General features: G+C 59.2%; 49 protein-coding genes, 1 tRNA gene, 2 rRNA genes and 1 pseudogene (1 of these 53 cut by a window edge). 15 read left to right on the plus strand and 38 right to left on the minus strand.

From position 1 onward, the window contains the following. The 4 genes from Q8S60_RS07990 to Q8S60_RS08005 all read right to left on the minus strand — a co-directional run. A protein-coding gene (locus Q8S60_RS07990; RefSeq protein ID WP_012110716.1) for an acyl-CoA dehydrogenase family protein crosses the window boundary here: on the minus strand, positions 1-521 show its 5' end (the start). The gene continues 673 nt to the left of window position 1, outside the view; 521 of the gene's 1,194 nt are visible here — the first part of the coding sequence; the start codon lies at positions 519-521; its stop codon lies off the left edge, out of view. A gap of 39 nt (positions 522-560) precedes the next feature. After that, positions 561-983, minus strand: coding sequence for a Zn-ribbon domain-containing OB-fold protein (locus tag Q8S60_RS07995; RefSeq protein WP_012110715.1), 423 nt, complete (start codon positions 981-983; stop codon positions 561-563). 2 nt (positions 984-985) lie between these two features. Beyond that, positions 986-2,155, minus strand: coding sequence for a transporter (locus Q8S60_RS08000; protein WP_012110714.1), 1,170 nt, complete (start codon positions 2,153-2,155; stop codon positions 986-988). A gap of 87 nt (positions 2,156-2,242) precedes the next feature. Continuing rightward, positions 2,243-3,337, minus strand: a complete 1,095-nt coding sequence (locus Q8S60_RS08005) for a zinc-binding dehydrogenase (protein WP_012110713.1) — start codon at positions 3,335-3,337, stop codon at positions 2,243-2,245. Between the two features lie 149 nt (positions 3,338-3,486). Here Q8S60_RS08005 and Q8S60_RS08010 point away from each other — a divergent pair, with 149 nt between their 5' ends. Genes Q8S60_RS08010 through Q8S60_RS08025 form a run of 4 tightly spaced genes read left to right on the plus strand, consistent with a single transcriptional unit; the run spans position 3,487 to position 7,918 of the window. Then, positions 3,487-4,056 (plus strand): carboxymuconolactone decarboxylase family protein, encoded by a 570-nt coding sequence (locus Q8S60_RS08010; protein WP_012110712.1) that lies wholly within the window; start codon positions 3,487-3,489, stop codon positions 4,054-4,056. Between the two features lie 54 nt (positions 4,057-4,110). Further along, positions 4,111-4,959: a MaoC/PaaZ C-terminal domain-containing protein gene (locus tag Q8S60_RS08015; protein WP_012110711.1), complete on the plus strand. Its 849-nt coding sequence runs from the start codon at positions 4,111-4,113 to the stop codon at positions 4,957-4,959. 19 nt (positions 4,960-4,978) lie between these two features. Further along, entirely contained in the window at positions 4,979-7,024 is a 2,046-nt protein-coding gene (locus tag Q8S60_RS08020; RefSeq protein ID WP_012110710.1) for an NADPH-dependent 2,4-dienoyl-CoA reductase, read from the plus strand. A gap of 54 nt (positions 7,025-7,078) precedes the next feature. After that, positions 7,079-7,918, plus strand: coding sequence for an IclR family transcriptional regulator (locus Q8S60_RS08025; protein WP_012110709.1), 840 nt, complete (start codon positions 7,079-7,081; stop codon positions 7,916-7,918). On the opposite strand, the gene Q8S60_RS08030 is transcribed toward Q8S60_RS08025, so the two are convergent. Genes Q8S60_RS08030 through Q8S60_RS08040 form a run of 3 tightly spaced genes read right to left on the minus strand, consistent with a single transcriptional unit; the run spans position 7,919 to position 11,671 of the window. Beyond that, positions 7,919-8,812, minus strand: coding sequence for an alpha/beta hydrolase (locus tag Q8S60_RS08030; protein ID WP_012110708.1), 894 nt, complete (start codon positions 8,810-8,812; stop codon positions 7,919-7,921). 14 nt (positions 8,813-8,826) lie between these two features. Beyond that, positions 8,827-10,509 (minus strand): amidohydrolase family protein, encoded by a 1,683-nt coding sequence (locus tag Q8S60_RS08035; RefSeq protein ID WP_012110707.1) that lies wholly within the window; start codon positions 10,507-10,509, stop codon positions 8,827-8,829. Between the two features lie 58 nt (positions 10,510-10,567). Next, positions 10,568-11,671, minus strand: coding sequence for an amidohydrolase family protein (locus tag Q8S60_RS08040; RefSeq protein ID WP_012110706.1), 1,104 nt, complete (start codon positions 11,669-11,671; stop codon positions 10,568-10,570). Between the two features lie 156 nt (positions 11,672-11,827). Here Q8S60_RS08040 and Q8S60_RS08045 point away from each other — a divergent pair, with 156 nt between their 5' ends. Both Q8S60_RS08045 and Q8S60_RS08050 read left to right on the plus strand, forming a co-directional pair. After that, a complete protein-coding gene (locus Q8S60_RS08045) occupies positions 11,828-12,640 on the plus strand; it encodes an enoyl-CoA hydratase-related protein (RefSeq protein WP_012110705.1) in 813 nt (270 codons plus the stop codon). A 39-nt stretch (positions 12,641-12,679) separates the two neighbouring features. Beyond that, positions 12,680-13,768 (plus strand): LLM class flavin-dependent oxidoreductase, encoded by a 1,089-nt coding sequence (locus tag Q8S60_RS08050; protein ID WP_012110704.1) that lies wholly within the window; start codon positions 12,680-12,682, stop codon positions 13,766-13,768. Positions 13,769-14,157: 389 nt separating this feature from the next. Here the strand turns inward: Q8S60_RS08050 and Q8S60_RS08060 are convergent, their stop codons facing one another. The 8 genes from Q8S60_RS08060 to Q8S60_RS08095 all read right to left on the minus strand — a co-directional run bounded on the left by Q8S60_RS08060 (position 14,158) and on the right by Q8S60_RS08095 (position 22,826). Further along, positions 14,158-15,849 carry an FAD-dependent oxidoreductase gene (locus Q8S60_RS08060; RefSeq protein WP_012110703.1) on the minus strand — a complete coding sequence of 564 codons (1,692 nt, stop codon included), beginning with the start codon at positions 15,847-15,849 and terminating at the stop codon, positions 14,158-14,160. A gap of 113 nt (positions 15,850-15,962) precedes the next feature. After that, on the minus strand, positions 15,963-16,418 hold the full coding sequence (locus tag Q8S60_RS08065; protein WP_012110702.1) for a DUF3237 domain-containing protein: 456 nt from the start codon (positions 16,416-16,418) through the stop codon (positions 15,963-15,965). A gap of 95 nt (positions 16,419-16,513) precedes the next feature. Further along, a complete protein-coding gene (locus Q8S60_RS08070; protein ID WP_012110701.1) occupies positions 16,514-17,305 on the minus strand; it encodes a 2-keto-4-pentenoate hydratase in 792 nt (263 codons plus the stop codon). Further along, on the minus strand, positions 17,295-18,077 hold the full coding sequence (locus Q8S60_RS08075) for an HpcH/HpaI aldolase/citrate lyase family protein (RefSeq protein WP_012110700.1): 783 nt from the start codon (positions 18,075-18,077) through the stop codon (positions 17,295-17,297). The genes Q8S60_RS08070 and Q8S60_RS08075 overlap by 11 nt, the downstream gene beginning before the upstream one ends. Positions 18,078-18,088: 11 nt before the next feature. Continuing rightward, entirely contained in the window at positions 18,089-18,922 is an 834-nt protein-coding gene (locus Q8S60_RS08080; RefSeq protein WP_012110699.1) for a fumarylacetoacetate hydrolase family protein, read from the minus strand. Positions 18,923-18,969: 47 nt separating this feature from the next. Beyond that, positions 18,970-19,872, minus strand: a complete 903-nt coding sequence (locus Q8S60_RS08085; RefSeq protein ID WP_012110698.1) for a VOC family protein — start codon at positions 19,870-19,872, stop codon at positions 18,970-18,972. A gap of 12 nt (positions 19,873-19,884) precedes the next feature. Next, complete coding sequence (locus Q8S60_RS08090; RefSeq protein ID WP_012110697.1) at positions 19,885-21,345, minus strand: aldehyde dehydrogenase; 1,461 nt, start codon at positions 21,343-21,345, stop codon at positions 19,885-19,887. Next, positions 21,345-22,826 (minus strand): 4-hydroxyphenylacetate 3-hydroxylase family protein, encoded by a 1,482-nt coding sequence (locus Q8S60_RS08095; protein WP_012110696.1) that lies wholly within the window; start codon positions 22,824-22,826, stop codon positions 21,345-21,347. The genes Q8S60_RS08090 and Q8S60_RS08095 overlap by 1 nt, the downstream gene beginning before the upstream one ends. A gap of 270 nt (positions 22,827-23,096) precedes the next feature. Here Q8S60_RS08095 and Q8S60_RS08100 point away from each other — a divergent pair, with 270 nt between their 5' ends. Continuing rightward, on the plus strand, positions 23,097-23,825 hold the full coding sequence (locus Q8S60_RS08100) for a TetR/AcrR family transcriptional regulator (protein ID WP_012110695.1): 729 nt from the start codon (positions 23,097-23,099) through the stop codon (positions 23,823-23,825). A 229-nt stretch (positions 23,826-24,054) separates the two neighbouring features. On the opposite strand, the gene Q8S60_RS08105 is transcribed toward Q8S60_RS08100, so the two are convergent. The 6 genes from Q8S60_RS08105 to Q8S60_RS08130 form a co-directional block, all read right to left on the minus strand. Beyond that, on the minus strand, positions 24,055-24,381 hold the full coding sequence (locus Q8S60_RS08105) for a 2Fe-2S iron-sulfur cluster-binding protein (protein ID WP_012110694.1): 327 nt from the start codon (positions 24,379-24,381) through the stop codon (positions 24,055-24,057). A gap of 106 nt (positions 24,382-24,487) precedes the next feature. Beyond that, positions 24,488-25,741, minus strand: coding sequence for a cytochrome P450 (locus tag Q8S60_RS08110; RefSeq protein ID WP_012110693.1), 1,254 nt, complete (start codon positions 25,739-25,741; stop codon positions 24,488-24,490). 156 nt (positions 25,742-25,897) lie between these two features. Beyond that, a complete protein-coding gene (locus tag Q8S60_RS08115) occupies positions 25,898-27,532 on the minus strand; it encodes an NAD(P)/FAD-dependent oxidoreductase (protein ID WP_012110692.1) in 1,635 nt (544 codons plus the stop codon). 125 nt (positions 27,533-27,657) lie between these two features. Beyond that, entirely contained in the window at positions 27,658-28,104 is a 447-nt protein-coding gene (locus Q8S60_RS08120; RefSeq protein WP_012110691.1) for a PaaI family thioesterase, read from the minus strand. Positions 28,105-28,152: 48 nt separating this feature from the next. Beyond that, the gene (locus tag Q8S60_RS08125) at positions 28,153-29,286 is read right to left on the minus strand and encodes a nitronate monooxygenase family protein (protein WP_012110690.1); all 1,134 of its coding nucleotides are present in this window, start codon (positions 29,284-29,286) and stop codon (positions 28,153-28,155) included. A 115-nt stretch (positions 29,287-29,401) separates the two neighbouring features. Further along, positions 29,402-30,205, minus strand: coding sequence for a FadR/GntR family transcriptional regulator (locus tag Q8S60_RS08130; RefSeq protein ID WP_012110689.1), 804 nt, complete (start codon positions 30,203-30,205; stop codon positions 29,402-29,404). Between the two features lie 257 nt (positions 30,206-30,462). Here Q8S60_RS08130 and Q8S60_RS08135 point away from each other — a divergent pair, with 257 nt between their 5' ends. Further along, a complete protein-coding gene (locus tag Q8S60_RS08135) occupies positions 30,463-31,251 on the plus strand; it encodes an alpha/beta fold hydrolase (protein ID WP_297773434.1) in 789 nt (262 codons plus the stop codon). A 92-nt stretch (positions 31,252-31,343) separates the two neighbouring features. Further along, entirely contained in the window at positions 31,344-32,084 is a 741-nt protein-coding gene (locus Q8S60_RS08140; RefSeq protein ID WP_012110687.1) for an enoyl-CoA hydratase/isomerase family protein, read from the plus strand. A gap of 72 nt (positions 32,085-32,156) precedes the next feature. On the opposite strand, the pseudogene Q8S60_RS08145 reads toward Q8S60_RS08140, so the two are convergent. The 7 genes and pseudogenes from Q8S60_RS08145 to Q8S60_RS08175 all read right to left on the minus strand — a co-directional run bounded on the left by Q8S60_RS08145 (position 32,157) and on the right by Q8S60_RS08175 (position 39,330). Further along, positions 32,157-33,421: pseudogene (locus Q8S60_RS08145) on the minus strand (cytochrome P450). Positions 33,422-33,467: 46 nt separating this feature from the next. After that, positions 33,468-34,583 (minus strand): LLM class flavin-dependent oxidoreductase, encoded by a 1,116-nt coding sequence (locus Q8S60_RS08150; protein ID WP_012110686.1) that lies wholly within the window; start codon positions 34,581-34,583, stop codon positions 33,468-33,470. Positions 34,584-34,611: 28 nt separating this feature from the next. Next, positions 34,612-35,763 carry an SRPBCC family protein gene (locus Q8S60_RS08155; RefSeq protein ID WP_012110685.1) on the minus strand — a complete coding sequence of 384 codons (1,152 nt, stop codon included), beginning with the start codon at positions 35,761-35,763 and terminating at the stop codon, positions 34,612-34,614. A 37-nt stretch (positions 35,764-35,800) separates the two neighbouring features. Next, positions 35,801-36,589: an enoyl-CoA hydratase/isomerase family protein gene (locus Q8S60_RS08160; protein WP_041536539.1), complete on the minus strand. Its 789-nt coding sequence runs from the start codon at positions 36,587-36,589 to the stop codon at positions 35,801-35,803. 10 nt (positions 36,590-36,599) lie between these two features. After that, positions 36,600-37,757 (minus strand): acyl-CoA dehydrogenase family protein, encoded by a 1,158-nt coding sequence (locus Q8S60_RS08165; protein WP_012110683.1) that lies wholly within the window; start codon positions 37,755-37,757, stop codon positions 36,600-36,602. Between the two features lie 8 nt (positions 37,758-37,765). Beyond that, on the minus strand, positions 37,766-38,557 hold the full coding sequence (locus tag Q8S60_RS08170) for an enoyl-CoA hydratase-related protein (protein ID WP_012110682.1): 792 nt from the start codon (positions 38,555-38,557) through the stop codon (positions 37,766-37,768). An 11-nt stretch (positions 38,558-38,568) separates the two neighbouring features. Further along, positions 38,569-39,330 carry an SDR family NAD(P)-dependent oxidoreductase gene (locus tag Q8S60_RS08175; RefSeq protein WP_012110681.1) on the minus strand — a complete coding sequence of 254 codons (762 nt, stop codon included), beginning with the start codon at positions 39,328-39,330 and terminating at the stop codon, positions 38,569-38,571. A 169-nt stretch (positions 39,331-39,499) separates the two neighbouring features. On the opposite strand from Q8S60_RS08175, the gene Q8S60_RS08180 reads away from it, so the two are divergent. The 5 genes from Q8S60_RS08180 (at position 39,500) to Q8S60_RS08200 (ending at position 44,733) form a co-directional block, all read left to right on the plus strand. Then, complete coding sequence (locus tag Q8S60_RS08180; protein WP_012110680.1) at positions 39,500-40,135, plus strand: TetR/AcrR family transcriptional regulator; 636 nt, start codon at positions 39,500-39,502, stop codon at positions 40,133-40,135. Positions 40,136-40,160: 25 nt separating this feature from the next. Then, positions 40,161-41,021, plus strand: a complete 861-nt coding sequence (locus Q8S60_RS08185; protein WP_012110679.1) for an SDR family oxidoreductase — start codon at positions 40,161-40,163, stop codon at positions 41,019-41,021. 40 nt (positions 41,022-41,061) lie between these two features. Beyond that, on the plus strand, positions 41,062-42,702 hold the full coding sequence (gene aliA, locus Q8S60_RS08190; protein ID WP_012110678.1) for a cyclohexanecarboxylate-CoA ligase: 1,641 nt from the start codon (positions 41,062-41,064) through the stop codon (positions 42,700-42,702). 209 nt (positions 42,703-42,911) lie between these two features. Further along, on the plus strand, positions 42,912-44,177 hold the full coding sequence (locus tag Q8S60_RS08195; protein ID WP_012110677.1) for a cytochrome P450: 1,266 nt from the start codon (positions 42,912-42,914) through the stop codon (positions 44,175-44,177). A gap of 88 nt (positions 44,178-44,265) precedes the next feature. After that, entirely contained in the window at positions 44,266-44,733 is a 468-nt protein-coding gene (locus Q8S60_RS08200; protein WP_012110676.1) for a MaoC family dehydratase N-terminal domain-containing protein, read from the plus strand. Positions 44,734-44,750: 17 nt separating this feature from the next. Here Q8S60_RS08200 and Q8S60_RS08205 read toward each other — a convergent pair whose 3' ends face one another. The 7 genes from Q8S60_RS08205 to Q8S60_RS08235 form a co-directional block, all read right to left on the minus strand. After that, positions 44,751-45,740, minus strand: a complete 990-nt coding sequence (locus tag Q8S60_RS08205; protein ID WP_012110675.1) for a PdxA family protein — start codon at positions 45,738-45,740, stop codon at positions 44,751-44,753. A gap of 12 nt (positions 45,741-45,752) precedes the next feature. Further along, the gene (locus tag Q8S60_RS08210; protein WP_012110674.1) at positions 45,753-46,247 is read right to left on the minus strand and encodes an aromatic-ring-hydroxylating dioxygenase subunit beta; all 495 of its coding nucleotides are present in this window, start codon (positions 46,245-46,247) and stop codon (positions 45,753-45,755) included. Then, positions 46,244-47,656, minus strand: coding sequence for a Rieske 2Fe-2S domain-containing protein (locus Q8S60_RS08215; protein WP_012110673.1), 1,413 nt, complete (start codon positions 47,654-47,656; stop codon positions 46,244-46,246). The genes Q8S60_RS08210 and Q8S60_RS08215 overlap by 4 nt, the downstream gene beginning before the upstream one ends. 117 nt (positions 47,657-47,773) lie before the next feature. Then, positions 47,774-48,526 carry a glucose 1-dehydrogenase gene (locus Q8S60_RS08220; protein ID WP_012110672.1) on the minus strand — a complete coding sequence of 251 codons (753 nt, stop codon included), beginning with the start codon at positions 48,524-48,526 and terminating at the stop codon, positions 47,774-47,776. Positions 48,527-48,582: 56 nt separating this feature from the next. Next, positions 48,583-50,193, minus strand: coding sequence for an acyl-CoA synthetase (locus Q8S60_RS08225; protein WP_012110671.1), 1,611 nt, complete (start codon positions 50,191-50,193; stop codon positions 48,583-48,585). 152 nt (positions 50,194-50,345) lie between these two features. Further along, positions 50,346-50,738, minus strand: a complete 393-nt coding sequence (locus tag Q8S60_RS08230) for a Zn-ribbon domain-containing OB-fold protein (RefSeq protein ID WP_012110670.1) — start codon at positions 50,736-50,738, stop codon at positions 50,346-50,348. Next, a complete protein-coding gene (locus Q8S60_RS08235; RefSeq protein ID WP_012110669.1) occupies positions 50,735-51,910 on the minus strand; it encodes a thiolase domain-containing protein in 1,176 nt (391 codons plus the stop codon). Before Q8S60_RS08235 ends, Q8S60_RS08230 begins: the two co-directional genes overlap by 4 nt. Before the next feature lie 1,029 nt (positions 51,911-52,939). Here Q8S60_RS08235 and Q8S60_RS08240 point away from each other — a divergent pair. After that, on the plus strand, positions 52,940-54,589 hold the full coding sequence (locus Q8S60_RS08240) for a recombinase family protein (protein WP_012110667.1): 1,650 nt from the start codon (positions 52,940-52,942) through the stop codon (positions 54,587-54,589). On the opposite strand, the gene Q8S60_RS08245 is transcribed toward Q8S60_RS08240, so the two are convergent. The 3 genes from Q8S60_RS08245 to Q8S60_RS08255 all read right to left on the minus strand — a co-directional run. Continuing rightward, positions 54,546-54,622: transfer RNA gene (locus tag Q8S60_RS08245), tRNA-Met, on the minus strand. The two genes, Q8S60_RS08240 and Q8S60_RS08245, sit on opposite strands and share 44 nt — an antisense overlap. Before the next feature lie 132 nt (positions 54,623-54,754). Beyond that, positions 54,755-54,869 (minus strand): 5S ribosomal RNA (gene rrf, locus Q8S60_RS08250). Positions 54,870-54,967: 98 nt separating this feature from the next. Continuing rightward, positions 54,968-55,411: ribosomal RNA gene (locus Q8S60_RS08255) — 23S ribosomal RNA — on the minus strand; the annotation flags it as partial.

The following is a 55,411-nucleotide window of genomic DNA, read 5'->3' on the forward strand; positions in this document are numbered from 1 at the left end:
ACCAGGCAGAAGATCATGTCCGCCTCATGCGCGGTACTGGTCCAGATTTTCTGACCGTTGATGACGAAATCGTCGCCATCGACAGTCGCCCTTGTCTGAAGGCTGGCGAGGTCCGAACCCGAACCCGGCTCGGAATATCCCTGGCACCAGACCACCTCGCCGCGAAGCGTCGGCTTCACCCATTTTTTCTTTTGCTCCTCGGTGCCAAGTTCCAGAAGCGTCGGCACCAGCATGGAGATACCCTGGTTCTGCAACGCCGAAGGCACACGAGCAGCGGAAAATTCCTCCGCGATGATGCGCGATTCGAGAATATCCGGCTTGGCACCATAACCGCCGTAGTCTTTCGGAATCGTCCGCGCGGCATAGCCGTACTGGATCAGCAGTTGCTGCCAGGAACAGGCTTCGGGAGACGGGCGCCCGGCAGCACCGAGCCCCTTAGGCGCCTGACTCTTGTATTTCGTCAGGAACGCCCTGACTTCTTCCCGGAAGGCCTCGTATTTGGGGCCGTATGCCAGATCCATTTTCGATCTCCGATGCGTAGATGGCGATTGGCTTTGCTTTTATTTCGGGGCAGGTTTGAAACACGGAAGCATGAATCCGTCGCCGATATCCTTGAAGACAAGGACCACAGGCATGTCCAGTTCAACTGCCTCCGGGTCGCAGTCGAGCAAGCGCGTCGCCATGCGAACGCCTTCCTCCAATTCCACGACCGCAGCTATGTAGGGCACGTCGCGTGCAAAAGCCGGATGAAAGGGCTGGTAGGTCACCGTCCAGGAAAAAATGCGGCCGCGCCCGCCGCTCGGCTTCCACTCGTAATCCGGCGAGCTACATTTCGCGCACATGTAACGCGGCAGGAACCGCCAGGTGTCACAATGGCTGCACTGCTGAAAACGCAGGACGCTGTCTTGGCAAAGCTTCCAGAACTCCGCATCGACCGGATCGACGGTCGCGGGCTGAGGATATTTGGGTTGCTCAATTTCCATTTTTACCTCCTCAAAATCGCGAGGCTACCATCGCCGAGATCGCCCCATCCGGTCACGAGTCCGATTTCGGCATCCGGAATTTGCCGCTTGCCCGCATCGCCGCGCAATTGGCGGGTCGCCTCAAGCACATGATTGAGGCCCCACACATGTGCCTCGCTCAAAAGTCCGCCATGCGTGTTAAGCGGGAGCTTACCGCCGAGCTCGATCTGTCCATCCTTGACGAAATCGAGCGCGCCACCCGGCTCGAAATAACCCAGGGCTTCGAGCTGGAGCAGCACAACATAGGTGAAACAGTCGTAGACCTGCAGAAAGTCCATGTCCTTCGGTGTCACGCCAGCCATGGCGAACGCGCGCGGCGCGGCGTAGCTCAAACCGATCTTGAAAGGATCCGGCCGTGACGGAATATCGTCGGCAGGATAAGGATGGCCCTCGGCCGCACCGGAGATATAGACCGGCCTGTGAGGCAAGTCCCTCGCCCGCTCAGCGCTCGTCACCACGACGGCGCAAGCCCCATCCGTTTCGAGACAGCAATCGTATAAACGGAACGGCGAGGACACCATGCGCGACCGCATGTAATCGTCCATCGTCATCGGTTGACCGCAGGTCAGGGCGCGGTCGTTGAGTTGGGCATGCTTGCGGCACGCCATCGCAATCCAACCCGTCGCCTCGGGGCCAACATTGTAAAGTTTCGAGTGCCGCGTCGCGAGCCAAGCATACATCTGCACCGGCAACAGAACGCCATAGGGGAGATAGTAACCCCGGATGGTCGAGGTCAGCGTGTTCATATTCATCGGCCGGCTTGGCGGCACCCCCGCTTTTGGACGCAGCGCCGAGTAGCCGTTCCAGCCGAGCGTGACCAGCACGTTGTCGCAGATACCGGAGGCCACGGCCATGGCGGCATTCTGCAACGCCGTGGTCGGGCTCGCGCCTCCCATGTTGACCGTCGAGGCATATCGCAGCACATCAACGCCAAGGTTGGCGGCCAATTCCTCCGAGGTTGTATAGACGGGCGGCGGCACCATGCCGTCAATGTCCCCGGGCTTCAGCCCCGCATCCGCGATGGCCCGCCTGGCGGCGTCGAGCATCATGGCCACGGCCGTCTGGTCCGACCCTTTTACATAGCCGGTCTCGCCGATCCCGACGATCGCAGCCTTGTCGCTGAAATTCTTCACGAAACTGCCCTCATCATCATTGCCCCGGCACGCAGCCTTGTCGTTGATCCGCCGCACACCTTCCGTAGAAAATATTCTGTAGACAGATCAAGTCGCCGGAATGAGACAGGAATGGACGGATTCCTGCCCCTCGATCTGGCGCGCCAGCGTCTTGATCGCCAGTTCAGCTTCCTCAAGCTCGAAATTATGAGTGTGCATGAGCTCAAGAGGATATTTGCGGCGCTCGATCATCTCGATCGCCTTCTTGTATCCCGACGACGTAACGCCGATCGCGCCCTTGATGGTGATTTCCTTCATGACGATAAGGTCGGACACAAAATCGGAGACGGGCTTAAATCCCTTGACGCCGGCAAGGACGACCGTTCCGCCCATACGGACACAATCCAGCGCATCACGGACCGGCTGAGTCGCGTAGGATGTAACCTCAACGATGACGTCCGCGCCCTTTCCGTTTGTCAACGCCCGCACGCGATCGACAACATTTTCGTTCTGCACGTCGATGATGTGATCGGCGCCCAGAGCAAGCGCCATCTGGAGCTTGTTTGAATCGGCCGCAAGCCCCGTGACTATGATCTTTCCCGCGCCGGCTTCACGTGCGGCAACGACGCTCGCAAGCCCGCGCTGTCCGGGCCCAAAAATCAAAACGGTATCGCCAACCTGCGTCTGCGGAATCTCTACCGCCCAGCGGAAACCGGCGCCCAGCGGATTGAACATGACCGCCAGTTCCGCCGGAAGGTTCTTGTCCATCTTGTGAAGGATCGTGTTGGGCGCGAGATACATATATTGCGAATAGGCACCCCAGAGGCCCGGTGACTCCGTGAGCGGAATATATGAGTAGATCTGGCGACGGTCGCAGAGGTGATAATGCCCGCCGACACAGGTGTCGCAGCAATGGCATGACAACATCGTCTCGATGGCGACCCGATCACCAACATCGACGCCCCAGCGCCTGGCGGCCTTGTCGCCGATTGCCTCGATAATCCCGAGAGGTTCGTGGCCCGGAATCACCGGCATCGGAGTCTGCAAGACCCCTTCGTATTGTTCGTAATCACTGCCGCAAATGCCGCAGGCTTCGATGCGGAGGATGGCGCTGTCGTCGGCGATCTGGGGGATCGGTAAATCGCGGGCTTCGAGTTTGCGCGGAGCCGTTTGCACCATCGCCATCGATTTTTTCGGCAACATTTTCAACTCCCTGTTTCGTGTCGGCGCCGACGACGCGTCGATAACACATATATATTTTTTTATCTTCGTATGTGTTATAGAGGCTCAAAGGTAGGATGCGAAGCCCTAAACTTCCGGCTTCGCAAAATTTTGGGGAGGACAAAATAATAATGACCGATGAAACGCCCAGGGTTCCCCTGCTGTCGATGGCGGAAGCGGCGGCCGCGGCCGCGAAGGCCGGCATATCCGAACAAATGGCGCCACTCAGCGTCTTCAGGGTCTTGCTCCGGCATCCCGATGTAGCGAGCGAGCTTGCCTCGACGCTGAACACCCTGCTTTTCCAGGGCAACAAGCTCGATGCAAGACTGCGCGAACTCATCATCATGCGTATCGGCTGGAAGACAAAATCGCTCTATGAATGGACACAACATTGGCGGGTCGCCCGCATGCTGGACATTCCGGAGGCGGATCTGGTCGCCACGCGGGATTGGAAAAATGCTTCCTGCCTGTCAGACGCCGACCGCGCCGTTCTCGCCGCGACCGACGAGACGCTCGACGGCGGCATGATTTCGGACGCCACATGGACTGCCTGTGCGGCACACCTGAAAACGGCCGAAGAACGCATCGAACTGGTTGTCGCCATCGGCAACTGGACGCTTTTCTCGCAACTGCTCAAAAGCCTGAAAATCCCGCTTGAGGATGGCGTCGTCGCCTGGCCACCGGATGGCAAGAAGCCTTGATCTGGCGAGGAATAACAATTCGAGGAATAACAATTCAAGAACAGGATCGCGACAATGAGCGGAAAAAAGGCGATTTCGAAGGATTTGGTCGGCATGACGTTTCCGGCCGTCGATGTGGAATGGTCCGACAAGGACACGATGCTCTATGCACTCGGCGTCGGCGCTCGTCCCGCCGACGGGCTTGATTTCATTTACGAAGGCCGGGGACCGAAAGTTTTGCCGACTTACGCCGTCATCCCTGGCGGGCGAGGGCTCGCCGGGCTGATGAGCGGCGTCGAGATGAAGCTGGAAATGCTGCTGCATGGCGAGCAATCCGTCGAGTTGCTGCGTCCCCTGCCCTCATCGGCCAAGATCAAGGTAACGGGACGCGTTTCCGAGGTTTGGGACAAAGGCAAGGCGGCCGTTATCGGGGTTGAGAGCACAGGTTCCGACGAGAAGGGGCCCCTCTTCAAAACTCACGCAACACTATTTGTGCGCGGCGCCGGCGGATTCGGCGGAGAGCGCGGCCCTTCGGGCGTCGACTCGACGCCGCCGGATCGGACGCCTGACGCCGTGGTCGAGGATGTGACGCGCCCCGAGCAAGGGGCAATCTACCGCCTCTCGGGCGACCGCAATCCGATCCACATTGATCCGGACTTCGCCAAACTGGGCGGCTTTGAAAAGCCCTTCGTTCACGGGCTTTGCACATATGGCTTTGTCGGCCGCGCGGTCCTGCGCGAGCTTTGCGGCAACGATCCTGCCCGCTTCAAATCTCTCAGCGGACGCTTTGCCGCTCAGGTCTATTTCGGCGACACCATTATAACGAAGATGTGGAAAACGGGCGACGGAGTCGCAATCGTGCAGGCCGAGACGCAAAACGGTAATGTCGTGCTGTCTCAGGCCAAAGCGGCATTCAAGCCCTGACGGACGGAAATTGGTCGAAGTGAAAAAAACGCCAGATATCTTTGCTCATCTGCTTGCACCGCTCGATCTCGGGTTTACTGCGCTCAGAAACCGCGTTTTGATGGGATCGATGCACACCGGCCTCGAGGAGATGCCGGACGGTTTCGAGCGACAGGCCAAATTCTTCGCACGACGCGCAAAGGGCGGCGTCGGAATTCTTGTTACCGGCGGTATCTCGCCGAACAGGGCGGGAAGGCTTGCAGAGCGCGCGTCGGTCATGACTGAGGACCTCGTTGAGAGTCATCGTGTGATCACACGCGCTGTCCACGATGAGGGCGGAAAGATCGTTCTCCAGCTCCTGCATGCGGGCCGGTACAGCCGGCATGCCGAACTGGTGGCTCCCTCCGCAGTCAGGTCCCGCATCAATCCGCTTGCGCCCCGCGCCCTGGGTGAAGATGAAATCCTCCAGACCATCGAGGATTTTGGCACTGCCGCGGCACTCGCACGCGAAGCCGGATATGACGGCGTTGAAGTCATGGGTTCGGAGGGCTATTTTCTCAATCAGTTCACTGCGGCGCGCACAAATCAGCGCACAGATGGTTGGGGCGGTTCGGCGGAAAACCGGCGACGCTTGCCGGTTGAAGTCGTCGGGCGTGTCCGCAAGCATTGCGGACCGGACTTCATTATCGTTTACCGGATATCCGTTCTAGATCTTGTCGAGGGGGGTAATTCCTGGCCGGACGTCGCAGCCCTCGCAAAAGATGTCGAGGTAAGCGGAGCAAACATCCTCAATACCGGCATAGGCTGGCATGAATCGCGTGTGCCGACGATCGCTCATATGGTGCCGCGCGGAGCTTTCACCTGGGCGATCAAGCGGCTCAAGGCAGAAGTCGCGATACCCGTGGTCGCGTCCAATCGGATCAATACGCCGGAGCAAGCGGAGCAACTGATTGCAGACGGACAAGCCGACATGGTTTCGCTCGCGCGTCCACTATTGGCCGATCCCGATTTTGTTGCGAAAGCGGCATCGGGCGCATCGTCGAAAATCAATACTTGCATCGGTTGCAATCAGGCCTGCCTCGACAATGCCTTTACCGGACGACTGACGACCTGCATGGTCAATCCCGCCGCATGCCGCGAAGTCGAGTTCAAGATCGCGACAGCAGCCAGAGGAAAGCACATTGCGGTCCTTGGCGGCGGCCCGGCGGGTCTTGCCTGCGCGGTGACGGCGGCCGAACGCGGCCACAAGGTGGTACTATTCGAAGCCGACATCGATATCGGCGGTCAATTCAATCTGGCACAGCGGATTCCCGGCAAGGAGGATTATGCCGAGACTGTCCGCTATTTCAGGAACCGGCTCGACGAACTGGGCATCGATGTCCGCTGCGGACGACCGGCTGCGCTCGCCGATCTGGAGAGCGGAGGATTTGACGAAATCGTCGTCGCAACCGGCGTTCGCCCGCGCCGTCTTGACATTCCGGGTGCGGATCACCCGTCGGTTATGACCTATGTAGAGGCAATCACAAACACCGCACGCGTCGGTGCCGAGGTTGCCATTATCGGCGCCGGTGGCATTGGCTTCGACGTGGCAGCACTCCTGTCCCATCCGCATGGTCCACACGATCCGTCACATCCCGATGTCGAGGGATTTTCCGCCGAGTGGGGAATTGATCTGAGCTATACGCAGCCAGGCGCTTTGCTGCCCGCCAATCATCAATGGCCTTCATCGCGCAAGATTCATCTTCTCCAGCGCAAGCCGCGCGATAGCTTCGGCGCCAGCCTGAGCAAGACCAGGGGATGGGCGAATTTTCTGGAGGTGATGTTCCGCGGCGTTACGATGACCGGCGATGTAACCTATCGGAAAATCGACGATACCGGGCTCCACATCGAGGCAGGCGGTAAACCGCAGACTTTGAAAGTCGACACGATTGTCGTCTGCGCCGGACAGGAATCGGCGGACGATGCGTTGTCGTTGGCGCAGTCCTTGGGCAAACCCGTTCACATGATCGGCGGCGTCGACAAGCCTCAACAACTTGATGCTGTGAGGGCGATCGAGGATGGCACGCGCCTCGCGCTCTTTCTTTGAGGAAACAAACGAAAAACGAGACGCGGAAGAGACCATATAAATCAGAGTTGTCGCATGAACGCTAATGTCCTCAAATCCGAACAGCCGTCGGCTGCAACGGTAAAATCCGCGACCCGTGTTCTGGAGATTTTCGAGTATTTCGACGAAGTAAGACGCCCGGTGACGATTCAAGACGTAGCGCAGGCGCTGAGTTATCCTCATTCCAGCACCGCCGCCCTTCTGAAAAGCCTCGTGAGCCTCGGTTATCTGGAGCACGACGACCGGGGCAAGACTTTTTTTCCAAGCATCCGGATATCTCTGCTGGGAAACTGGGTGGAAGCCGAGGCGTTACCGATCCGGAATGTCCAGCGCCTTATGAGACGGCTTTCGGCCGATACGGGATGCACGATCATCCTCGCTGCGCGTCTAGGGGCTTATGCTCAATATGTGAAGGTGATTCAAGGTACGTCGCCCATCCGCTTCCATGTCAAGCCAAGCACCAAGCGAATGCTCGCTTTTTCGACGATTGGCCGCGTTCTGCTGAGCGAACTTCCGTTGCCCGAAGCGAGACGTCTGATTCATGATGCCCTTGCCGCCATGCCGGAGCGGCGGGAATCGATGCAGGAGATCGAAGACGAACTGCAAAGAATCAGAAAACGCGGGCTTGCGCTTTACAGCGATCTCGTGACGCCGGGAGCGACTATGCTGGCGATGCCCATTCCGATGGGTCCGTCCGGACGCTCGGTCGCGATCGGCATAGCCGCTCCCAACGAGTATTTTCGCAATCGTAAACAACCGTTCACGGCGTTACTGAAAAACGCTATCGCCGAGCACATCTCACAAAACGGGCAAGGCTTTAAGGAGACTGTAGACGACGAGGACCAACTTGAAATCGACGACGATACAGCGCCATAATCATCCGAGCTTTGTATCCAGGAAGCTGGCCAGCTCGTCGATCGCCGCGCGGCCTTCGCTCAAGACCGGCGCAAACCAGTGCCAGACATGAATCATCTCCGGCCAGACATGGAGATTGACGGATACGCCAGCCTCTTTCAATCTATCGGCCAATAAGTGGCTATCCGAGAGCAAAACCTCCGAACTGCCTACCTGAATCAGGAATGGCGGCAATCCCTTGAGATCGGCATATACCGGCGATGCCAGAGGCGTCCTGCGCGGGGTTGAAGTTCCCAGATAGGCCGCCGTCCACAGCTCAAGATCGGCATGGCGCACCATCGGGTCCACATTCGCTTTCGCGCCATAAGAGGCACCTTTATTTTCAAGATTGGCCCACGGCGAAATACAAACGGCCGCAGCCGGAAGTCCGAGACCGGCATCGCGCGCCGCCAGAAGCACGGCAACCGTCAGGCCGCCGCCGGCTGAATCTCCCGCCACAGCGAGCTTCACCGGGTCGACGCCCGTCTCGATCAACCAGCGATAAGCAGCAAGCGCATCATCGACAGCCGCCGGAAATGGATGCTCTGGAGACCGCCTGTAGTCGATCAGCAGAACCCGGCCTTTCAGGGCAAGAGCTGCGCGCGCCGCAAGATGGCGATGCGAGTCGAGAGAACCAAGCGCATAGCCTCCTCCATGCAGATAGAGCAAAACCCGCTTGCCGGCACCGGCAGCCGGCGCCAGCCATTCGCCGGGAACCCCGCCGGCGGAAACCGGCGTGACCGTCACGCCTTCGGGAAGACCGAACGCCTTGCCAGCCTCGTCATACGAGGTACGAAAATCCTCAAGAGAACGAGCCTCCCCGGTCACAAGGCCCGCAAGCAGCTGACGAACGACAGCAAGTTCCTCAAGACTCATTTTTCACGTCCTCCTCAGGCTGCTGCGCCATGGCGCAACAGACGGCCCGGCAAACGACCTTCGGCGCCCAACACATCGACGCCATTGCGCCGGATCAATGTCCCGTTGACGACGACGGCCGAAATGCCCGAGGCATCGGAAATCAGCCGGTCTTCGCCAGCAGGCAGGTCATAGACCCTGCGAAGGGAACTTGCGCCAACCGTTTCGGCGTCGAAGATCAGGACATCGGCGGGCATTCCCACAGCGAGGCGACCGCGATCCTTGATGCCGAACACCTCGGCGGGCCGCGATGTCAGCATCCGGACCGCCTCCTCCAGCGTCAAAACGCGCTTTTCACGGACCCATCTTCCGAGAAGATGCGTAGAAAAACATGCATCGCAGAGTTGGCTCGCATGCGCGCCTGCGTCCGAGAGGCCGAGCACCGTGCAGGAATCGCGCAGCAACGTTGCCACTTCGTCTTCGTCGGCGTTTGCGACAGGCAGGCGGAACCGCGTCTGCAGATCGCTTTGAATCGAGAGATCCAACGCAAGATCGATCGAGTTGCATCCGAGTTCCGCTGCTACGTCGCACACCAGCCGTTCTCCGAACTCCGGCCGATCCGGACAATAAGCGATGACCGCCTTGTCCCATGCACTGAGAATCGGACCACGCATCGCGTCCCGGAATCCCGCCCGGAAAGAGTTGTCGGCGTAAAGCCTCAGTTTTTCCGCGCGGTCGGCTTTGTTCACCGGCGCGAAGACCGGCATGCTCTGGAACAGAAACGGCTGATCGAATCGAAATTCAAAATTGAGTGGCCTGCAGGTGACCTGCGGAAACACCGCGTAACCAGCCGACTGAAGTTCGTTTGAGCGCGCCAACTGCTCGGCTGCGGAGCCGACATTCAGCACCCCGCCACCGCCCAGCAACGCCGTCCAACTGACATGGCGACCGGAAACGCGGTTCAATTCCGCGAATTCATCAAATGACAGTTCCTTGCCGACAGTCGCCTGTATCACGCCTTCGCCCGCCTCGCCCAGCGCCGACGCGATCTCCCGTATCTCGCTGAACGCCGCCAGCCGGCTTGGAACCGGTCTGCCCTCGTAGCCCACATGCGTCGGCGATTTCGATGTCGCATAACCGAGTGCGCCCGCTTCGAGGCCCTCGCGCATCAGGCTTTTCATATGCCTGACCTCCTCCGGCCGCGCCGCCCGTTCGGTGGATTCAGGCCCGAGGGCATAGAGGCGAAGCGGCGTATGCCCCAGAAGAACGGCCACGTTGATCAACGTACCCTTCTTTTCCACGACGTCGAGATATTCGGGAAACGTCTCGAACCCCCATTCGTCGCCGAGACCGGCCTCCAGCGCCCTGACGCTCATGCCCTCGACATTTTCGAGCGTCCGCAGAATAAGGCCGCGGTGCTCCTTGCGCGTCGGTGCGATGCCGAACCCGCAATTGCCCACCACGACCGTCGTCACGCCGTGCCACGGCGAGATCGACAGATTCCTGTCCCACAGAAGCTGGGCATCGTAATGCGTATGTATATCGACGACGCCGGGGGCAACGACCTGCCCCCGGGCGTCGATAGTCGTCCTCGCCCCGGCGGGGGCCTGCCCCATAGCCACAACTTTGCCATCGCGAATACCGATGTCTCCGGCATAGCCCGGAGAGCCGGTGCCGTCGACAATGAATCCACCCACGATCTTCAGATCGTAGTCCATGAAAACGTCCTCCCCGTGAATCGAAAAAATCCGCGCCTTGACATCAGTATACGGATCGTCAAACGGCGAGCTTGTAGAGTTCCGCGACGTTGTCGTGGCATATCCAGTTGCGTTCCTGCTCGCTCAGATTTTTCGTGTGCTCTTCCAGCATTGCCTGCGACCAGGGCCAGGTCGAATCCGAATGCGGGAAATCGTTCGCCCACATCAGGCGGCGAACATTGCACATATCCTTCATCCTGAAGGCAACCCAGTCGTCCTGGAACGTCACATAGATGTTGTCGTTGAAATAGTCGCTCGGCATCCGCTTGAGCGGCGGCGCCTTCATCCAGTAGCGATGACGCTTGTAGGCATGGTCCATGCGATACATGTAGTGCGGAACCCAGCCCGCATCGGCCTCGACGCAGACAACCTTGAGGTCGGGGAAGCGATCGAAGACACCGCCGAATATGAAAGTGCCCATCACGTCCTGGCAGCCACGAATGATCGAGAGGAAGCCGTTGATACGCGGACCCCGGACCTGCCCCGAAAGACTGTCCGATTTGCCGGTCAGGATGTGGAACGAGAGCGGCATGTCGCACTCGACAGCGGTCGCCCAGACCTTGTCGTATACAGTTGAATCATAATCCTCGACGGCGGGGTTTCCGGGCATCATCACACCCTTGAAGCCCATCTCCTTCGCATGCCTGATTTCCGCAACGCCATCTTCCGGTGATCGCATGGAAACCTGCGCAAGACCGTAAAGACGGTCAGGCGCCTCCCCGCAGTATTCCTGCAACCAGCGATTATAAGCGTCGAAGCAGGCCTTCTTGTAGTCGAAGTCGGGATGGTTGCAGATCACCATTCCGACCGTCGGATAGATGAACTCGGCCGCAATGCCATCCTTCTCCTGGTCCGCAACGCGGAACTTGGCGTCCCAGCCACTCTTCCACAGGTCTTCGAAGGCGACGCCGTCTGTCGTGATCTCCGCCGGATCCTTGCCGGCGGCGGCCACCAGCCCCATCGGAACTGGAGACCCCATACCATCGACGATGAAAGCATCGCCAATCTTGTCGATCCGCTGGATGCGCGGCGCGCGATCACGGAATTTGGGATCAATGTAATCAACATAGCAATGCGGAGGTTCGGTGATGTGCGAATCCGCGGATATCGGCTTCTTGATCATTGGCGCTCTCCCAGCGTCGTATTTGGTTTCAAGGGCGCGACTTTTAATTTGACAATCCCTGATCATAAATCTTCGCTGGCCGCGCAACCCGAGTCCAGATAAATTTACATCCATGCGATCAGCAACACATATATGTTATTCAGAGGAGACGCGAACATGACGATGGAACCGGCCCTGCTCGAAAAAAAGGGCCATATCGCGCTGATCACGCTCAACCGCCCGGAAGCGCGCAACTCGTTCAGTCCGGAGATGTTGGTCAGGCTTGCCGGTCATTGGGAAGAGGTGCGCGACGACGCGAATATCCGCGTCGCCATCGTCACCGGCGCCGGAGACAAGGCGTTTTGTTCGGGCGCGGATCTCGGGCAACTCATCCCGCTCATAAATGGCGCACGCAAACCGCAAAACGAATGGGATCAGAAAATTCTGGCTGATCCGAATATCCTGGCCAAGGGCTTGTTGCGCACATTCGATGTGACAAAGCCGGTCATCGCCGCGATCAACGGCTTTGCCGTCGCAGGCGGAATGGAGTTGGCGCAAGGAACGGACATGCGTATCGCTGCGGATACGGCAAAGCTCGGTGTGCAGGAAGTCAAATGGGCGATTTTTCCGGGCGGCGGCTCAACGGTGCGCCTTCCGCGCCAGATACCTTATGCAAGGGCGATGGAACTGCTGCTCACCGGCGACCTGATCAGCGCGCAGGAAGCCTACGATCTGGGATTCCTGAATCGTGTCGTCCCCCAAAACCAGGTGCTCGACGCGGCATTCGAACTCGCGGAGAAGATCGCCGCGAATGGGCCGATCGCCGTTCAGGCAATTCGCAAATCCGCCCGCGAATGTCTGGGTCGCCCCGAGAGCGAGGCGATGGGTATGGAGTCGCGCTTCGCAGCACCCGTGTTCAAGACCGAGGATGCCCGCGAGGGGCCCAAGGCATTCATGGAGAAGCGCAGGCCTAACTATAAGGGCCGCTGAAACAAGAAACCGAAATCATTACGACAGGGAGATATTCCGATGCAGTTCGGCATTCAGATGGTTTTTCAGAATTTCGACAGAGCCAACTCCGGCGTAACCGACGGCCAAGTCTATGACGAGGAGATCCGTCTCGGGCTTTTGGCGGAAGAACTCGGCTTTGACGCATTGTGGCCCGTCGAGCACCATTTCGAGGACTATTCGTTTTGTCCCGACAACACTCAGTTCCTGAGCTACATGGCGGCGCGCACCAAACGCATCAAGCTAGGCACCGGCGCCGTCATCCTTCCCTGGAATGTGCCCGTTCGGATTGCGGAAAAGGTCGTCCTGCTGGATCACCTTTGCCAAGGCCGAACACTCTTCGGGATGGGTCGCGGCCTGGCGCGCAAGGAATATGCCGGTATGGGCGTGAATATGGACGAAGCGCGCCAACGCTTCGACGAAGCAAGCCCGATGATTATCGACGCTCTCGAGACCGGCTTCATCGAAGGGAGCGGCCCCTTCTATCCGCAGAAGCGGACCGAAATCCGTCCCAATCCGCGCGGCTCCTTCAAGGAGCGTATCTATCAGGTCGCCATGTCGCCGGAATCCGTTCTTCAGTGCGCGAAGGCTGGCGCGCGGATGGTGATCTTCGCTCAAAAGCCGTGGGAGGCTCAGGCCGAGGCCGTCAAGGAATACAAGGCTGCGTACAAGACACAACATGGCGAAGACGCACCGCCGATCATGATATGCGACTTCACCTATTGCGACACCGATCCTGCACGCGCGAAGGAGTTGGGACAGAAATATGTGACCAACTATCTGCTTTCGGTACTCGATCACTATGAACTGGCCGGCGAGCATCTTAAAAATGCCAAGGGCTACGAGTCCTACGCCCAGGCCGTCGACGCCATTCGCGCGCTCGGCAAGGATGGAATGGCCAGAACCTATCTCGATGTCACGGCCTGGGGGACGCCCAAGGAAATCGTCGACAAGTTCGAATATCGCAAATCGCTTCTGGGCGAATTCGACATCAATCCCTGCTTCCTTTTCGGCGGCATGAGCTATGAGAAGGCAGCCGAAAGCATGCGTTCGTTCGCCAGACACGTCATACCGGCCCTGAGAAAGAGCAGCAAACGCAAGGTGGCTTGATGCGTCTGCTTCTGGAAGCCCTATGGCGGTCTGGCCCCTGAATTGGGCGACGACCCAGCTTGTCGCCGATGCTCCGCGGACGGCGGTCTGGCGGCGTGGAAAGCCGGATGCGCCGATGCGTCACTCCAGATCGAACGGGCGCCCGCAAGGTCGACCACACAAGAGACCACGCCAAGGTAGACGTGTTCGATGACATCGAACACGTCTGCGGTCTCCTGCGCCGGCACTCGACGCTCGGGTATACTTGAGCCCTATGGAGCTCGAAAAGAAGAGGCTGTCAGCTTAGCTATCTGTCCACGAGACGGGCGTCAGGCACACGGCAACTTTCAAGAGGCCGCCCTCCCGGAACTGGCGGGCCGACAATTTCCAAGTCAAACATACCTAAAACGTCAGATGAGTCCCGCTCCTTTCATGGCAGAAATGTAACCGAATGTCATGGCCGGTCCGATAGTCGCGCCGGGTCCGGGGTAGGAATTTCCCATGACCGACGCCGTGCTGTTGCCCGCCGCCCAAAGGCCCTCGATAACCTCCCCCGACTGCGAGACCACCTGTCCGAACCTGTTGATAACAAGCCCGCCGCGCGTGCCGATGTCGCCGGGATAGAGCCGGATGGCGAAGAAGGGAGCTTTCGTCAACGGCGCCAGGTTCGGATTTTTGAAATAGGGATCGCCGTACATGCGGTCATGCGCACTGTCGCCCCTATGATAGTCCTCATCGACACCGGTTTCGGCAAGCTTGTTGAATCGCTCCATCGACTTCGCGAGTCGATCCGCCGGAACGCCTATCTTCTCCGCAAGTTCCGCAAGGTCTGGCGCCGAGATCACGTCGCCGCTTTCGTTCCACCGCTTCGGTATGGGCTGGCGCGGCATGTTCGAGGCAATCATATAGTAATCCTTGTACGCCTTATCCAGGATAAGCCATACCGGCACGCAGGACGTATCTGTCCCGTTATGCATTTCGTAAATTCTGGTGACCACGTCGCAATAGGGCGCCGCCTCGTTTACAAAGCGATCGCCCGAGGAATTCACGATCATCGATCCCGGCAGCGAGCGCTCGAGAACGCAAAAATGCGGGTTCTCGTTGGCGTTTACGTGACTGACCGGACCCCACCAAGCGTCGTCCATCAGATCGAGCCGGGCACCAATGCTCTCACCGGCACGAATGGCATCGCCCATATCGCTTTCGGCGGCAAGCGACCATTTCGAGCTTGTGGGATGCGGCAGATAACGATCGCGCATTTCCTGATTGTGGGCGAAACCGCCGGCGGTCAGCGCCACGCCGCGCCGCGCCTTGTACCGAAGCGTCCTGCCGCCCTTCGACACCTCGGCGCCCACGACGCGACCGTTCTCCGTCACCAGCGACGTCAGGGCCGTATTCACTTCGAACGGAATGTTGGCACGCAATATGGAGTAAAAGAGCCGACCGGCGGTGCCCTGCCCCGCCGTCATCACTTTTCTTCCAAGCAGCCTGTTTGTGATCGTGTTGAAAGCCGCCTTCATGAACTTGCGTTTTCCATCCCAATGACGGCGCATCCGGGCGACCGAAAACAACTCGAACAGCAGGAGGCCGGCGTAATGAGTGCCCGACAGAACCGGCGGGCGGAAATATTTCTGATTGGCGCCAAGCAAAGTCCCGTTGAAGGGAACGGCTTCCAGGGCGCGGCCTTCAGGGAAGCCGCCAGTCGCTTCGGGGTAATAGTCCGAATATCCCTTGCTCCAAACGAAGCGCGTTTCCGTGTGATCGCGCAGGAACTCGATCATCTGCGGACCGTACTTCACAAACGATTCCTGAACTTCCGAGGGCACGCGGTTGCCGACCGTGCTGGCCATGTAGCTCCTGGCCCGTTCCTCCGAGTCCGGTAACCCGCCTTCGCGCACCAGGTAGTTGTTGGGAATCCAGACCACGCCACCCGATCGAGCCGTGCTGCCGCCCATATAAGGCGCTTTTTCGATCACCAGCGTATCGAGGCCCAGATGATTGGCCGTCAGAGCCGACACCATTCCGGCGCCGCCGCCGCCCACGACCAGCCAGTCTACTTCCTTGTCCCAGCGAATACCGGCTCCCGCTCCGTTGTCAGCCATATGCGTGCTCCCTCAATTTGTCCGACGCACCGAAACCCCATGCCGCCCGCTTGCAGCGCCGCATAAACGAACAGCGGGCAACCCGCCACCTCCCGCTCTCCGGGGTGCGTGTTTCAATCGTGCGCCTGCTCGTAAACCTGATACTCGATGCCGCCGGGATAAACGCGCCCTTCCCCGACGCCCAGAACCCTGTTCAACCATTTATATTTTTCGGCGCCGGTCTCGAAACGCAGCTGGCTCAAAAAATACGAGTCGCCGATTTTCGTTTCTCCGCCACTAAGCGCCGCGGTGACGAACTTGTCGTTATATTCGAGAAAGCCCGTATAATGAACATAGATGTGTGCGCCATCGTTCGTCTGCAGAACGATCCGCACGTCGATATGCCCCAAATTCTCGGAATCGATGACGATCCAGTCGGCGCCACTGCTGCAAACGGTGCCCGTTAGGCGATTGCCCTCGAACGCGCCCCCCGTAATGTTGGCGACAAGCCGCTTGCCATGCGTCGTGTCGCCGATGTCGAATGGCGAGGCGACAAGAACGTGAATTTTCATCAAAGGAACTAGCTTCATGTGCTTTTAATCCTTATACAGAATGATATAACCTGCATATGCGAGAAATTGCGCGACACTTTTCCTGTTTGGCGCAGTAACCGGCCGTCCACGACTCAGGTAAAACTCATCGACAGATCGCCCAATCCCTGGTCGAAGCGGCACAAAACGTCGTCGCCGGCCTTAACGGGGATTGCCCGCACAAAGGACCCGGTAAGCACGACCTGCCCCGGCTCGAAAACAACGCCGAATTGGCCGAGCTTGTTCGCAAGCCAGGCGACGGACGTGACGGGATTGCCCAGAACCGCCGAGGCATCGCCCTCGACTTCCAATTTGCCGTTCAACCTCAATTCGCCATGTACGCGCCGCACGTCGATCGCGTCGAGCCGTCTCGGATTGGCGCCCAGCACGACAGCGCCGCAGGCAGCCAGATCGGCCACGGTGTCGATCATGCCGAAACCGGGCTCCGGCATTACGCGGAAATCGACAATCTCAATCGCAGGGACAACAAAATCGGTCGCCCTGATGACGTCGACGGGCAGCACGCCCGGCCCCTTGAGCGCGTGCTTCATGACGAATGCGATTTCGATTTCGATCATCGGGCGGAAAAACCGGGAAGCATCGATCGGCGTCGCTTCAGGCAGGAACATGTCGTCGGTTATGGCGCTGAAATCCGGCTCCGAAGATCCGGCCATTTCCTGCATCGGTTTCGACGTGAGCCCTACCTTGTAGCCCTTCACCTTCGCGCCCGCGTCAACCTTGCGGCGGACGAACTCTTCCTGAACCAGATAGGAATCCTCGACGGTCAAGCCAGGATAGGTTCCGGTCAGCCGCCGGAGCGGCCTGCGTGTCTCGTAGACGTCGAAAAGCTCGTCAACGATTTTTGACCTTGTCGCACTATCCAGCATTTTTTGTTCCAGTTTTTTCTTTCACAGCCGTGAGACTCGCCATGCTCGCCGAAGAGAGCGCCGCGATGTCCGTCGTAACCGAGATCATTTGAAACCCCTGCGCGACGCGCAGCGGCGCGACGATCGCGTTCGACAGGACGGCTACCGCCTTGCCGTGCCGCCGGCAGGCAGCGACAACAGTCTTTATGGCATCGTCGAAAGCAGGCTTTCCGTCATTGTCTCCCGGCGGCAGACCAAGCGCGACCGAAAGGTCGAACGGCCCCACCAGGGCGGCATCGACCCCCGGCAAGCCGACGATTTCATCGACCTGATCGAGCGCGGAGCGCGTCTCAATCATCGGAACGACGGCAACACGGTCATTGGCCGTGAAGGCATACCCCGCGCCGTCGCGCGTTCCGACACGCACAGGCCCGAAGCTGCGGCGCCCCACCGGCGGATAGCGGCAGGAGTCAACCAAACTCCTCGCATCGTCGGCCGTCTGAATCATCGGAGCGACGACGCCAAGGGCACCCGCGTCCAGAACGCGGCCGACGATTCCCGGCTCGTTCCAGGGCACGCGTACAATTGCTGGAAGTCCGCGAATGTCAGCGGCGCGGATCATATCAAGCGCCTGTCCGTAGTCCATGCAGCCATGCTGCATATCGACGAGTATCCAGTCGAAGCCAAGCGACGAAACGGCCTCGACTCCGAGCGCGCCGGGCATCATGCACCAGGCGCCGAATGTCACCTCTCCAGCCGCCCAACGCGATTTCAGAGACACGGCTTCCGCCATTTTCATATCCCTCAGAACTGGCCGAGCGCGACGCGGCGCACCGCGTCGGTGTCGGTCGGCTGGTGACCGACATCATGCGCGGGTGCCGGCACTTCCTGGACGGTGTTCGAGATGCGTCCAATGCCCGTCACCTCCACTTCGACGACGTCGCCGATATTCATGGGCCGCGAGTTGGCGGGCGTGCCGGTCAGCACAATGTCGCCCGGAAGGAAAGTAATGTGACGCGAGAGATCGGCGAAGATGTAGTCGATCGGAAAGGTCATCTCGCTGACCGGCCCGTCCTGCACCATCTTGCCGTTGATGTAGGTGCGGACGCTTTCCTTGCGGATGTCGACACCGCGCACGATGCCCGGACCAATGGGACAGAAACCGTCCTGCCCCTTGACGCGCAACATGGAGCCTGCATCCGTGTCGCGGAAATCCTGCGCGCCGACATCGTTGGCCGGCGCGAAGCCCGCAAGGCAGTCCCACACTTCATCGGGCGCGACATTGCGCATCGGCTTGCCGACGATCGCCGCGATCTCGCCTTCGTAGTTCAGGTAGCGGCAGTCGGCCGGACGGTTCAGAAAGCCGCGATGGGAATTGAGCGTCGTCAGCGGCTTCTGAAAGTAGGTTGGCGTGACGAGAGGCGGCGCCTTGAACTCGACGCGGCGCGAATCGTAGTTCAGGTGAATGCAGATGATCTTGGTCGGATCGCAAGGCGGAAGATAGGTCGCGGCGGCTTCGTCCACCGTCCGTCCGTCTCCAAGGCGGAGCTTGCCGCCCTCCTCCGGCTTCACCCAGACCGGCGTTCCCTGATGCAGGATACGCCGCCATTCCTCGCGCGGACCGTCCAGAACCGACATGTGTTTTCCTCCCTCTTTCATTCGGCAATATGGAATGGACGCTCCGGTCACACTTCCATCAGCCCCTTTTTCATGACTTCTTCGTTCTGCTCATGGCCATAGGTGTCGCGCTGGTAATATTCCGACTGGTGCGTCGCCTCGCGCGCGCCCCAACCCACCTCGCACATAAAGCCGGACGGGTTGAGGAAGTAGAAGGAATACATGTGATCGTTCGCGTGGCGGCCGGGCATCATGGTGATGGGGATGCCCGCCTGGCGGACGATCTCATAGGTGAGGCCGACATCATCGAAACTTTCCACCTCGAGCATCAGGTGGTTGATGCGCTTTTCGCCGGGCGGACCGAAGGCCACCGTGTGGTCGCGCGTATTGCAGTGCATGAACATGAGGTCGAAGGGCTTGTCGAGACCGGGAAAGGGAATGCGGTATTCGACACCGCCGCGCATGCCGAGCAGCTTGTAGAACTCATAGGTCTTTTCGAAGCCGACCGTTTCCTTCTGAATGAGATGGCCCAATCCGCCCTCGCCCGTCTTGAAGCGGCCATGCATGCGGCGGCCGGGGTGAAAGGGCTTGTCGGACTGCACCTGCGGCCCGTGGAAAATCTCGATCGGGAAACCGCTCGCATCCTTGAGCTTCATCACTTCGATGACACGGCGATCCGCCGCTTCCTCATAAGAGCCGATCCGCACGTCGATGCCGGCATTGGTAAGCTTCCTGTGCATCTCGCGGAATTCCTCGACGCCCGCGACGCGGAAACCGAGGAAATTCAGATCGTCCGTACCGTCCTCTTCCAGGATGATGCGGTGATGCCAGTAATCCATCCGCAGATAGCAGCGGCCCGCCTCGCCCTCATCCGCCACTTCGAGGCCGAGGATCTTCGTTGCGTAGTCCTTCCAGTCATTGAGGCTCTTTACGCCGAGCCCCATATAGCCGAGTTCCGTGACCTGAACCATGTGTGCCTCCCCTCAGGCGAACGATCCCTTGCGGACCGAAATGTTTTTTATGTCAGTGTAGAAATCGAAGCTCCAGGTGCCGCCCTCGCGGCCGATGCCGGAGTCCTTCGCGCCGCCGAAAGGCGCCGCCAGATCGCGGACGAAGAAGCAATTGACCCAGAGCGTGCCAGCCGTGACGCGCGAGGCGATGTCCATCGCGCGCTTTTCGTTGCGGCTGAACAAGGTGCCCGCGAGACCGTACCGCGTGTTGTTGGCAAGCTCGATCACCTCGTCGTCGGAGGAGAAGTTCTGCCAGGTGAGGACCGGGCCGAAGACCTCGCGCTGAGCGATCTCGAGCTCCGGCGTGATGTTCGCGAAGAGCGTCGGCTCGAAATAGAGTTCGCCGAAATTCGCGCGGTTGCCGCCCCAGAGCGGTACGGCGCCATCCGCCCTGGCCCGCTCGACGAAACCGGCCACGCGCGCGAAGTGCTCCTTGTGAATGAGCGGTCCGACGCGCGTATCCTTGTCGCGCGGGTCGCCGACGATCATGTGGCTTGCGGCGCCACGCACTTTTTCCAGGAACTCTTCCTCGATCTTCTTCTCGACCATGATGCGGGTGCCTGCGAGGCAGACCTGACCTGCATTCATGTATTGCCCGGCGACCGTCTGCGCGGCCGCATCGAGATCGGCATCGGCACAGACGATGAAGGGCGATTTGCCGCCAAGCTCGGCGCTCATGGGCGTGATCGAACGCGCCGCCGCCTGCCCGATGATCTTCGCCGTGTCGGTCGAGCCGGTGAAACTGATGCGGTCGACATCGGGATGGTTGACGAGCGCATCGCCCGCCTCCTCCCCGATCCCCTGCACGACATTGAGAACGCCCGCGGGAACGCCCGCCGCATGCGCAATGTCGGCCATCAGCGAGCAGGTGAGCGGCGCCCATTCCGGCGGCTTGACGACCACGGTGTTACCCGCTGCAAGCGCTGGGCCGACCTTCCAGGTGGTCAGCATGAGGGGCGCATTCCACGGCGTGATGAGAACCGCGACGCCGGCTGGATCGTATCTCACATGGTTCACGACTTCCGGCGAGTCGATCGAATGACCATCAAGCGTCAAAGCCCAGTCGGCGAAGAACTCGATATTCTGCGCCGCGCGCGGCACGACACGATGGACATTGCCCATGAGGAGCGAGCCGTTGTCCATCGTCTCGACGGCGGCGAGATCGTTCACCCGCGCCTTGATGCCTTCGGCGAACTTCTTGAGGATCGGCAGACGTCCCTTCGGACCGAGCGCCGCCCAGGCGGGAAAGGCCTTGCGTGCCGCCGCGACGGCCGCATCCGCCTCCGCCTTGCCGCCCGCCGACAGATCGCCGAGATGCGAGCCGTCGATGGGCGAGAAGTTGGCGAATTTCTGCTTCGAGGCGACACGCTTTCCGCCGATCCAGTGATCGGTGGAAATGTCGACGCCCGCGACTTTTACGCTGTTACCGTTCATCACACGGCCTCCGCGACATGGCGGTCCGCTTTTTTCATCGCGCCAATGTCCTCGGTCAGAAAGCGATCGACCAACTCGTTGGCGCGGGTGCGGTCACCGAACAGATGGGCCATCTGATAGTTACGGACCGAAGATCCGAGATAGAAGCGCTCGTACTGGAGGTTCCGGCCAGCAAGGCCCGTGCCGACGAAATCCCATGCGAGCCGGAAGACACGCGCGCGCTGCTCGGCACCCACATCGCCAGCGCCGCGCAGATAATGGTCGATGAGCGGCCGAAGACCGGCATCGTCGAGTTGAGCGCGGCTCGGGGCGGCGAAGACGTTATGCGACCCGATGAGTTGGATGATTTCGCTGACCCGCGCCATCCATCGCGGCATCGACGCGCGAAGGGCGGCGAAGGGTTGGGCATCCGGCAGCCAGACGCCGTTGCCATAGTCTATAGCCCCGTCTTCGGCGGCTTTCAGGCAGGCGCGGGTCAATTCGGCATAGCTCCAGATTTCGCCGAGCATCTCCCATGTCTGCGGCTTGACGTCGTTGATCACCTCGGTCATCCGCGAGGCGAGGCCCCAGGCAAATTCGAGTTTCGTCAGCGCCCGGACCGTTGTCTGCTGCATGACGTTCGGCCACCAGCTGCGCATCATGACCGAATTGTAGACGGCGGTGTTGCAGTTGACGTGCAGACGGTTCCGGGGCACTTCGACATTGTCGAAGATCACGAAGGCATCCTGCTCATCGAACCGGCCCGAGATGGGGTGATCGAAAAAATTGCTGCTTTCGGAAAACGAATCCCGGCAGATGAATTTGAGACCAGGGGTGGACATCGGAATGCAGAAGGAGATCGCGTACTCGTCGCAATCGGGCGGCAAGGGATGGGACGGATAGACCGCAATCTCGTCGGCGAAAGGGGCGAGCGTCGCGAGGATCCGCGCACCGCGCACGACGATGCCGTGCTCCGTTTCGCCAACCTTGCGAAGGGCCACATCGTTGCCGGGTTGCGGCGCGTCGCCCTGCGCCTTGTCAATGGTCGGATTGACGATCGTATGCGTCAGCGAAATGTCGTTGCGGCGCAGATATTTCTGATAGTTGACGAGGTTTTCCGCGCCCTCCTCGTTGCCATTTACGGCCCACTCCTCGGCGCGGCCAGCGAAGCCCGCATAGGTCACATTCATATAGTCCGGCGTGCGGCCCATCAGGCCGACTGAATATGCGGCGATTTTTTCCAGCCCCGCGCGACGACGCGCCAGATCCTGCCTCGATCGAGGAATCATATGGCTAACATTGATCTTTTCACCCGTCTCGGGATCCGGCATCAGGCAGGCGTCAGCCTCTTTATGCTGGAGATCATAGACGGCTGCGACGCCACGCGCCGCGCCCGCGAATGCGGGGTCGTCGGCGACGCTCTCGATCTTTCGGTCGCCGACCCAAATCTCCCGAGGTTGCTTGAGGCCCTCCAAAAACTGTGCGCCCGTACGTGCCGGCATGGCTTTCTCCCTTTACACTCGTATTGATTCTTGTCTCGACACCCGGCTCAAGTGGCATGGCTGGCAAATCCACCCGCAACCATCCATATCTTATATATACTCATTTATGAGTGGACTCATATCTTCCGCACGTTGCACAAACTTGTCAACCGGCGAGGCTCGCCGACAATTGGCGCAGGAATGGTCGAGATACTTGCCGTGCCGCCAAATAATCTGACAGACGGGGCCTGGCGGCCGCTGGACGCAACCACACAATAATCAGGACGCTCGATGGACACACCCTCGAAAACTAGCAAGCAAGTCAGATCCAAATCCGCAAAGGGAGAACGTCCGCAGACGGAAGGGCGAAGAGAGCGCAACAAGCGGGAAAAGGTCGCGCGCATCACGGCGGCGGCCCGTACTCTGTTTCACATCAAGGGTTATACGGAAACGACCACGCAGGAAGTGGCGGAAGCTGCCGACATCGGAGCTGGCACACTATTTCTCTATGCTAAATCAAAGGAAGACCTCCTCATCCTTGTTTTCAAGGATGAAATGAGCCAGTTGATAGAGGAAGTGTATGGAACAATTCGGAAGAAGGCCCCGCTGCTTGAGCAAACGGAGTCATTGTTCGACGGATTTATTGAATATCACAGACGCGATGTTGTCATTGCCCGCGCGCTAATTCGCGAACTCAGCTTCTCCGGCAACCCCGGGCGCCGGAAAGACGTGCTCACCATTCCAGAAGCGATTATCGAAAAGCTTGTCCATTTCGTCTCAGCCGCTCAGTCGCGCGGCGAAATTCACGCCGATATCGATCCGGTCGAAGCAGCGCGGTGTCTGTTTGCCATCTATTATCAGCAGTTGCAAACCTGGCTGGGAACCTATGTCAGCCACAGCATCTTCAAAAAAAACATGCATGTACTGCTCAAATTCGTGGTCGACGGAATGTCCGTAGACGGCATACACAAAACAGAACCCTCGCGAAATAAGCGAACGTCGCAGAACGGGAAAAAATAAGAACAGGCTCGCTAAACCAACACTTGGAGAAAAGCGGCGCCTTCGAAGGCGAATGAGTTTGGCTGATTCAGCATTCCAACACTGCCGGCTTTCGAGATCGGCACGAAGACAAGGTTTGGGTCAGGAGTATCTCTCTCGACCCAAGGGGCAGTCGACGCCCGTCTTTCAAGGGGAGGATCGGGGGAGGGGCCTCGAAATCCGCGCGCCGACTGCGACTAGGGTTCGGACCCTAGTGCTGACCGTCAGGTATTCTCAACATGAGACCGTCGAGATCGTCGGTCATGGTGATCTGACAAGCAAGGCGGCTGTTTTCCGTCGAACCCTCGGCAAACTGTAGTAAGTTGGCTTCCATGCCGCCCGGCTCGGCCATGCCGGTCCGGGCCATCCACGCGGCATCGACATGTACATGGCAGGTCGCGCAGGCGCACTCGCCGCCGCAATCGCCGTCAATACCCGGCACACTGTTGTTGACTGCGGCATCCCTCGCGGTTGTGCCGCTCTTGACCGCAATCGGATATTCGACGCCGTCCGGTTCGATGAAAATGATTGTGGGCATTTTTTCTCTTGTCAATCATGCCGGGTGAAAAGCCGGCTGGGGCGTTTTCGCGACGAACCGCGAGCGCCGCTCCGTCGCGAATTAATGCGCCGGACCGGGCCCGGCTCTAATGCACGTACAGCTTCACCGGCAAATGGGTGAACCCTCGGATGAAGTTGGACAGCGTTCTCTCGGGTGCGCCGACGACCTCCACCTTGCTGAAACGCTTCAGGATTTCTTCCCAGATGATGCGCAACTGCAGCTCCGCCACGCGGTTCCCCATACAGCGATGTACGCCGAAACCGAAGGAAAGATGGTGACGGGAATTCGGACGGTTGATGATGAACTCGTTCGGACGGTCGATCACCTCGTCGTCCCGGTTTCCCGAGAGGTACCACATGACGACTTTGTCGCCCTTCCTGATCTTCTTGCCACCGATTTCGGCGTCCATGAGCGCCGTCCGACGCATATGCGTCAGCGGCGTCTGCCAACGGATGATCTCGGGGATCATTTTCGGGATGAGATCCGGATCGGCCATCAGCTTGCGATATTCGGCCGGGTTCTGATTAAGAGCGAGCACCCCGCCGCTGATGGAATTGCGCGTGGTGTCGTTACCGCCCACGATCAGGAGAATCAGGTTTCCGAGGAATTCGAGATACGGCATGTCCCGCGTCGCCGGCGAATGCACCATCATCGAGATCAGATCGGGCTTCGGCGGCTCGTTGACCCGCTGGTCCCACAGACCCTTGAAGTAGTGCGCACATTCGAGGAGTTCCTCGCGGCGCTGCTCAAACGAAGAAACCACGCCCGTCTCTGGTGTTGAGGTCGCAACATCTGACCAGCGCGTGAGCTTGCGCCGCTCCTCCCAAGGGAAATCGAACAGTGTCGCCAGCGTCATTGTCGTAAGCTCGATGGAAACTCGATCAACCCAATCGATCTCCTCGCCTATGGGAAGAGAATCGAGAATAATCCCTGCGCGCTCGCGGATGATGGGCTCCAGCAGAACAAGATTGGACGGGGCGACAGCTGGACTGACTGCCTTGCGCTGAGCGTCGTGCTTGGGGGGATCCATCGCAATGAACATCTCAAGCTCAAGCGCCGCTTCGCCGCTTTGCATGTCCTGCAGGGCGATACCACCAAGTTTAGCCTCCGAGGAAAATGTCTGGTGGTTCACCTCGACCTGCATGATGTCGTTGAATTTCGTTACCGACCAGTAGGGCCCGTAGGCGCTCTCGGGGCAATAATGGACGGGGTCTTCCCGCCGCAGCCGGGCGAAGTAACTCCCAATCATGTCGCTTTGAAAGAGCTTTGGATCGCTGACATCCATCTGAGAAAGCGGGACCGTCGAAGCAGTATCTCCAACCAATGTGTCGGTCGTCATCTCTCTGCCCTCCAGATCGTCGTCTACGCAGCATCCACCCGTCGTGCGGATGCTATCCAAATTCATTATAATAAATCATGTGGGCGATTCAGCGTCAAACACTTTCGTTCCCGCACGCGCCCTCCAAAAAACGGTAGGGAGGCCGCCCCAGTTCCATCAATCCAAGACGAATCCCTCATAATCCTTGGCCGCAGCGGTATTGCACTGGTCCATATAAATGGGTACGCCGGGGAAATTAAGAAGCTGACGCGGCTTTCCCGGAATGTTAGCGCCCATGTACCAGGAATCGGCCCGGGGAAAGAGTGTCATGCCGGCGATGGAATTCAGGAGCTGCGCCCATTCTTCCTCCGCCTGAGCGGTCGCCTCAATCCGCCCCTTGTTATTCTCGCGCATATGCTTGAGGCAATCGACGACCCATTCACCCTGCATTTCGGCGCATGTCGGGCCATTGCAGAATCCGGAAGGACTTTGCGGACCGTAAAGAAAAAGCATGTTCGGGAATCCCGACGTCGCGAAACCGAGATAAGTACGTGCACCCTCGGTCCATTTTTCCTTGAGCGTTATGCCGCCCGTCCCGTGTATATCGATCTGGGTCAACCCGCCGGTCACGGCATCGAACCCGGTCGCCAGGACAAGCATATCGAGCTCAACCAACCCATCCGACGTAAGCACTCCTTCGGGAACTATTTCCACGATCGGCATCTCGCGCACATCGACCAAGCTGACGTTGTCCTGATTGAACGCTTCGTAGTACCACTGCTCCAGCGAGGGGCGCTTGACGCCGAAGGGATGCGGCGGCTCCATCGGTGCGAGTTTGTCTGCCAATGCCGGATTCTTGATCCGGGCGCGGGTCTTGTCGCGCCAGAAATCGTACATGGTACGATTTGCTTCCTCATTCGTCAGGATGTCGGAAAATCCACCAATCCAATAGTGGAAGCCACCTTTTTGCCAGAGCTTTTCATAAAGCGCGCAGCGCTCTTCCGGCGGCACTTCCAGCGCGGACCTTTCGTCCCTCAGAATGTCGAATCCGCCAAACGTCTCCCGCCGTATACGGAATATCTCCGGATAATCAGCCTTCATCCGCTGCTGCGTCTCGACGTCGAGCTTGCGCTGCTGCATCGGCAGAGCGAGGATCGGCGTGCGTTGGAACACCGTCAGATGCGCCGCATCCTTGCTGGCTTCCTGCACCACCTGAACGCCGCTCGCTCCGGTTCCCACGACGCCAACCCGCTTGCCCGTGAAACTGGCGCCTTCCTGGGGCCACAATCCCGTGTGAAATGATTCTCCAGCGAAGCTTTCAAGACCCTTGTAGTTCGGAATATAGGGTTTCGACGCAAAACCTGTGCAAAGGATAAAGAACCGGGCGCGCACGACGGTGCCATCGGTCGTGCGAATGACCCATTGATCGCGCGCTTCGTCGAATTCTGCCGCGCTGACGCGCATGCCAAATCTTATGTCACGGCTGAGATCGAGTTTTTTGTCGACGTAGTGGAAGTAGCGGCGCAGTTCATCCCAAGCCGGAAACCTCTCGGTCCAGTTCCAGTCGCGCCATAACTCCTCGATCGAAAATTCATAAATCGGGATATGAGAATCGACCCGCGCGCCAGGATAGCAGTTCCAGTACCAGATGCCCCCCATGTCGGCACCGGCCTCAAACAGGCGCACTTTGAAACCTTCTTGCCGCAAGCGGTGAAGCTGATAGATGCCATTGAATCCCGCTCCGACAATGAGGGCATCAAATACTTCGGCATCGTCATTTTTTTGCGTCTGGCTGGATTGTACCGAACTCATGGAAACAGCTTCCCTTCATATCCCAGCCACGAAACGGTGGGTGTCGTTCCGGAATTTACCTCATCGAAACCATATTCGGTCGCCGAGCAATCTTCCTCGCAGCGCCGGGAGGGGAGCTGCGTTGCCTAAGCGGGCTTTGGATCGCGAATGAGAACGGTGCCCTGGGCCGCACAACAGGCGCGGCCCTCGTTCGTCACATCTATACGAACCACCGCAGTCGATTTTGTCATCGCGATCAATTCGGCCACTGCTATCACCTTGCCCGACGATACCGGCGCCAGCAGATTGAGCTTGAATTCCGTCGTGGCCGCCCACTGTCCTTTCCGCATATGCGGATAGCAAACGCAGCCGAGAACATGGTCGCACATCGCAGCCAGCACCCCACCATGCATGTTTCCGATCGGCGTCAACAGCCGGTCGGAGACTTCCATCTCGGCAGTGAGCTTGCCCGGCTCGATATGCGTGATGCGGACCCCCAGAAACTCGGGCAACCCTTTCATTGAATTGCTGGCGTTTATGAAGCCCTGTGCGATTTCCTGGTTGAACTCCGGCAGTTTTGCAACAATTGTCATTTCGTTTTCTCCGAACCTTCAATGATCCCCAAGGCGCGCAGCCGAGGCTTACAGATAGGTGTTTGCGCTGCTCAACGAGTTTTCGGCGCTTTTCACGAGATCGGCCATGACTTCCGCAGCCGGCCTTACCTTGTGAATGAGACCCATGCCCTGCCCTGCGAAACCGGGAGCGATATCTTTCCGCTTTACCGCCGCCGCCGCCGCCAGCACCGGCATCGCAACCATGGGTTGGAAGGGCATGGGCAACGGCTCCAGACCCGCCTCGACAAAAGCCTCGGACCACTTGTTGCGAATGATCCGGGCCGGCTTTCCGGTGACGGTTCGAGAAACCAGTGTGTCACCGTCACCCGACTCGACAATCGCTTCCTTCTGGAAGTCCTCGATGCCCGCCTCTTCGGTGGCGAGAAACGCCGTACCGATCCAGGCACCTTCGGCGCCGAGCATCATTGCAGCCGCGATGCCGCGCCCATCGGAAATGCCGCCCGCACCAAGCACTGGAATGCGGCCAGCGATCGCATCGACAACCTGCGGAATGAGCGCCATCGTTCCGACGGGTGAATTGTGCCCGCCCCCGTCATGGCCTTGCGCAACGATCAGATCGATGCCGGAATTGACTACCTGCAGCGCATGCTTTACCGCGCCGACGACTGCCATCACCTTGGTGCCGTTGGCATGGAGCCGATCAAGCCAGGGCCCCGGATTGCCGAGACCCGCCGCATAGACAGGAACCCGCTCCTCAACAACGACTTCCATTTGCGCTTCGAAGAATTCCTTGGAAAACAGCGGCGCGTTCGATTTTGACGACCGGTGAGCTTCCTCGGATTCCCGCGCCCTGGATTTCAGCGGCGGAATGTTTTCCTTCTTCAGAAAATCTTGCGCGAATTTTTGGTACTCAGGCAGCATATCCATCGGAGACGGACCCGCCTTGCCCTTGTAGGCTTCCCTACGCACGGAGGCTGGCAGCAGGGTGTCAACACCAAATGGCTTGTCCGTCAGCGATCGCGTTTCCCGAATCCATTCGCGCAACTGATCGGGAGAGCAAGCAGCCGCGCCAAGCACACCGAGGCCACCCGCATTCGATACCGCCGCCGCAAGCCGCGGAACGCTCGCGCCGCCCATACCGGCCAGCAAGATCGGGTATTTAATACCTAGAATATCACATACTCGGCTATGCAGAGTCATAGCTAACCTCCCATGGGGCGACTTCATTGGCCGCGCTATTTATGATCATAAATTAGCGACACCCGGGGAGCGGCGCAAGTGCTGCAAAAACGACATCGCAATCGCGAACACTCGCCTAGCGTTTCCGTCGGGGAACCCGCGGCACGCTCAGGTCGTCCGCATCCTGCCAACGCACGATTTTGGACATGATGTCGGGATATCGAGCTTCCAGATACTTGTCCGATCGGCTTATGAACCGGGACATTTCGGTGAAAGCGAGGTCTGGGTTGCGATCTTCAATCGCCTTGAGAAGCCGTCCGTACGCCTTGATCTGATAGTCACGCTCACCCTCCGTATAAATTATACCGACTTCCGACGCATTCGTGATGTTGTGAAGCGAACCGATTAGGAATCCGATCAAGGGATTGCCAGACGCCCATGCAAGCACGTCGTGGAAACGCCTGTTCTCCTCCGCATAGGAGTCGCAAGATACGGACAGCGTCTTCAAAGTGGCCAATGACGTATTCAGCTTGTCGATATCCTCATCGGACGCACGCTCCGCCGCAAGCGCCGCCATGGTCGGGCCGACCGCTTGTCTCACTTCAATCAGCGAACGGAACGTGGTGCCGAGAAACTGCAGCAGCAACGCCATTGTACTGGCAAAATCTTTCGGTCGGGGCTCCTGAACGATCGGCCCACCGCCAGGGCCGGGCCGCAGAAAAATGATGCCCTGCAGTTCCAGAAACCTGAGGGCCTCCCGCAAAGTCGCGCGGGCCACCCCATACCGTACGAGCATCTCCTGTTCTGGCAGCAAGCGATCTCCGACCTCGGCACCTTGCTGCTCGATGTCCTCGACAATCTGCCTTGCAACTGTGAGGGCACGCTTGCCGGACCCTTTCGGAAATCGGTTGACTCGTGAAACGGACGCGATCGCTTTCATTTCAGATACCCGCATACTTCATTGTTTTTAAGATCAATCGCCCCTGATCAGGGAACGGTTGGAAGAACCCGACTACAACACCGTCGTCCGTGTTTGCAACGCCCTGTTAATTCATCATAATGGATTTCGGCCTTTGAATACACATATGAAAACATGGAAAAAAGCGTTTGATGTCAGCAAACCGGACCTTGTTCATCCTTGCCCAAAATCTCAAAATCGCGGCGGACGCATTCGGCCCCGACCAGGCGCGTCCGGTTATGCTCGCCCATGGCGGCGGGCAGACACGCCATGCTTGGCAAGCCTGCGGTAGAAGGTTGGGGGAAAACGGGTATTACGCCCTCTCCGTCGATTTGCGCGGGCACGGCGAAAGCGACTGGTCTCCGGACGGAGACTACAGGATGGAGCGTTTCGCGGAGGATCTCCTCGACGTCGCGGACGGCTTCTCCGTGCCTCCTGTCCTGGTCGGCGCATCTCTGGGCGGCATCGCGGGCATGATCGCGCAGGGAGAATACGCAAAGGCCGGACGGCGCGGGTTTGCGGCGCTGGTCCTTGTCGACATCACCCCTCAGATGAACATGGAGGGGGTTCAAAAAATCCTCGGATTCATGGCGTCAAATCTGGAAGAAGGCTTCGCCTCGCTTGAGGAAGCAGCCGATACGATCTCGCGCTACATGCCCGGTCGGCCTCGCCCCAAAAACCTGAGCGGACTGGCGAAGAACCTTCGCCTCAGGGAAAACGGCCGCTACTACTGGCATTGGGATCCACGTTTCATCACCGGCACACAAAAGCCGCAAGGCAGCCGCGAACCCGAACGCCTCCAAATGGCGGCACGTTCCCTGAAAATACCGACGCTCCTTGTCCGGGGCCGCGACAGCGACCTCGTGACGGTCGAAGCGGCGCGGCAATTCGCCGAAATTGTTCCTCATTCCGAGTTTATCGATGTCGCAAATGCGGGCCATATGGTAGCGGGCGACAAGAACGACATATTTACAAGCGCCGTTCTGGATTTTCTGACGCGAATGGCGCCTGCCGCGAGCACATCGTAGCCCCACGGGTGGATTCATTCACGCGTGTACGTCTTCGACAGATGAAGACAACCCAAACAAATAAAAATCGAGAAGAAGAAGGGAGAAAGCCGATGTCGAATCTGGTTCTTCGCAAGGACAGCGGGCGTATTTGTACGCTGACGCTCAACCGTCCAGAAACCTTGAACGCGCTCAATGTCTCGCTGTTCGAGGAACTGCGCGAGCATGTGGATGCGCTTCGTGGACAGGTTCACGAGGTGGCATGCGTCATCATCACGGGCGCGGGCAAGGCTTTTTCAGCCGGCCACGATCTGAAGGACATCCAGAAGGGCGAGCGCCCGCCGGAACCGCATTTCCAGGCGAAGACCATTCAGGCGCTGGCCGAACTGCCGCAACCGGTCGTCGCCTGCATCCGCGGGCATTGCTATACTGGCGGACTGGAGCTTGCGCTCGCGGCAGACATCATCATCGCCGCGCGCTCCGCCAAGTTCGGCGACACGCATAGCAAGTGGGGACTGAGCCCGCTCTGGGGCATGACGCAAAGACTGCCGCGTCGCGTCGGGCTGTCGAAGGCCAAGCAGATGATGTTTACCTCCGATATTTTCGCGGCGGAGGCGGCGGAGCGTATGGGGCTGGTCGACATTTGTGTCGACGATGTCGAACTGGAACAGGCGACAAACGACCTTGCTCAGCGTATCGCCGCCAATTCAACCTACAGCAACCAGGTCAACAAAGGTCTGCTGAGCGCGACCGACGGCATGACCGCCCAAGCGGGGATGGCCTACGAACTCGCGCATAGCCCCGGTGCCTGTTACGACGCGCGCGAACGGGTCGCCTCATTCGGAAAAAAATGACGGCGGGCCACGCGCCGCGCCGCCTTCGACCTTATGTGGCGGGTGGAAGTTTTCCACCCGCCTCCTCCAGGTTCAGCCCGGGATTCTTACCGGCAATGCCTCATAGCCCTTGATGAAGTTGGAAAAGACCCGCTTTGGTTCATCGACCACTTCGATCGGCTTGTCGGGCCAGCGCTTCAGGATTTCTTCCCAGACAATGCGGAGTTGCATTTCCGCCAAGCGGTTGCCGACGCAGCGATGAATGCCGAAGCCGAAGGAGAGATGCTGACGCGGCCTTGCACGATCGATGATGAAACGGTTCGGCTCGTCGATCGCCTCCTCGTCCCGGTTACCCGAGACGTACCACATGACAACCCTGTCACCCTTCTTGATCCGCTTGCCGGCCAACTCGGTATCCTGTAGCGCGGTGCGGCGCATGTGGGTGAGCGGCGTCTGCCAGCGGATGATTTCCGGTATCATGGTTTCAACGAGCGCCGGATTTTCGCGCAGCTTCCTGTACTGATCCGGGTTCTCGTGGAGCGCGAGCAAGCCGCCGGTGAGCGAATTGCGGGTCGTGTCGTTACCGCCGACGATCAGCAGAATGACATTTCCCAAATACTCCGCCGGACTCATGTTCTTGGTGGACTCACCCTGGGCTAGCATGGTGATAAGATCGCCGCCCGGTTCGGTCGCGTTGACGCGCTGATTCCACAACTCGGTAAAATAGGCGGCGCATTCGAGAAGCTCTGCTTCGCGGGCTGCCTCGCCTTCCGGTGTCTTGAAGGCTTCCTCCGAGGTTGCGACGTCGGACCAGCGGGTGAGTTTCCGGCGCTCTTCCCAGGGGAAGTCGAACAGGGTGGCGAGCATCTGCGTCGTCAGCTCAATCGACACGCGATCGACCCAGTTGAACGTCTCGTTCACCGGAAGCGAATCGAGAATCTTGCCGGCGCGCTCGCGGATCGTGCCTTCGAGTTTGGCCAGATTGGCCGGAGCGACGATCGGGCTCACCACCTTCCGCTGCGCGTCGTGCTTCGGGGGGTCCATTGCGATGAACATCGGAAGCTTCAGACCCGCATTATTGTCGCGAATCGTAATCCCCCCTGCTCGACGTCGGACGAATAGACGCCATGATTGGTCTCGACATGCATGATGTCCTTGTATTTTGTCACGGACCAGAAAGGTCCATAAGCGCTTTCCGCACAATAATGCACGGGATCCTCGCGACGCAGCCTTTCGAAATACGGCCACATCCGATTGGACCTGAAGAGCTCCGGATCGCTGACATTGAGTTTGTCGAGCGGAATGGCATATGGATCGTCCAAGGACTGGACGCGTTCGGCTACGTTCATGCTGCTCATGATCTTATCCTCGTTTGTGGACGAATATTCACCGGCGCAACCACTCCTATTCGGCGGCGATTGTCACGCGACCGCGCATGCCGCCGACACTTCCATTGACTTCCTGACGCTTCAGACGCGGTAAAACCTTTTCCGCGAAAAGTTTCATGTTTTTGGTGGAAAGTTCCTGCGGCATGCCGCCATAGCTGAAAATGGAAATCAGCCCCGCCGCATCGACGCGCTTTTGGTTTTCCATGATCTGCTCGTAGACCTGATCCGGCGTGCCCCAGACCTGAAGCTTCGCCAGAAAATCGACAAACTCGTCGACTCCGTGCTTTTCGATATTCCGGGCGAGCGCTCCGTAATACTCATAGCCCTTGATGTCCGCGAGCCCCTTGTTATGAAATTCGTAATGGTTCAGGGCCGAACGGCTGTATCCCCTTATGTATTTTTCGTATATCTCCTGAGCGACCGATGCGTCCTCATGACAGGCGATGAAACTGGCGATGATCGGCTTGGGCGCCTCGGTACTGTTTATCTCCCTGTAGATTTCCCGGTAGTTGTTGAGTTCGGCGACCGTCGTTTCCCAAGGCTTCTGAGCGATGATCAGAATGCCAATGCCGAGCCGCGCCATGATGCGCGCCGACTCCGGCGAAACCGCCGCCGCATAGGTCCGGCCGCGGAAACTCTGGAACGGGAACGGCCTGATGGCCGTTCGGGGCTGTTTGTAAAACTTCCCGTTCGCCTCGATATAGCCCGTTTCGAAGGCGTTCAGAATTGCCTCCGCATATTCGACGAAGCGTTCGCGGGATTCACCCATATTGATGCGGAAGCCCTCGAACTCGATCCGGCCGAGGCCGCGGCCAACGCCCAGAATGGCGCGGCCTTTCGAAACATGGTCGAGCACCAGCACTTCTTCCGCGAGCCGGACGGGATCGTGCCAAGGCAGCACCATCACCATCGAGCCGAGACCGACCCTATTGGTACGGCCAGCCATATAAGTGAGAAACTGCGCCACGTTCGGGCACATGGTGTATTCGTCGAAATGGTGCTCGGCCGCCCATATAGAATCGAAGCCGAGCGGCTCGGCCATGTCGGCCATCGCGATTTCATGGGCGTAGACCTCCTGGTCGGTATAACCGCCAGCGAGGTTCTGAAAGAACGTACTCATGCCGACATGCATGGGAATCTCCTTTTTGTTCAATTCCGCTTCACACGGCGTTTATCCCCAGCGTCTTTTTTATCGACCGGTGGAAGTATGCAAGAGCCGGCTCGTTGGCGCCGAAAGTCACAAAATCTTGTGCACCCGAGTGAAAATCACGCTGGATATTTTCCGCCAGCGGAAAATCTTCCTGCTGCACGGTCGCCATCAGCAAGTCCATGTTCTTGGTCCAGTACTTTCTGGCCTTGTCGGTCACGGCGGGTTCGGGCGTATAGAGAGAGACGTGCATTTTTGATTCATCCACGCTGTCGCCCGGATAAACCCTCCACGTCTCCAGATGATCGCCCTGCATGATGAAGACCGTATTCGGAAAGAGCACGTATACAAGCGCGGAGTGGCGGACCAGATCCCACTCGCTTTCCGGCCTCTGGCGCAACGCGTCGATCGTCTTGCGGGCGCCAATCATGCGCAGATTTCGTGCCATGCCGTCGAACGTGCCGAGGTTCGAGTGCAGGATCGGCGCGATCGTATTCTTGTGAAGTGTGCTCAGATGGTAGGTTTCGAGAAACGTGTCGATCACGAGCTTCCAGTTGAGGCGGGCCCGGAGCACGCGTGTCTCGTAGTGGCTGTAACTCGCAAGGCCGAACGCGACGAGATCGTCCGCCATCCCCGCAAGATGGCCGTCGATGTCGATCGACCCGCCGGGCGTCGGCATGACCCAGATCATGCCGTATTTCTCCACCACCGGCAGAGGCCGCAAGCCGTTGCTCGTCTTGTCGACGCTCTCGAAGCCCTGCTCGAACGGTATCGACCTCAGCCTGCCGCTCCGGTCGTAGGTCCATGCGTGATAGGGACAACTGAACACGGTCTTGCCGCTGCCGCAGCCCGACGCAACGCGCGCGCCACGGTGGCGGCAGACATTGATGAAGGCATTGACCTGCCCCGCTTCATTCCGCACCACCAGGATCGGAACGCCCGAAAAATCGTCGGTTACATAGTCGCCGGGATTGGGCAATTCGCAGCTCAATCCGATCAGGAGTGGCTCATGCCGGAACAGCATCTCCCGTTCTCGGCCAGCCTGATCCGGACTGGTGTAGTCACTGACATGATGACGATACACGGCATCGCCCATCGCGGTCTCACCCGCGTCGAGATAGCCGAAGATCTTCCGCAACTGCTCGACCTGGGCTTCGTGTTTCATGATCGCACTTCTCCCGAAGAGGTCCCTTGATTATCCGTCAGCGGAATAATGGTTCCCGGCGCTCCCGGAACGCCGCCAGACCTTCCGAAACATTTTCGCCCATCAGCGCGTCCACGACTGCGCTCCGTTCCATATCCAGACCTTCCTGGAGCGATCCGTCGAGCCCGTTTCTGCAAAGCTGCTTCATGGCGGCAAGACCGCCCGGATTCTTTTTGGCGAGGTCGGCACAATAGGCTTCCGCCTTGCCGGCAAGCGCGCTGTCGTCAACGATATGGTTCACAAGCCCCCAGGCCAGCGCCTCGTCTACCTTGAGCCAGCGGCCGCTGAACATCAGATCAAGGGCACGCCGCGAACCGACGATGCGCGCGAGACGCTGCGTGCCGCCCCAACCCGGCACGAGCCCGTAGCGGGCATGCTGGCATCCCATCTGCGCCGACTGCCCCGCAAAAACCACGTCACATGCCATCATCAATTCCAGCCCGCCCGCAAGACACAGACCGTTCACCGCGGCGACAATCGGCAGAGGTGAGACCTCAAGACGGCGCAGGACGCGATGACCGCCCGTGATAAACGCTTCCAGCCGACCCCGCTCCCTGCGAGCGTCGAGGACCTCGTCAAGATCGGCACCGGTGCAGAAGTGCTTGCCACGCGCGAGCAACAGAACGGCACGAACCTTCCTGTCTCCCTCGAACATTGCGAGAGCCTCGTCGAGACCGGCCATGACAACCGACGAGAGGCAATTGAACTTGTCAGGCCTGTTGAGCGCCACGATTCCGACGCCGTCTCGCATCTCGGTCTGGACCGGGGCTTCCGCGGCGCTAGTCATATCGCCTCCCTCACGCATAAGGCACGGCCACCCGGCCGACTTTCTCGCGCGAAATGATCATCTTCTGGATTTGCTCGGTGCCGTCGCCGATCTGAAGCCCCATCACGTCGCGCAATCTCTGCTGATGAGGCAGATCAGTGCTGTAACCGCCATGTCCGTGCGTGAGCAGGCAACGGTGGATGACCTGGAAAGCCGTCTTGGGTGCCCACCATTTGCACATTGCGGCTTCGGCGGTATGCGGCAAATCATTGTCGCGGAGCCAAAGCGTCTTGTAGCAAAGCAGACGCGCCGCCTCGAGCAGCGTCTGGGCTTCGGCCAGCGGTTCCGTGACACCCTGATATTTGGCCAGCGGATTGCCGAAGGCAACGCGCTCGGTCACATACTTCCAGGTCTCTTCCAGCGATGCGAAGGCGGGAGCCAGACATTGCAGGCCGATCAGCGCGCGGGAATAATCGAACCCCTGCATGACCTTCCGGAAACCTTCGCCCTCCGGGCCGACCATGTAGCGCGACGACACATTAACATTGTCGAAGAATACCGAACCGCGGCCGACCGCTTTCGAACCTACATCATCGAAGCTCGAACAGGTGATACCCGGCGCGTCGAGCGGCACCAGAAAAGCCGACACACCGCCAGCGCCCGGATTGCTTTCATCCGTGCGCGCGAGCACAAGAATGTAATCAGCCTGCTCGGCCATCGAGATCGAGGTTTTCTCGCCCGACAGGACGTAGCCGTCGCCATCGGCGCGCGCTTTCGTCTGCAGATGCGCTGCGTCGGAGCCGCCTCGCGGCTCCGTCAGACCGAGCGCGACGATCGCCTCGCCCGAGCAAATCTTCGGAACGATTTCATCGGCGACTTCAGGCCTTGCATGCGCGGCGACGATCGATCCCATCAGCGAACCCAGGAGCTGGACATAACCGACGCTAATGTCGCCGCGTGATATTTCCTCGATAATAATGCCGGTCGTAACGCTATCGAGTCCCGGCGCCCCGAATTTTTCGGGCAAATCGGCGCCGACGAGGCCAAGCTCGCCCATATCCCGGACGAGCTGTCGATCGATCGCTCCGGCGGTTTCGCGCACCTTGTAGGCGGGCGCGAGCCGCTCGCGCGCAAATCGTGCGGCGGTATCTCGAATGGCTCCCTGGTCGGACGTAAAGGCAAAGTCCAAGATACCACCTATTTCATATGCTTGCGGAATTCCGGCTTGCGCTTTTCATTGAGCGCGTTGACGCCCTCTTTCGACTCCGCCGAGTTGTAGTAGAGGCGGAGCGCCTGCATGCCAAGACCGCCAATGCCGCGAATATTATCGCTGTCGGCGTTGAACGATTTCTTGGCAATCGCAATCGCCGTCGGGCTACGCTCGACAAGCTCGGCGCACCAGGCATCCACTTCCTCATCCAGCTTGTCGTCGGGAACGACCGCATTGGCGAGACCCATCGCCAGCGCCTCGCGCGCCGGGTAACGCCGGCACATGTACCAGATTTCGCGCGCCTTCTTCTCCCCGACCACGCGGGCGAGATAGGCGGTGCCGAAGCCGGGATCGACGGAGCCCATCTTGGGGCCCACCTGGCCGAAGATTGCGCTCTCGCCCGCAATCGTCATGTCGCACAACGTCGCCAGCACATTGCCGCCGCCGATGGCGTAGCCCCGCACCTTCGCAATCACCGGCTTGGGCACGTCGCGAATGACCGTGTGCAGTTCCTCGACCGGCATGCCGATGGTTCCGCGCGTCTCGCCGTCGCCATAGGAACCGTCATGATCCGATTGATCGCCGCCGGTGCAAAACGCCTTGTTGCCCGCGCCAGTCAGCACGATCGCACCGATCTCCTCGCTCCAGCCCGCCTTCAGAAAAGCGTCAATCAGTTCGACGCAGGTGCGGGGGCGGAACGCGTTATAGACCTTCGGACGATTGATGGTGATGGTCGCGACGCCATTTTTCTCGTCATACAGGATGTCTTCGTAGTCCATGAAAATCCCCGTCAACCGTGCATTGAGAGACCGCCCGAGACGCTGATCGTCTGGCCGGTAATGAAACTTGCATCGTCGCTCAGAAAGAATGCGACCATGCCCGGATAATCGTCCGGTTGCGCCAGGCGGCGCATCGGGATCGCCTTGGTGAGCGCTTCGGTCAGACGTCCGCCGCCCGACGCATCCACGGAGGCGAGCAGCGGCGTGTCCGTCGGCCCCGGACAGATCGTATTGAAGGTGACGCCCTTCCGGGCGAACTCGCGCGCCATCGTCTTCATGAAGGCGATGACGCCGCCCTTGGCCGCGGAATAGACGGCCTCGCCAGACGAGCCCACACGGCCCGCATCCGACGAAATGCTGACGACCCGACCGGCACCCTGCTCGGCAAGCCGACGCGCAACGACATGAGTGAGATTGAGCGGCCCGTAAAGATTGATGTCGATCACCTTTTTCCAGAAATCAGGCTCTGTCTGGATAAAAGGCTTCGCCTCGTCCCAACCGGCATTGTTCACCAGTCCATAAACCTGGCCGGCCGCCTTTTCGAACGCATCGACTGCCCGCGCCACTGCCGCATAGTCGGTGATGTCGACCTTATAGGCCCAAGCCTCTCCACCCTTCTGGCGAATTTCGGCGGCGGCGGCCTCGGCACCCTTCTCGTTCATGTCGAAAATGGCGACCCTGGCACCCTCTTCGCCAAGCCTGAGCCCAATCGCCTTTCCGATACCGCTTGCGCCGCCGGTAACGATGACCGGCTTCTGATCGAGTCCTCGCATGTTAGTCGCCTCCCTCGCTGCACCGCTTCAGACACATTTTTAACTTTGCCATAGCAATGGCGGCACATTTTTTCTAATACTAGTTCGATTTTCGAGGGAGGCGCAACATGTTTCGAACGTACATTAGATTTACGATCGGCACCGCCAAACAGGCGGCGAGGGGGCGTTTGTGACGAGCGAGCAAAGCAAATCCGACATCAGCCGCGCGAGAATACTGGACGCCGCCGCCAAGATGTTTCGGCAAAAAGGCTACGCGGCGACGACCCTGATCGAAATCGCGAGAGCCGCAGGCATGCAGGCGGGCAGCCTCTATTACCATTTCGGTTCGAAGGACGAACTCCTCGAGGAAGTTCTCGACATAGGCATGAGGCGGGTTCACGAAGCCGTCGAGGAGAGCCAGGAACGTCTGCCTGCGGATTCATCTCACCGCGACCGAATTCGCGCCGCCGTAGAGGCGCATCTCACCACACTTCTGAAGCATGACGACTACACATCCGCCAATATCCGCATTTTCGGACAGGTCCCCGAAGAGGTGCAACAGCATCACATCAGGCAGCGCGACGCCTACGCCGAACTCTGGCGGCACATTTTCACCAAGGCGCAGAAATCGGGCGCATTGAGCAGCGACGTCAATCTTGGCGTCGTACGCATGCTGCTGATGGGCGCTCTCAACTGGTCGGTCGAATGGTACCGTCCCGGCAGAACGTCCATTCAGGCGATAGCCGATCATATGTGCCTGATGCTGTTCAACGGAATCGGGATCGAAGAACCCGCACAAAGCAGGGAAAACGAAACAGTCACGTGACCGAAAACATTCGAGGGAGACGCGCATGGAAGTTCAGAAGACTCGATTCGGGTTTTCCGATGAGGAACTGAAGGCTCTACCCACGGTTTATCGAGCTGATCTTTTTTCGGGGAAAACGGTCGTCGTTTCCGGCGGCGGCAGCGGTTTCGGCAAGGCGATTGCCTGTCTTTTGGCACGACTGGGCGCAAACGTCGCCATATGCGGGCGCAACGAAGAAAAACTTGCCGCGACGGTTTCACTTCTGGAAAGCATGGGCGCGCAGGTCTTCAGCCGGTCCCTGACCATACGCGATCCGGATCAGGTTGACGGTTTTATTGAAGCGGTCTGGGATAAATTCGGCGCGCTCGACCTTCTCGTGAACAATGCCGGCGGCCAGTTTCCGCAAATGGCCCTCGACTTCAAGGTCAAGGGATGGAACGCCGTCATCGACACCAATCTCAACGGCACCTGGTACATGATGCAAAGCGCCGCGCGGCAGTGGGTCGAAAGAAAGACCCCCGGCTCGATCGTGAACATCATCGCGGACATATGGCGCGGAATGCCGGGCATCGCGCACACATGCGCGGCGCGCGCCGGTGTTGCCTATCTGTCCAAATCGGTGGCCGTCGAATGGGCACCCCATCGCATCCGCGTCAACTGCGTCGCACCGGGCGTCTGCGAAACGAGCGGTTTTGCGCAATATCCACCCGAAGGTCTCAAGACCTATCCTGGCGCAAATCCGATGCTGCATGTCGGCGACGCCCACGACATCGCCGAGGCTGTTGCCTATCTCGCCTCGCCGGGCGCCAAGTTCATTACCGGCGAGGTATTGACGGTCGATGGCGGCGAGCAGCTCTGGGGCGACCCGTGGCCCCCCGGACGACCGGATTATTTCCAGCCAAAGTAATGCCTGGAGTTCAAGCCCGCCTGCGAGGGGAGCGTTACCGATGTTCGATCCAATTCTGACCAGGAAGCGTGTCGAGGCGATGAACGCCGGCGGCTTCTGGCCGGGCAAGACCGCCGCCGACTATCTCGACGGTTGCATCGCCAAAATGCCGGACAAGACGGCCGTCGTCGATTTCAACTCCATGACGAACAAGGCCACCCGCCTCAGCTACCGCGATTTAGGCAAGATCGTGGAACGTATCGCGGTCGGCCTCGCGGAACTCGGCGTGGAGAAAGGCGATGTTGTTTCCTGCCAATTGCCGAACTGGTGGCAATTCACCGCGCTGCATCTGGCTTGCGTACGGATCGACGCCGTGACCAATCCATTGATGCCGATTTTTCGCGAGCGCGAATTGTCCTTCATGCTTGGCCTTGCGGAAAGCAAGGTACTCGTCATCCCGCGCACCTTTCGCGGCTTTGATTACCCTGCCATGGTGGCCAACATCCGGGCCGGCCTGCCGCAGCTGAGGAATGTGCTCGTCATCGGCGGCGACGGCGAAACCAGCTTTGAGAAAGTCCTTCTTGATACGCCGTGGGAGCAGCGGCGCGACGCCGGCCGTCTCTTCGCGGCGCGACGGCCCGATCCCGACGACGTAACGCAGTTGATGTATACGTCCGGCACGACCGGCGAACCGAAAGGCGTCATGCATACGTCGAATACGCTGCTCTCCAATATCCTCGTCTGCGCCGAGCGCCTCGGGCTCGGCGCGGACGACGTGATGTTCATGGCGTCGCCGATGGCGCACCAGACAGGCTTCATGTACGGGCTGGCGATGCCCGTTCTGGCCGGAGCGACCGCCATTCTGCAGGATGTGTGGGAGCCGAAGCGCGCCTCCGCGTCGATCTCCCGCGAAGGAATCACCTTCACCATGGCGTCCACGCCGTTCCTGTCCGATCTGACCGAAACGGTGGCGGCGGACGGGAGCGACGTATCCCGTTTGCGCATCTTCCTGGTGGCAGGCGCCCCCATCCCCCGCGCGCTTGTCGAGCGGGCGCGGCAAATCCTCGGGGCGAACATCGTGTCGGCCTGGGGCATGACCGAGAACGGCCTGGTGACAACGACATGCCTCGACGATCCGGACGACAAGGCGATCAATACTGACGGACGCGCGCTGCCAGGCATGGAAGTCCAGGTGGTCGACAGCGAGAACAAACCCCTGCCCGCCGGCGAGGAGGGCATGCTCAAGGCTCGCGCCTGTTCGACTTTTGTTGGCTATCTCAAAAGACCGGACTGGTACAATCACGACGCGGAAGGCTGGTTCGGCACAGGCGACCTGGCGCGGATCGACGGCCAAGGCTATATCCGGCTGACCGGACGCTCCAAGGACATCATCATCCGCGGCGGCGAGAATATCCCCGTGGTCGAGATCGAAGGCCTGCTCTTCCGTCATCCCGACATTCAGGATGTAGCGATCGTCGGCGTACCGGATGAACGGCTGGGCGAACGGGCATGTGCGTTCATCGTGCCGAAGCCCGGCCGCGAGGTTGGCTTGCGCGAGGTGGTCGCCTTCCTCGAAGAGCACAGGGTAGCGAGGCAATACCTGCCGGAACGGGCGGAAATCGTCGGCGAACTGCCTCGAACACCGAGCGGCAAGGTACAGAAGTTCAAGCTGCGCGAGATCGCCGTCGCCCTGCCGGCATGACATTCCGCAGGCAGCCGGTGGCGGAAGGCCGGCAACAGGCGTGTGACGGACTGTTCGGAAAGTTGGCGACACCGCGTCGCCGCCCAATGAATGCAACCTGACAATCCACGGAAATATGCTTATAATGATTTGGTGGGAGAGAGTCGGCTAACCAGCATCCCATATGTCACGCCTTCTCAGGCTTCTGGAAACACAATGGAGACGCCGTCATGAGTGAAACCCTGGTTGCCGCTCGAGACAAGTCGATTGCGGACGCCTACGCGATCCCGCTTGAAAAAATCGATGTCAGCAATCCGGAACTCTTTAGGGCGAATGCGATCTGGCCGTATTTCGAGCGGTTGCGCCGCGAAGATCCGGTCCATTACTGCAAGGAAAGCGAATACGGCTCGTTCTGGTCGGTGACAAAATACAAAGACATCATGCATGTCGACACCAACCACGGCATCTATTCGTCCGAAGCCACTCTGGGCGGCGTCGCCCTCCGCAATCAGGAAGAAGGTTTCTTCCTGCCCATGTTCATCATGATGGACCCGCCGAAGCACGACGCGCAGCGCAAGGTTGTCAGCCCGATCGTCGCGCCCGGCAATCTGGCGAAACTTGAAGGCACGATCCGCGAGCGCGCAGGCAACATTCTCGATTCCCTGCCTGTCAATGAGACTTTTGACTGGGTAGACCGCGTGTCAATCGAGTTGACGACGCAGATGCTCGCTACCCTTTTCGATTTCCCTTGGGAAGAACGCCGCAAGCTCACCCGCTGGTCGGATGTCGCCGCCGCAGGCACCGCCTTCGGCGATGAGGAGACCGAGAAGGCCCGCAGGAATGAATTGCGCGATTGCGCCGCCTACTTCACCGAGTTGTGGAATCAGCGCGTCAACGCGACCGAGCCGGGAAACGATCTCATCACTATGCTGGCTCAGGGCGAAGCGACGAAAAACATGGGGCCAATGGAGTATCTGGGAAACGTTCTTCTCCTGATCGTCGGCGGCAATGACACGACCCGCAACTCGATCACCGGTGGCCTTCTGGCCCTGAACGAGAACCCGGTTCAATACAAGAAGCTGCGGGACAACCCATCGCTCGTCGAATCCATGGTCCCCGAAATCATCCGTTGGCAGACACCCTTGTCGCATATGCGCCGCACCGCGCTTCAGGACACGGAGCTTGGCGGCAAGCAGATCAAGAAGGGAGACAAAGTCGTCATGTGGTACGTCTCGGGCAACCGGGACGAGGAGGCAATCGAAAACGCCAACAGCTTCATCATTGACCGCAAGCACCCCCGCCAGCACCTGTCCTTCGGCTTCGGCATCCATCGCTGCGTCGGCAACCGGCTGGCGGAAATGCAGCTCCGCGTCGTCTGGGAGGAAATCCTGAAACGCTGGCCCGACAAGCCGATCGAAGTGGTCGGCGAACCGACGCGGGTTTTTTCAAATCTGATCAAGGGTTACTCGAGCATGCCGGTCAGAATTCCAGGCTGAAGCAAAACACCGGAACGCATTTCCCGGCCTCAGTCACAGGATGTCGCGGGCGGGACCGTGTCGCCGCCGCTACCTGCAAGGAGAGGGCATGCGAAAGATAGGCCTCGGCATGTGCTGGAACGACCTCACCGTCGGCGAGGAATTCCGCACCATCGGCCGGACGATCACCGAAACCGACCTGGTCAATTTCATCAACACGACAGGCATGGTGGAAGTGCTCTTCACCGATGTCGAATATCTCAAGGCCCACGGCCCCATGAACGGCCGTGTGGTGCCCGGCGCGCTGGTCTATTGCATGGCCGAAGGTTTGCTCGTCCAGTCGATGATGCAGGAGACGGGCCTCGCCTTCCTGCACATGGAGTTCAACGTCAAGGGACCTACCTTTGTCGGCGACACGATTCATGTGGAATGCAAAGTGCTTCAGGCGCGACCGACATCCAGGGGGCGCGGTCTGGTGCGCACCCGCAACCGGATCGTGACCCAGCGGAACGAAACGGTGATCGAATATACGCCGTTGCGAATGATGGCCGGCCGGTTCGACGCCTCCCGAACATAAAATCCGGTATCCGGCCGTCAGCGTTCCTCGGGAAATCCTCGGCCCGCGGCAAGAGAGGCCGCCGTGCGCATGGCGCTCAGCATCATCGCCGGATCGGCGGTGCCCTTGCCCGCAATGTCATAGGCCGTTCCATGCGCGACCGTCACATGCAGGTAGGACGGCCCGAGGATGATGGCGCAATTGCCGGAAAAGCCCCATGTCTTGACCGCGATGTGTCCCTGATCGTGATACATCGCGAGGACGATGTCGTATCGGCCTTCAACGCATTGCCGGAACACGGAGTCGGGACTTACGGGCCCTTCGGCATCTATGCCTTCCGCCCTCGCCCGCGCGACGCCGGGCGCGATGGCTTCGCGGTCTTCATCTCCCATCGCGTGAGGGTTGAGTCCCGCGACGACAATCCGCGGGCGGGCGATCCCCCAGTTCCGCATAGCGCCGTCTATCTGCCGCAAGGCAAGCGCCACGAGATCGGGGCTGATGATTTCGCAAACGCGCCGGAGCGGAATATGGTCGGTCAGATGCGCGACGCGGAGCGGACCAGTCAGCAGAACAAGATAGCTTTCGCCGGGTGTCGGACTGACGATGCCCGGCACCTTGCGGGCAAGTTTGAGGGAGCCGGAGCTGATTGGTCCCATGACGCCAGCCGCGATGGCGCCGCCGGATGCAAGGGCACTCATTTCGTCGAGCCACAGCGCCGATGCCTCCCCGCCGCGCACCGTATCCTCCGCGAGCGGCAGTTCGGACGCTTTCAAGGCGCCTGAATCGATGATGTCGACGATAGCAGGGTCGTCGCTCAGATCGTCGATCGATCGGGTCACCCGCACGCTGCACGACACGCCGGTGATTTCCACGGCGCGCTCCATTGCCGCCGCGCTGCCGATCAGGACGGGAATGGACAGCTCATGCACATGGCCAGTCGCGAGGGCGCGGGCAATCACCTCGGGACCGACCCCTGCCGGATCTCCGATCATCGTGCCGACAATGGGTCGCGCTTGCTTGCTGTTCACGTCCTGCTGTCCTCAGACGTTGTAGACATCGATCATCGTGTCGGCGACGTCGTTCAGAACGACGGTCTTTTTCCGGGCGATAAGCCAGGTATCGCCGTGCTCCGCCAGATCGTATTCCGCCCATCCGTAGTAGGCGAGGGTTCGATCCTCGCGAACCGACTGAACCGTCCAGGAAGTTCGCGCATGGACGCCACCTTCCCGTCCCTCGACGGAAAGCAGCGTAAACATGTGGCAGGTCCGCATGAGCGGCATCGTCGCGGATGACCGGCGCGATCGAATGCGGTAGATGCGATCCTCCAGACCGGCACGGCTTGAATAGTAAATCAGCGAGATTTCGCTCTGCGGATCGACCGTGAGTTCCCCATCATCGTCCCATGCCGGCAACCAGTATTCGGCGTCCTCGCGATAAAGCGCCAGCCAATCATCCCATTTCCGCTCATCGAGGCAAAGCGCTTCCCTGCCAAGAAACCGCTGCACCGAAATCCAGCATCGTTCGCCGCTCGTCATTCTGCGGCCCTCGAACGATCGTTTTCGCGAGTGAGGGACGCTTCCGCCCGCTCCTGCGCGATCGCGTGTTTCATCCGCTCGATCCACTCCTTGTGCATGGTGACGAAAAGTCCTTCATCGGCGACATTGATGCTGCTCATGGTCGCGTCGATGTTGAGCCCCTTGCCAAACTTCCCCGACCCTTGAACGCTTCTCGTTGCCCCGCGCGACAAATCGTTATAGCGACCACCATCGCGGCCATACGCGATCTGGCAATTGTTGAACTCCGTCAAATCGTCGGGCGTGGCCATGCCGCTGGCATTGAAGAAATCCTCATACTGTCGAATGCGCATCGCCCGCGCCCGCGCACTTTCTCCAACCGGCGCGATGCAATATGTCGTTATTTCCGTTTCATCGACCGAGATCGGACGCACGATACGGACTTGTGTGCTGACCTGATCCATCAGGAACACATTCGGAAACAAAAGAAGATTTCGTGTGGTTTCGGTCATCCAGCGGGAGCGCTCCTCGCCGAATTTCCGCTTGTACTGGTCGACAAACTCAAAATTGGGCCGGGAGGCAGAACTGGCCGACGCGTTCCAGATCAAAGCGTGTCCGTGATCGAATGAGAAAAAACCGCCCTGATCCGTCTTCATCCACGCGGATACGTTTGCGCTCTTGGTGGTGTTCGTTGAACCGCCCGTCATTCGGTTTGCGACGGTCAACAGGTAGTTGGAATGCACGGTCGGCACGTGATACCCGTCGAGACCGTTCTCGGTCTGCATCTTCCAGTTGCCGCGATAGGTATACCGCCCGACCCCGCGGATGATTTCAAGCTTCCCTTCCGGCGACTGATCCACCATGAGATCGATGAAGGTCTTCGTACCCGCAAGGTAATCGCTCAGCGGTGGCACGTCCTCTGAAAGGCTGGCGAAAACGAATCCCTTGTAGGATTCCAGGCGTCCGACTTCGCGGAGACCCAGATCGCTCCGGTCGAAATGTTCCGGATATGCGCCATTTTCCTCGTCTGTGACATTCAGCAGCGCGCCATCGTTGCTGAACGTCCAGCCGTGAAACGGGCATGTGAATGTCGCTCGCCTGCCCCGTTTTTCCCGGCACAGCCGCGCGCCGCGATGCGTGCATGCATTTATAAAGCATTTCAATTCGCCCGACCGGTTCCGGGTCAGAAGCACAGGTTGACGACCGATTGTCAGGGTCAGAAAGGCGCTTTCGTTGGCGAGCTGGCTTTCATGGGCGAGAAACACCCAGTTGCGCTCGAAGATGTGCTTCATCTCAAGAGCGAACAACTCGGGATCGGTGAATATGGCGCGGTCGAGCATGAAGCGCCCGCTCGACGTATCCTCGACAAGCCATGAATCGAGACCGTGGCGAATGCGATCGAATGGGTTGCTCACGCCGGATGTACTCATAATGCTTCCTCCCTCGCCTTTTGGCCGGCCACGAGACCGGCACGCGATTGTTTTCCGCCCCAGCGACAAACCGGCTTCGACCTTCAATGCATTCAGAGTCCATCGCATCGCAATGCGTCACATGGTCGTGTAGCCTCCGTCGACGACAACCTCGGAGCCTGTCATGTAGGACGACTCGTCGGATGCCAAAAACAGGACCGCATAGGACACCTCGACGGGTTCGGCCGGCCGACCAATAAGCGTGGCGCTCAAGACCTGTTTGGCGACATCCGCATCGCTGAGAATATCCTTTGTCATATTCGTGCGGATGATTCCGGGGTGCACGGAATTCACGCGAATCTTGAAAGGCGCATAATCCACAGCCGTCGATTTCGTCAGCAAGCGAACGGCGCCCTTCGATGCCTGATACGCCGCCGTGGCGGGCGCACCGATCAGTCCGTAGATCGAGGAAATATTGACGATCGAACCGCCGCCAGCCGCCTTCATCGCGGGTAATATATATTTCGTGCCATAGAATACGCTTTTTACATTGACGTCGAGAACACGTGCGAAGTCTTCATTCGAGGTGTCCTGCACAGCAGAAAAAACGAGAATACCGGCATTGTTCACGAGGATGTCGACGCGTCCGAAAGTGGACTTCGCCTGCTGTGAAATCCGCTCCCAATCCGAGACGCTCGACACATCGTGCCTGAAAAATCGCGCCTGCCCACCGTGATCGTTGATCTCCTCGACCACGGCGTTGCCGCCCTTCTCGTCCATGTCGGTCACGATCAGCGTTGCGCCTTCGCGCGCAAGCAGCAAGGCGTGGGAACGCCCCATGCCGTTGGCGCCGCCCGTCACAAAGGCGATTTTCCCGTCTACCCGTCCCATGCAGTCCTCCCGTTGGGATGCCGCGCCGACTCCGGCGCTGTCACTCAAATCGTCGTCTAGGCAACCCCAAGCTCGCGTTTCGCGAAATCGGTAACGCCCTTGTAGTCGGCCTTGCCGTTCGGCGCGCGAAGAGGCACGGCGCCGACCAGAATGCGCTTGGGCGTTTTGTAGCCAGCGAGATGCGAGCGGACGTGCTTGCGCAAATCCTCTTCGTCGAACTTCGCGCCGCTCGCCAGCATGACGATGCCGGTGACCGCCTGACCCCATTTCTGGTCGGGCACACCGACGACAAGCGCATCCTCGACGGCGGGATGCGTCTTCAGAATTTCCTCGATCTCCTCCGGGTAGACCTTCTCGCCCGCCGTGTTGATGCAGACGCTGCCGCGTCCCAGCAATGTCAGGCTGCCGTCTTTTTCCACAACGCACCAGTCGCCGGGAATGGAATAGCGGGCCCCGGCGATGGTCTTGAAGGTCTTGGCGGTCTTTTCCGGATCCTTGTAATAGCCAACGGGAATCGGGCCACCCAGGGCGATGATGCCCGGCTTGCCGCTGCCGGGTTCGACCGGCTGATCGCTTTCATCGAACACGCGGCACCGGCCGCCGATCTGGAACCTGGCGGTCTTGACCTCGCCGGCGCTCGTCATGATCGAACTGCCGAAACCGAGTCCCTCCGAGGCACCGAAGGAATCCATCAGAATGACATTCGGCAAATGCCTGAGCAGGCCGCTCTTCACTTCCGTGCTCCACATAACGCCGGAAGAAACGATCGAGACGACGCTGGCCAGGTTGTATTTGCCAGGCGCCTCGTCGAGCGCCGCCAGCATCGGCCGGGCGAAAGCGTCGCCGACGATCGCCAGCGAATTGACACCATGGCGCGAAACCACCGACCAGAGTTCATGCGCGTCGAGGGTCGGGCTCTCCAGCGTGACGATGCAGCCGCCGCTCATCATATTGCCGATAGCCGTAATCAAGCCGGTGCCGTGCATCAGCGGGCAGGCAGGCATCGCCTTGGGCCCCGAACCGGAAGTCTTGATAAATTCGACCAACGCGGGAAGTGTCTCCGGGATCGGACCCAGCGCTCGAAGCGTCGTAAGCTGCGCTTCGCGCATGTCGTCGTGGCGCCACATGACGCCTTTGGGCATGCCCGTCGTGCCGCCCGTATAGATGAAAAGCATATCTTCTATCGAACGCTCGATGCCGAGCGGCGCACCATCTCCACTGGTGACGATCTTTTCGTAATTTTCCGCGAAGGGCGCGGCGGATCCGTCTTCGTTTACCTCAATGAAAGTGGCGACTTTCGTCAGCCGGTCTTTCAGTTCGACGATGATGTCCCGGAACTCGGAACCGTAAACGACCGTTTGCGCGTCGGAGTCATTGAAGATGTAGAAAACTTCGTCCGCCTTGTAGCGGTAGTTGATGTTGACATGGACAAGACGGCTCTTGAAGCAGGCCGCCATGGTCTCGACATATTCGGGTCGGTTTCGCATATAGAACGCGACCTTGTCGCCGGGCCTGGCGCCGCGCGCGATCAGCGCGCGCCCGAGATTGTTGGACCTCCGTGTCGTTTCTGCCCATGTGATTACCCGATCGCCATGAATAAGGGCGGGCGCATCCTGCGGCAGAACCGCCGAAATACTGTCGAGAATGTCACCGAAATTCCAAGCCATATGATCCTCCCTGAAAAATCCGGTCCTCGGGGTCGGCTTTTTTTGCGATCAAGCCGTTACGTCCCTAACCGTGCGTTGTCTCAACCGACCCGTCGCCGGAATTCCGGCAGGAAGTCAAACCCACCGGAATGCCGTTCAATGAAAATTCCGCATCATGCGGACGTGAACACCGGCAGCGCGTATCCGTCGCCAGCCTCGGAAAATTTGACCCTGACTTTCTGTCCGATGCGAATCTTGTCGATTTCGCAATCGACGATATTCGTGAGCATTGCAACCCCTTCATCAAGCTCAACATAGGCGATGACATAAGGCGGCTTGGCTTGCCTCGTGACCGAATAGCTGTAGATCACGCCGTTGCCCGAAGCCTCGACGAACGCGGTGTCCTCCGAGAAGCAATGCGGACAAATAGTCCGCGGATAGTGGTGCACCTTGCCGCAGGCGTTGCAAGCCCGGATCAGGAGTTGCCCCTTTGCGGCACCTTCCCAGTAGGGCTTGCTCTCGGAATTGACGACAAGATTGATCTTGTTTTTCTGCTCGGTGCTCATGCGTCTTCGTTCCCCAGAATAACGGTTGCGCTGCCCATACGCGATCCCAGAAGCCCGCCGGTTCCATGCGCGAGAGCAATATCGCAATTGCGAACCTGAACCTTCGGATGAGCCTCACCGCGAACCTGACGAACCGCTTCGAGAACCTTGGTCATGCCGCCGCGATTGCCCGGGTGGTTGTTGCACAATCCCCCGCCATCCGTGTTGAAGGGCAATTTGCCGACGCCGGAAATCAGATTGCCGTCCGAGACGAACTTCCCGCCCTCACCTTTTTTGCAAAAACCCAGATCTTCGAGCGTTTCCAGCACTGTAATAGTGAAGGAATCATAGACGGAGGCGTATTTAATATCGGCGGGCGTGACGCCGGCTTCAGCGAACGCTTTGGGTCCGCTCCAACGCGCGCCGGAATAGGTCAGATCGACCTGGCCCGCCGCGAGATGCTTGGGCGCCTCACCGGCACCGAGAACCTTGACGCGGGTACGCTTCAGCGACTTCGCCACTTCCGGGCTCACCATCACAATGCCGCCACCACCGTCGGTAATGACGCAACAGTCGAGCCGGTGCAACGGATCGGCAATCATCGGCGAATTGACGACATCCTCCACGGTCACAACGTCGCGGAGCCTGGCATGTTCATTGTGCTGGGCGTGATGGGATGCGGCGACCTTGATCCATGCGAGTTGCTCGCTGGTGGTGCCGTATTCGTACATATGCCGCATCGCACACATGGCGTACATATTCGTGACGTTGGGGCCATAGGGCATTTCGAACGGAAAGTCCGGCGCTTGCTGGTTGTAGTAACGGACGGGCTTACCTTCTTTCGCGTCGGCAACCGGCCTGCCTGCCAGCGTGATCAGCGCCACATTGCAATGCCCCGCGGCTATGGCCTGCGCTGCGTGATTGACATGGACGATGTAGGAAGACCCGCCGGTCTCCGTGCTGTCCATATGACGCACATTGTTGAGGCCCATATATTCGATCATGTTGATCGGGCCCAACCCCGGTGCGTCGCCGGCGCAGAAATATGCGTCAACATCGTCCTTTGAAAGACCAGCGTCCGCCAGCGCACCCTTCGCGATCTCGGCGTGAAGTTGCGGCAGCGTCTTGTCCAGCGCCGCGCGGCACGGATGCTCGTAGATGCCGACTATGTAGGATTTTCCGTTGATACCCATCCCTATCCCTTATCATGAATTTCATATTGCTTACCGCATTCAAGGGGGATACGTCCACCCCGTCCACGAAAGGCAGAAGCGCCGGTTATGGCCGATCGGAAGAACAGATCGAGCGAGGGGGGGGAACGGATTGGGGACGGTGAGGATTGAAAACGTGGGCGGCGTCAGGACCATCACGCTTGCACGCGTCGAAAAGTGGCCTGCCCCCCCGAAATGCCACCAATCAAAGGCTAAACCCACCCCAAATTCGGTTTGGCCAACTGAAGTGGTCCCGCAGATGCCCGTGCGGCATAGCCGCCCCGGCATATCTGCCGTCATTCACCCGTGTCGGGGCGCTGGATTCCTGATTATCTCCGCGCTCTCGGACCTGCTCAAGAAACCAGCAACTTCTGCTGACGCTTCACCGCACACGCAGAGAACACGCAATCCTCTAAACGACAGCCGGCGAAGGTAAATCTCCCAAATCCATCGCTGGACGAACAAGACGCATTTTCTCAAGTACCAAGACGCTTACCGATGTTGACGCGTATTGCGGAGTTAACACTTTTGCGCCCACAATATCCTTTAGTGCGCTCTATCGGTGCACATGGAATGCACACGCGATCGCATTCCATCGCGGACCGGGCATGCGAAATCGCCCATCGAATTTTCTCCACGCCCATTTCATCTTTTTCCGCGCCGACAAAGCCACAACTACGACGAAGCAGGCCCAACTACTTCTAAGTCTTTGATGTGGCTTTGCTTCTTGTTGATCCCCTGCTGGCAATCGCCAGATATTGATGGTCGCATCCGACACTGGATGCCATGTCAGATGGATGGCAAGATGGCAAAGCGTAATCGAGACGGGCGTCGGCCCGCCGACGGCAATGCGGCAAACTCGGACGTCGACCCTGATCTTGAGAGAATCCGTCTTGCGTTCGTCCCTCTGGTGAAATTGCTTGCTCGGCAAGCAGCACGGGAGTGGTTGCGATCAGCGGCGAACAGAATTACGCCCAAGGAAGAGAAGGAGCAATCAGGACAGGAGTGAGCATGTCCCGTGTCGCCCTCTACGCCCGCTACAGCAGCGACAATCAGCGCGATGCGTCGATTGAAGATCAGTTGCGGCTCTGCCGGCTTCATGCCGAGCGCCAAGGCTGGAAGGTCGTCGATAGCTACTCCGATCGCGCGATCTCCGGCGCTTCACTTCTTCGTCCGGGAATTCAGGAGTTGATCTCCGACGCGCAACGTCAGCATTTCGATACCGTGCTGACGGAATCCCTCGACCGGCTTTCTCGCGATCAGGAAGATATCGCCGGCCTCTACAAGCGCATGCGCTTCGCCGACGTACGGATCGTCACTCTTTCGGAGGGCGAGGTCAGCGAGTTGCATATTGGACTCAAGGGAACGATGGGTGCGCTCTATCTCAAGGACCTTGCCGACAAAACACGTCGAGGTCTGCGCGGTCGCGTCGAAAACGGAAAATCAGGCGGCGGCCTCTGCTACGGCTACGACGTCGTCCAGCGCTTGTCCGAGAGCGGAGAGCCGGTCCGCGGCGACCGAACGATCAACGAGTCCGAGGCCGCTATCGTCCGGCGTATCTTCCGCGACTATGTCGCCGGCAGCTCATCACGAACGATCGCCCAGGTGCTGAACCGAGAGGGCGTGCCCGGTCCCTTCGGCAAGGCGTGGGGGCCGAGCACCATCCACGGCAATCCAAAACGCGGCACCGGTATTCTCAATAACGAACTCTATGTCGGCCGGCTGGTGTGGAACCGCCAGCGCTACATCAAGGACCCGGACACCGGCAGGCGCGTCTCACGCGCCAACCTTGAATCCGAGTGGGTTGTCCAGGACGTGCCGGACCTTCGGATCGTCGAGCAGGCTCTCTGGGACCACGCCAAAGCGCGCCAGGAAACGATGGCGCTCGGGCCACAAGAGCCGGGCACCAACCCGCTCGTCGACCGACGCCGGCCCAAGTATCTTCTCTCCGGGCTTGTCAGATGTGGCCGCTGCGGCGGTGGCTACTCGTTGATCTCGAAGAACCTGCTCGGTTGCGCCGCGGCGCGGACCAAGGGGACCTGCGACAACCGGCTGAACATTCGTGTCGAAACGCTTGAGGCATCGGTCCTGAGCGGCCTGCGCACGCACCTGATGGAACCGAAGCTGTTCGAGACGTTCTGCGAGGAGTTTACGCGGGAGGTCAATCGTCAGCTCATCGAGCGCCGGACGACACTGGTCGCTCAACGCAAGGAAGTCGAGCGCATCGAACGGGATATCGATCGCGCCATTCAGGCGATCTTCGACGGTGTGCCGGGCGCACAGCTCAAGGACAAGATAGGCGCGCTCGAGACGCGCAAGGCGGAGTTGACGGCGATCCTCGCCGAGGCCAAGGAACCTCCCGCTCTCCTTCACCCCAACATGGCGCACCTGTACCGCAAGCGCGTGGCTACGCTTCATGATGCCCTGCAGAAGAAGGAGGCCAAGAGCGAAGCAAGCGGCGCCATTCGCGCGCTCGTCGACCAAGTGACGCTCGTTCCCGAAAATGGCGAACTGACGATCGTGCTTAAAGGCGACCTCGCCGCCATGCTCTCCTTCGCAGCCAACAAAAAACCCGGCTCCATTTCTGGAACCGGGTTGCTTGCATCGCAAGTATCGTTGGTTGCGGGGGCAGGATTTGAACCTGCGACCTTCAGGTTATGAGCCTGACGAGCTACCGGGCTGCTCCACCCCGCGTCAATTTCGTATCGACCGATCCCGCTTGCTCGCCCGCACACGCGATCGAGACAAATGGGTCAGGATGAGTGGCGGATGGCCGCGAGACGGCTCGGATCGGAAAGAAGGGACTGAACGATATGCGCTTGGCAGGCCTGGCAGCGACCTACTCTTCCATGCCTTAAGACATAGTACCATTGGCGCTGAGGAATTTAACGGCCGAGTTCGGGATGGGATCGGGTGTAGGCTCCTCGCTATAACCACCAGGCCGGCGAAGGGCATATCGTCAGGGTTCGAATGATTATCGTTGTTTGGTCTGTTGTCGTTGTCTTGTCTCGCTCACGGAATGAGCAGAGATAAATGAGAGTAATCAAGCCAATCGAGCGATTAGTACCAGTAAGCTCCATGCGTTGCCGCACTTCCACACCTGGCCTATCAACGTGGTCGTCTTCCACGGCTCTCAAGGGAAAACTGGTTTTGAGGTGGGTTTCCCGCTTAGATGCTTTCAGCGGTTATCCCGTCCATACATAGCTACCCGGCTGTGCCGCTGGCGCGACAACCGGTCCACCAGAGGTATGTCCATCCCGGTCCTCTCGTACTAGGGACAGATCCTCTCAATTTTCCTACACCCACGGCAGATAGGGACCGAACTGTCTCACGACGTTCTAAACCCAGCTCACGTACCACTTTAATCGGCGAACAGCCGAACCCTTGGGACCTGCTCCAGCCCCAGGATGTGATGAGCCGACATCGAGGTGCCAAACCTCCCCGTCGATATGGACTCTTGGGGGAGATCAGCCTGTTATCCCC

Origin of the sequence: Parvibaculum sp. (assembly GCF_030694575.1) — a bacterium.
Classification (GTDB): Bacteria; Pseudomonadota; Alphaproteobacteria; order Parvibaculales; family Parvibaculaceae; genus Parvibaculum.

Bases quoted from the DNA above. Each gene is read 5' to 3' on its own strand.
- Q8S60_RS07995 (WP_012110715.1), bottom strand. From the start codon at position 983: ATGGAAATTGAGCAACCCAAATATCCTCAGCCCGCGACCGTCGATCCG.
- Q8S60_RS08005 (WP_012110713.1), bottom strand. From the start codon at position 3,337: ATGTTGCCGAAAAAATCGATGGCGATGGTGCAAACGGCTCCGCGCAAA.
- Q8S60_RS08010 (WP_012110712.1), top strand. From the start codon at position 3,487: ATGACCGATGAAACGCCCAGGGTTCCCCTGCTGTCGATGGCGGAAGCG.
- Q8S60_RS08015 (WP_012110711.1), top strand. From the start codon at position 4,111: ATGAGCGGAAAAAAGGCGATTTCGAAGGATTTGGTCGGCATGACGTTT.
- Q8S60_RS08025 (WP_012110709.1), top strand. From the start codon at position 7,079: ATGAACGCTAATGTCCTCAAATCCGAACAGCCGTCGGCTGCAACGGTA.
- Q8S60_RS08030 (WP_012110708.1), bottom strand. From the start codon at position 8,812: ATGAGTCTTGAGGAACTTGCTGTCGTTCGTCAGCTGCTTGCGGGCCTT.
- Q8S60_RS08035 (WP_012110707.1), bottom strand. From the start codon at position 10,509: ATGGACTACGATCTGAAGATCGTGGGTGGATTCATTGTCGACGGCACC.
- Q8S60_RS08040 (WP_012110706.1), bottom strand. From the start codon at position 11,671: ATGATCAAGAAGCCGATATCCGCGGATTCGCACATCACCGAACCTCCG.
- Q8S60_RS08045 (WP_012110705.1), top strand. From the start codon at position 11,828: ATGACGATGGAACCGGCCCTGCTCGAAAAAAAGGGCCATATCGCGCTG.
- Q8S60_RS08050 (WP_012110704.1), top strand. From the start codon at position 12,680: ATGCAGTTCGGCATTCAGATGGTTTTTCAGAATTTCGACAGAGCCAAC.
- Q8S60_RS08060 (WP_012110703.1), bottom strand. From the start codon at position 15,849: ATGGCTGACAACGGAGCGGGAGCCGGTATTCGCTGGGACAAGGAAGTA.
- Q8S60_RS08065 (WP_012110702.1), bottom strand. From the start codon at position 16,418: ATGAAGCTAGTTCCTTTGATGAAAATTCACGTTCTTGTCGCCTCGCCA.
- Q8S60_RS08070 (WP_012110701.1), bottom strand. From the start codon at position 17,305: ATGCTGGATAGTGCGACAAGGTCAAAAATCGTTGACGAGCTTTTCGAC.
- Q8S60_RS08075 (WP_012110700.1), bottom strand. From the start codon at position 18,077: ATGGCGGAAGCCGTGTCTCTGAAATCGCGTTGGGCGGCTGGAGAGGTG.
- Q8S60_RS08080 (WP_012110699.1), bottom strand. From the start codon at position 18,922: ATGTCGGTTCTGGACGGTCCGCGCGAGGAATGGCGGCGTATCCTGCAT.
- Q8S60_RS08085 (WP_012110698.1), bottom strand. From the start codon at position 19,872: ATGGTTCAGGTCACGGAACTCGGCTATATGGGGCTCGGCGTAAAGAGC.
- Q8S60_RS08090 (WP_012110697.1), bottom strand. From the start codon at position 21,345: ATGAACGGTAACAGCGTAAAAGTCGCGGGCGTCGACATTTCCACCGAT.
- Q8S60_RS08095 (WP_012110696.1), bottom strand. From the start codon at position 22,826: ATGCCGGCACGTACGGGCGCACAGTTTTTGGAGGGCCTCAAGCAACCT.
- Q8S60_RS08100 (WP_012110695.1), top strand. From the start codon at position 23,097: ATGGACACACCCTCGAAAACTAGCAAGCAAGTCAGATCCAAATCCGCA.
- Q8S60_RS08105 (WP_012110694.1), bottom strand. From the start codon at position 24,381: ATGCCCACAATCATTTTCATCGAACCGGACGGCGTCGAATATCCGATT.
- Q8S60_RS08110 (WP_012110693.1), bottom strand. From the start codon at position 25,741: ATGACGACCGACACATTGGTTGGAGATACTGCTTCGACGGTCCCGCTT.
- Q8S60_RS08115 (WP_012110692.1), bottom strand. From the start codon at position 27,532: ATGAGTTCGGTACAATCCAGCCAGACGCAAAAAAATGACGATGCCGAA.
- Q8S60_RS08120 (WP_012110691.1), bottom strand. From the start codon at position 28,104: ATGACAATTGTTGCAAAACTGCCGGAGTTCAACCAGGAAATCGCACAG.
- Q8S60_RS08125 (WP_012110690.1), bottom strand. From the start codon at position 29,286: ATGACTCTGCATAGCCGAGTATGTGATATTCTAGGTATTAAATACCCG.
- Q8S60_RS08130 (WP_012110689.1), bottom strand. From the start codon at position 30,205: ATGAAAGCGATCGCGTCCGTTTCACGAGTCAACCGATTTCCGAAAGGG.
- Q8S60_RS08135 (WP_297773434.1), top strand. From the start codon at position 30,463: ATGCTCGCCCATGGCGGCGGGCAGACACGCCATGCTTGGCAAGCCTGC.
- Q8S60_RS08140 (WP_012110687.1), top strand. From the start codon at position 31,344: ATGTCGAATCTGGTTCTTCGCAAGGACAGCGGGCGTATTTGTACGCTG.
- Q8S60_RS08150 (WP_012110686.1), bottom strand. From the start codon at position 34,583: ATGCATGTCGGCATGAGTACGTTCTTTCAGAACCTCGCTGGCGGTTAT.
- Q8S60_RS08155 (WP_012110685.1), bottom strand. From the start codon at position 35,763: ATGAAACACGAAGCCCAGGTCGAGCAGTTGCGGAAGATCTTCGGCTAT.
- Q8S60_RS08160 (WP_041536539.1), bottom strand. From the start codon at position 36,589: ATGACTAGCGCCGCGGAAGCCCCGGTCCAGACCGAGATGCGAGACGGC.
- Q8S60_RS08170 (WP_012110682.1), bottom strand. From the start codon at position 38,557: ATGGACTACGAAGACATCCTGTATGACGAGAAAAATGGCGTCGCGACC.
- Q8S60_RS08175 (WP_012110681.1), bottom strand. From the start codon at position 39,330: ATGCGAGGACTCGATCAGAAGCCGGTCATCGTTACCGGCGGCGCAAGC.
- Q8S60_RS08185 (WP_012110679.1), top strand. From the start codon at position 40,161: ATGGAAGTTCAGAAGACTCGATTCGGGTTTTCCGATGAGGAACTGAAG.
- aliA (WP_012110678.1), top strand. From the start codon at position 41,062: ATGTTCGATCCAATTCTGACCAGGAAGCGTGTCGAGGCGATGAACGCC.
- Q8S60_RS08195 (WP_012110677.1), top strand. From the start codon at position 42,912: ATGAGTGAAACCCTGGTTGCCGCTCGAGACAAGTCGATTGCGGACGCC.
- Q8S60_RS08200 (WP_012110676.1), top strand. From the start codon at position 44,266: ATGCGAAAGATAGGCCTCGGCATGTGCTGGAACGACCTCACCGTCGGC.
- Q8S60_RS08210 (WP_012110674.1), bottom strand. From the start codon at position 46,247: ATGACGAGCGGCGAACGATGCTGGATTTCGGTGCAGCGGTTTCTTGGC.
- Q8S60_RS08215 (WP_012110673.1), bottom strand. From the start codon at position 47,656: ATGAGTACATCCGGCGTGAGCAACCCATTCGATCGCATTCGCCACGGT.
- Q8S60_RS08220 (WP_012110672.1), bottom strand. From the start codon at position 48,526: ATGGGACGGGTAGACGGGAAAATCGCCTTTGTGACGGGCGGCGCCAAC.
- Q8S60_RS08225 (WP_012110671.1), bottom strand. From the start codon at position 50,193: ATGGCTTGGAATTTCGGTGACATTCTCGACAGTATTTCGGCGGTTCTG.
- Q8S60_RS08230 (WP_012110670.1), bottom strand. From the start codon at position 50,738: ATGAGCACCGAGCAGAAAAACAAGATCAATCTTGTCGTCAATTCCGAG.
- Q8S60_RS08235 (WP_012110669.1), bottom strand. From the start codon at position 51,910: ATGGGTATCAACGGAAAATCCTACATAGTCGGCATCTACGAGCATCCG.
- Q8S60_RS08240 (WP_012110667.1), top strand. From the start codon at position 52,940: ATGTCCCGTGTCGCCCTCTACGCCCGCTACAGCAGCGACAATCAGCGC.